Here is a 50,693-nt window from a genome sequence, read left to right as displayed (position 1 = left end):
CGCCTCGCCACCGCCAGCCGCATAGCCCCACGAGCAGGACCTCTACCCCGCGGCCAAACCCACAACGGACATGCCCTTCCGAACCACCCTCTGAGAATCCAGGTCGGACCGCAAGTCGATGCCCGCGTGCAGATCCGCGCGGCACACGGCGTGTTGACGCTGCACGGCGTTGCTGTCTCCGTCAGCCTGTGCGGGCAGACCTCTACGGCGCGAGGCGTCGATGGTTGAGCGCGGATACTACGGAGATCTCCTCGACGACTTGCCTCACCCCGAGGCTGCACAGGTGCGGGTTTGCGTGCGTACGCTGCTACGCCGCCCGATCTTGCACATCAACGGCCGTGGAGCCGAGTTGCTCCCGCTGGTTTTCCGGCATCGGGACCGACTGCGACGACTGTTTGCCAACTATCTGGGCTATCGACTGACCGTGGAAGGGCGACTCGCCCGCCTGTACAAGAGCGCGGACGCCTGTGCCGGTCGCGGCCTGCCGAACTTCACCCCACGCGCCTACGCGTACCTGGCGTTGACATTGGCCGCACTCGTCGATACGGGCCGGCAGATACTGCTGTCACAGCTGATTGCCGACATACGCGGTGCCGCGGCCGAGGCCGGGATCGCTTTACGAGACGACTTGGTGGAGTTGCGGGCTCTGACCTCGGCATTGCGCTACCTGGTGGCCCTCGGAGTCCTTGAGGAGACCGAGGGCAGTGTTTCGGCAGTGCAGCAGCGCGGCGCGGCGGAAGCGCTGATCACCATCAACACCGATTTGCTCGGCCTCATCGTGCCGCGGATGCGAGCCGGCAGAGCGTCTGAATTCGGGGAGCCCGGCACGACCCCGAGACAACCTGCGGGCATCGTTGCGCGCCGACGATTGGTCGAAGACCCGGTCGTCCTCTACGTCGATCTCCCCGATGCCGAGGCGCGATACCTACGCGACCATCAGCGGCAAGAGGCGTACTGGCTGGAACGCTACGTCGGCCTGCAGGTCGAAACCCGGGCGGAAGGCATGGTCGCCATCGACCCCGACGAGTTCCTCACCGATCTTGCGTTTCCGGCGAGCTCGACCGTGTCGCGCATTGCGCTGCTGATCCTGGAACCGCTTATGGCCGCCTCGCCACCACGCGCCGACGGCTGTCATCAGGTCACGCCAGATCAAGTCACGCGGCTATGCCAGGAACTGGCTGCGCGCTACCCGTCTGCCTGGGCCAAACGCGACGTGAGCAATATCAATACCTTGGCAGTCCGAGTCATCGATCATCTGCTGGACGCCGGCGCGGCGCGGCTTGTCCGCGACGACCTGCTGCTGGTCCCAGCGGCTCACCGATGGCAACCACATGTTGAGGAAAGGGCGGCGACCGCCGAGATGCCACCGGATCTACACGAACCGCAGGCCACGCTGTTCGATGGCGAGGAGGCTGAATTGTGAACCTCCCAATGGGCCTAGACGGCGTTCAGCCGCCCTCTCGGTGGCAGTTGCATCGTAGCGGCATTCTCAACGTCTGGGAGTACGGCGTCCGCGAGTTTGACCTGTCGGGCGGACGGGCGGTCCTGCAGGGCAGCAACGGATCGGGCAAGTCACGAACCCTGGAACTCGCGCTGCCGTTCTGCCTGGACGGCGACCTGCGAAATCTGGGCGCAAAAGGCTACGACTCCGTGAGCGTGCGGCGGCTGATGCTCGATCATTACAACGGCGGCCCCAACCGTATCGGCTACAGCTGGATGGAACTGCGCCGAGTTCGCGATGACGGTGCCGAAGAATTCCTCAGTTGCGGGATCGGGATCAAGGCATCGAAGGCGACCGACGACATTGCCAACTCGTGGCGGTTTATCACCGAAGCTCGGGTCGGCATCGACTTCCGGCTTGCTACCGCTGAGAACACGCCGCTGGACATCGGGGAACTGAAGGACGCTATCGGCGCCCAAGCGGTGGTCACCGACCCAGACGCGTTCCGGTCCCGGGTCGCTGCCGCCGTCTACGGCATCGACGACCTACAGCGCTACGACGACCTCCTCCACCTGCAACGTACGTTGCGCAACCCCGACGTCGGGGTCAAGGCGGTCGCCGGGCAACTCGAGGAGTACCTCGGTGAAGCGCTGCCGCCGCTGGAGCCGGACATCCTCAACAGACTCGCGAACCAGTTCCAGGATCTCGAGGCCATCCGGGAGAACATCGAACGTCTTGGACAAGCGGACGAATCCCTATCGCGCTTCCTGGTCGACTACCGTGACTATCTGCAGTCAGCGCTGCGCGAGCGAGACACAAACCTCACCCAGGCACAGGAAGCCCTTGATGCCCATCGGACAGCGGCGTCACAACGTCAAGACGAACTCGGCATCCAGCAACGCAAGGCCGGCAAGGCGCAACGCAACATCGATGAGTTGGAACGTGCCGAACGGGAGCTGAAGGCACAGATCGATGAGCTCAAGGGCAGCGACGAATACAAGGACCATCGTGACCTAGCGGACAAACGCGCCACGGTCGCCGCCTTAAAACGTAACGCCAGCACCAGCTTGTCCAATGCCGCGGGTCATCGCAGCTCAGAGGAGCGCGCCTGTTCGACCGTCCTCGACGTCCTCAACGCGGCTCAACGTGCAGGCACCCAGGCTGCCGAAGAAGCCCACGCCGCGGCTGACCTGTTTGCTGACGTAGGGCTTGATCGACCTGTCATTCCAACCGTGCCCTCGGTACCCGAGCCCAGCACAGTAACCAGCACGGAGTACGTCCAAATCGCCGCGGAGCCCGATGGCGTACCCCAGTCTGTGCAGCGCTTGGCACCTCCAGCGTTCGATCTCGATGCACTGCGCAACGCCGTCGTGGAAGCACTCGCCCAGGCCGAGCGTGCCCGCGTCGTCGCTGAGCGTCGGAGCGCCGTCGCCGCCTCGCTGCTGCAGACAGCGGAGCGGCTCGACGGAGAGCTAGGCGAAATCGATAAACTTAAGGCGACGGCCGAGGAGGCTGCGGAGGCAGCCAGAGAGGCATCCGAGCGTCACGAACAGTGCCTTCGCACGCTCACAGCTGAAGCCGCAGCCTGGCTGAGGGGGCTTACTGCCTGGGCGGACAGTTGCCCTTCGACCGCGGCGCCATTGGCCGGCCGGCCGGCTGCTCCCACCACAGCCGAGCTCATCGACGAGCCGACTACGGTAACCCGCGGTGCACGCCTGCTGCACCTCGCCTGGATCGCGCCGGCGGTCGTTCAAGCTCGTTACGACGCGAGCGATGCCCGGACGCACTACGCGAGCCTGGAGGCCGAACAGGGCCGCCTCGACACCGAACTACAGGCGCTGCGGGCCGGCGGTGACGTTCTGCCGCCGCACCCGGAGCACCCTCGTGCCAGCCGGGCACGCCGGCCGGGAGCGCCGTTCTACCAGCTCGTCGACTTCCGTGCAGCACTATCACAAGACGAGCGCGGCGGCCTAGAAGGTGCGCTCCAAGCTAGTGGGTTGCTCGACGCTTGGGTGAACCCCGACGGCGGCCTCAGCGACCCCGACCTCAATGATCTGGTCGCGGTGGCGCTGACCGGCCCCCACCCGGCCGGCCATCTGCCGAACACGCTCACATCGGCGCTTGTCGCGGCTCCGCCAGCCCAATGCCAGGTCCCCATCGACGTTGTCGACAGATTGCTGGCCGCGGTCCTGCTCGACGACGGTCAGACCACAACGGACCAAATGGATGTGGCGGTATCCACGAGCGGTCGCTGGCGAGCCGGGAACCTGACAGGCGCCTGGCACAAGCTGTGCGCTGAGTACGTCGGCCCCAGCACCCGTGAAGCCACCCGCCAGCGGATGATCGCCGAACTCTCCGCGCAATACGCGGAGGTCACTCGCGAACTCTCAGCCGAACAAGTTCGGTGCGACAACCTCGCCGCAGCGGTTGCGACATGGGAACGCCACAGCGAACACTTTCCTGAGCCGGTCACGCTCGTCACGGCGCACGCCGAGGCTCGCATGGCCGAGGAAATACGAGATACAGCAGAGGAGCAGACCAAGGCGAAGATCAAAGTTCATGCCGAGGCATTCGCCCGCTGGCAAGCCGAGCGGGCCGTGCTGAGCCGAAACGCGGCGGAGTCCAACCTGCCCGCCGACACAAGCGCACTCGGGGCCAGGTGCATCGCGATCGGCCGTGCCATCGAGGCGTGTAAGCGACTGCACGGCGCTCTCGGTCAGTTGCAACCGGCCATCGTTGACATCGCTCGAGCCACTGCCAAATTCGAGGAGGCGGCAGCGAGTCGGGCGGAAGCAGAGCAGCAGGCAGGCGCGGCTCATGGCACGTACGCCGAGGCCACCAAGGCGCTTCAGATACTCGCGGAGAACGTGGGCGTCGCGGGCGACCAGCTCGAACGGACCCTCACCGGACTTGCCACCAAGCTTCAGAAGGCCCAGGCTGCCCTGCCCCTTCAGCGAACCGACCGACAACGTGCGGATCGCCAGATTGTGACACTGGAGACACTCATCGGGTTGGACCAGACTGCCGAGCAGGAGAAGCAAGGGGCAGTCACGGCAGCTGAGAAAGACTTCGATCGGGTAGCCATAGCGCCCGGCGTCTGGCTGGCCGCAACCGGGGAGTCTGATCGGCCGCCTGCGTCGCGGGAAGATGCGTTGCGCGTCGTGCACGGGTACGCCACAACAGCCGTCAATGAAGGCAACCTCGTCAACTCGCTGCAGCGCCTACAGGCCGCCCTACCGAACGGCCACGAAGCCCATGTCGACGCCGAGGTCGCTCCGCTGATCGTGCACGTGAGCGACGGTGAGCAGCATCGCCCGGTTGCCGATGCCGCCCGCCACACACACGAGCGGTTGCACGAGGACCAGCAGAAGCTCGACGACCGCTATCAGAAGATCTTTGAACGATTCTTGTTGCGTGACCTCGCCGAGCACCTACGCCGTCACATCGACGCCGCCGACGACCTCTGTCGCCGGATGAACACCATCCTGGCCGGCGCCCAGTCGAGCCAGGGCGTTCACGTCCAGCTCAGCTGGGCTCCCTCGCCCGCCCTGGATGACGCCACACGTCAAGCATTGGAGCTGGTCGGCAAGTCACTCGCGGTCCGAAACGAGGACCAGGACAACACGCTCCGCAAGGCGCTTCAGGACCGCATCGAAGCCGAACGGGACAAGCGTGACGTGCACTACGCCCAGGTGCTCGCATATGCCTTGGACTACCGAAGCTGGTACACCTTCACGGTGCGCGTGCAAGACTTCGGACCGGACGGCCGGTCTCGCAACCGCAGGCTGCGGCAACTTTCCTCAGGCGAAACCCGGCTGGTGTCCTACATGACCCTATTTGCAGCAGCGGCAGCCTTCTATGACGCCCTGACCACACCAGGCACACGACCATTACGCCTGGTCCTCCTCGACGAGGCATTCGAAAGACTAGACGACCCCACGATCACCCGGCTGCTTGAACTCCTCGCCGGAGAACTCGATATGGACTGGATCATCACCTGGCCCGGCGGCTCTGCCTTCTCACCGAAGATCAGTCGCATGCACATCTACGACGTCTTCAGGCCCAAGGGCGCGCCCGGCATCGCCTTCGTCCACACCACCTGGGATGGCGCGACCGCCGCGCGTCAGCAGCCGTGACGCCCCCGCTGCCGGAAGCCGTTCGGCATGCACTCGATCGGCCCGAACTCGCACTCTTGTGGCAGAGGATACGCAAGCAGCTCGAGCGCACCGACGCACAGCCCCGCGGGACCGTGAGGATTCCGATACCCGATCACCGCACCGCCTCCGAACTAGGGGCGATCCTCGGCCGACGACTCACCGGTCACATCGGCAAGAACACCCAGGTCGACCTGGGAAAGCTGGACCAAATCCTGCGAGCTGGACCGGCCCAGCTCAGCCTACCTGACGTCATCGTTGCGCTCACCGGAGAACAGCTCCTGCAAAAGCAGGTCCAACGGGCCACTCGCACCGCTGACAACCAGCAGGTCTGGCAGGAACTGCTCGACCTCATGGACGGCGTTCCGCAAATGGCCAGCGAACGGGCGCTGCTGGCAAAAAGTCCGGTCGGTCCAGTGCAACATCCACCGGACGACACGGCGGCAAGCACGACGTCATGGCAAGTGTACGAGCCGGCAATACGCGCGGCCTGCATCTGGTGGAGAGCCCACAATAACGGACGACGCATGGCAGCCAGACAACTGGCCGGCCTGGCCTTCCGAGACACAAAGAAGTGGACCGATCAACGCCGCGTCGCATTCGCCAACCTCGCGCAGCGCCGCTTCGACCAGGCGGTGGACGAGGCCGACATCCCGATCAAACTGAGTGGACCTCTCGTCTGGAAGTTCCAGGACACGATCGCCCACGCGGCCACCGCACGACCATGGATCGGTCTCCCCGCTCAAGGAATCCGTACGCTCGGATACATCGAATGCGACGCCAAAGGAATTCTTGTTGTGGAGAACATGGAGGCGTTCGAAAAGGTATGTCTATTGGACGGGATCACCGAGCGGTGGCTTTGCGTGTGGAACCAGGGAAACCCTAGCCGACGACTGATGAGGTTCCTGGCCGACCTCAATCTCATGGTCGCCGCGTGGTGCGACCTGGACGCATACGGCATACGGATGATCGCCAACCTGGAGAAAGGGCTCGGTCGCTCAGTGACCCCGGTTGGTATGTCCCTTGCCCTGTGGCGCGCTGGAACGAAACTACTACAGACCGATCAGCAACTCGCGTGGGCGCGAGACGTAGCGGCGAACTTTTCAACAGCAGGCCCAGTTTCATTGCGTGAGCTGGCCGTAGCAATCGCTGAAACCGGCGACTGCTGCGAACAAGAGACGCTGTACGAACAGGTCCTACCCACACTTGACGCCACCCTTCGTGCGTTCGAACAGAGCGCGCATGGCCTCGGAGAATCGCCTGCTGTCGCTCATGTATAAGGCGGTAATAGGGTTGGGGAGAATCGAGTAACTGCGGTTTAACCAATGTCCTCCGATCGCTGTTGGAGCCCAGCTTGCAGCTGCTTGTAGCCATCACCCCCAGCGCAGCGGGGCGGGCTTCGGCCTTTCTTGCGGACTCGCATCGATGCGAGCACGCCACGTCCCGACTGGCCTTGGTCAACGGCCGACCGGTCCCGACTCCGAGGTGCCGAAGAGTCACCATCCATGGCTGGCGCGGCACGGACCTGCCGCCAGCAACCGGGCGGAGGCGCTCGCATCCGTGCCTCCGACGCGTGGATCATTGGTCTGCCTCGCTTGATACCAGATCTGTCGATGGACGTGAGGTCCGAGCGAGGCAGGAAATCCTTGCCTGGTCGTGGGCCTCTGGGGAACCAGGCTCGCTTAACGGCAGCGAGACCTTGCCGCCCAAGGTCTGGTGTCGATCTCACCTCCACCGACGACGGTGCGCGGGCTGGCTGCGGGGGCCTGCTCGGGGTGGTCGGTGTCGAGCGGGGCGTGGCCGAGCTGGTCGGTCAGCGGCGCGGTGGCGCCGTGGTCGCCGGTCACGGGTAGCACTCCTGGGAGCAGATGGAGCCGATGTACCCCGTCAGCTCGGGGTGGTTCTGGAACCATTCCTGATGAGTGGGCAGACGCAGGTGGTCGAAGCGCAGGTGGAGCTGGTCCTCCCGTCGCTTGCGGGCGTACTTGCTGTCTTCCGCGATGACGTGCAGCAACTCCAGGCCGTGGGGGTTGCCGCCATGGAAGGGGCGCATCCGCTCGTACGGGTCGGTAGCCTCGCCGATCTTTATGAAGGGGCCGCTGGCGATGAAGTACACGCCGGCGTAGTGGTGCGGCAGGCCGGGGTTGCCGACGTAGCCGAAGACGGTCGACTCGGCTTCGATCATGGCTTCGGTCGGGTCGCCGTAGGTGCCGTAGCTGCGGATCTTTCGTCGGTACTGGGCGGTCAGCCGTTTCAGACCCTGGTATTCGCCGTAGGTGGTCATGGGTCACCGTGTCGGCTGGTGGTGAGGCTGTCAACCTTCACGTCGACCCTGTAGAAAATCTGGGTTTGCTGTATCCGGGTCTGGCGGAGCGCACCGAGCACGCGAGTGTGGCCGCGGAGTTCGTCGCGGTACTCCGCGACGTCGCGGTCGCGGTCAGTGCCGGCGGCCAGGGCCCCGGCGACCGCTGCCGCCTGCCACACGATCGCCAACTCGACCTCCCTCGCCGTGATCCGCCGTTCTAGTTTTCAAGGCTGCTTATTGCTTGCGAATCTCCGGTGGCGCGGACCGTGGCCAGGGCGGTCTGCGCGGTGGCCAGCCCGACTGGGAATCATCGCCGCCCCCGTGCGATGCCTGCCGGACCGGCACGGCTTTGGTCTTGACCGTCGGTTTCGGCTCTGGCTTGCTGGCTTGTCGCCAATGTCCTTGGTGGGCTTGAGGACTCGTACGTCGAGCATCCGGACACCGGTCGGCCCTTGCTGTTGGTCGTAACGGCAATCTGAGCGAACACCGTGCGCAGGAGCCGGGCGTCAAGGTCGGCGATCCGGTAATGACCGAGGTGAGGGATGAGGATGTTGTCAACGTCGCGGGTGTAGTGGAAGCGGGTGGTGGGCCGGATCCTGGTGCGGTTGTCGAGCCAGTGCCGCAGCCACCGTTCCACGGTCCAGCCCTGCGCGGTGCGGTCCGCGTCAGTGGTGGTCAGCCATTCGTCACGGGCGCGGCAGGCGGCAGCCTGCGACGGGTAGCCGCCCCGGCGGGCCCTTCTGGCCGACCGAGCAGGTTAGGGGCGGAGCAGTGGAAGTACCAGGATCCGTGCCCGCCCTCGCCGAGCCGGGGGCATGACTGCTCGAGCCGTCGCCGGCTGGCGTCGCGGCACCCGCACCGCTTGAAGATCACACCATAGCTCGACCGCATGACCGCCGCCTTTCGTCGATCCGTCCTGCGGCTCAGCATGGCGGTGTTCGGAACAGCGGCTCATCACCCGAAAGAGCGACACTGACTCTGCCGCAGTGGCGGCAGAGTCGCGAGTACCAGGGCTTGGACCTGTTCGAAGCCCCGCAGGGCGCATTTCGATAGACGTCCGGTCGGCACCGGCGGCGGCGAAGTCCGGGTCGGTGGATGCCATCCACGGCCGGCGGCTCGGTAAGAATTTTGGGGTGAGTCGAGGAAGAGCCTACGGAGCGGACTACTCATCGGTGAACGCGAGCCGGGTGCGGAGGCGGTTGAAGTGGCTGTACGGGATGGTCTTGTCGTGCTGAAGGCGGCCGACGACGATGCCGGGATGGACACCGGCTTCCTTCGCTAGAGCGACGGCCTGCGCTTGGGAACGGACAGTGGCCAGGCGGCTGTCGAACGATCGAGGTAGCAGGACCCGGCCGGCGAAGTCGTCTGCTTCGAGTTCCATGGCGTTGTCGGTGCCGGGGCGGTCGATGCCGTCAACGATGGTGAACCTTCTGCGGTCATGCAGAAGGACGTGTGCTGCCTCGTGGAAGAACGTGAACCAGAAGATGTCCGCCCAGCGGTGCCGGACGCTGAGCTGGATGAGTGGTCGTTCGCTGGGAAGCCAGCGAACGGCGCCGTTGATGCGGGCGCCGACGATCTCGCGTTCGACGACGAGTGCGACGCCGGCGTCAGCGCACAGGGATTCGAGTTGCGCCAGCCAGATCTGGGGGTCCTCGATGTTGGTGAGGGCGCGTATGCGGGGGAGGTGGTCACGGAACCGGCTGCGGTCGAATGGTGGTAGGTCGGCTCGGTCGGCCCGGATCTCGCCGATGCGCAGCCACGCGGCGAGCGCGCCGTAGTCGACGTCGAAGGCGCGGGACTGCCGATAGGCGGTCGGTACCGCCCAGACCTGGTGCCACGCGTCCGGTGAGGCGACCTTGAAGAAGGCAAGGACCTCGCGCAGCCGTTCGACCGGCGACGTGTCGCTGCGGACGAAGCCTCTGCGGATGAGTTCCGCGACCGGGAGCTGGTTCAGCCAGTCGACGTGCGCCTGCAGCCGGGTGGTTTCCTCCAGCCGGGTCTGCGCCACCTGGTAGGCCGCCTCCAGCCCGGTCCACACCTGCGCGGCCACGCCGGTGACCAGTTCAAGCCTCACGGCCGTCTCGGCGCTCAGCGTCGCCGTGCCGAGCACGATCTGGTTGATGTGCTTGGTGGACAACCCGGTCCGCCGCGCCAGGTCGGCCTGGCTCATGCCGCGTTCGGTGAGGACCTCGACCAGCGTCTCGCCGGGCGGGACCGCGTAGTCGGGCCGGAACCGCCGGGTGTTACCGGTGTTTGTCATCGGCGAGTCCTTCCCGCTAGTTGATCGCTGACGGAGAGCACACGCACGGTGCCAGCGCCGTCGGACGTCCGGTCGTCGAGGGCGAACCGGATGACCGCCACGTTGCCAACGTTGATCATCCATGTTTCGTCCGTCGCGTCGCGGCGCAGGCCGCCCGGAAGTGCGCGCAGCGCCTCGACGGTCGGAGCGGCCTCGATCTGCAAGAGCCTGCGGCCGACCGCCATCCCGCCCGCCGCCCCCCAGCGCGCCGTCAGCTTGGCTGCCCGGCTGCACAACTCGGCGGTCTCGTTGTCGCCGAACCAGATGTCCATTACCCCGGACTCTAGCGTTTCATGCACGGGTCACCTCTACGCAACTGTTTCATAGACCTATCTGGTGCATGAAACGGTCTGGCCGTGAAGTATCGTGAGAGCAAGGTCGACAACAGGCTCGGCCCGAGACGGAGGCACGCAGGTGGCGGAGCGGGTACGGCCAGTGAGCGGCGATCGGTTCCAGATCCTGTCGCTGGACGGGGGCGGGCTGCGGGGGATGTTCTCGGCCGCGGTCCTGGCGGGTCTCGAGGAAGACCTCGACATCCGCATCGTCGACCACTTCGACCTGATCGCCGGAACGTCGACCGGCGGGATCATCGCGCTGGGCCTGGGGTTGGGGCTCACCCCGCGGGAGATCCTGCAGTTCTACACCGACCACGGCTCGCGGATCTTCCGCGACCGCAGCCGGCTGCGCGGCGTGCGGCACCTGCTGCGCGCCAAGTACGCCGCCGAGCCGCTGCGCACCGCGCTGACCGAGGTCCTCGGCGAGCGCACCTTCGGGCAGAGCACCAAGCGGCTGCTGATCACCTCGTACAACATCGGCGCGGACGACGTCTACCTGTTCCGCACCCCGCACCTGCCGACGCTGAAGCGGGACTGGCGTGAGCGTGCGGTCGACGTCGCGATGGCCACCGCCGCCGCGCCGACCTACCTGCCCGGCATGCCGCTGGGCGGTGCGCGGCTCGTCGACGGCGGTATCTGGGCGAACAACCCGGCGATGGTCGCGCTGACCGAAGCGGTCGGCCCGCTCGGCGTGCCGCTGGAGCAGATCCGGGTGTTCAGCCTCGGCACCACGACTGACCGGCGGCACCGCAGCCGCCGCCTCGACCGGGGCGGCCTGTTCCCCTGGGCGCGCGACGCGGTCGAAGTCCTCATGCGCGCCCAGAGCGAGAGCGCCGCCAAGCAGGTCCGCCACTTCCTGGGCAAGGACAACGTCCTGCGGCTCAACCCGACCGTGCCGACCGGCGCGCTCGCCCTGGACAAGGTCGACGCCGACGCCCTGATCGGCCTCGCTGGGCACCACAGCCGCGACGCATCACCGGCCTTCACCCGCTGCTTCGCCGACCACACCGCGCCGGCGTACGTCCCGCACTACCTGGGCCGGAAGGACTGACCCGTGCACACCGTGGAACAGATGGACACCATGGAGGAGATGCTGTCGATACTGCTCGACGGCGCCGTCGAAACCCTCGACATCTCCCCGCATCTGTACCAGCTCGCCGTCGACAAGTACGAGGAGGTCGGCACCTGGCTGGCCGAGCACGGCACCCCGGACTGGCGCATCTACCCGCAGGGCTCGTTCCGGCTCGGCACCGTCGTGCGGCCGAATACCCCGACCGGGGAGTACGACATCGACCTGGTGTGCTGGCTGCCGATCGCCAAGGAGTCCACCACCCAGGCCGAACTGAAAGAGCGCGTCGGGCGCATGCTGCACGCCTTCGTGCGGTTCAAGCACCGCCAAGGCCACGGTGACGGCCCCGCCAGCTGCGTGTCCACCCGCCGCTGCTGGACCCTGAGCTACCCCGACGACGGCTTCCACCTCGACGTCCTGCCCACCATCCCGGACGCCGACCTGCCGCCCACCGGCATCCTGCTCACCGACAAGCAACTGCGGCTGTGGCAGCACTCCAACCCGATCGGCTACGCCACCTGGTTCCAGCAGCAGTCGCAGCTCGATCGCCGTCTCGTCGAGGCGAAGCGGCACGCGAACGTCGCCGACGTGCCCGACTGGCAGGTGCGCAGCACCCTGCAGCGGGCCGTGCAGATCCTCAAGTGGCACGCCATGCTGTACTTCGCCAACGACACCGACCACCGGCCCCCGTCGATCCTCATCACCACCCTCGCCGCCCGGGCCTACCTCGGCGAGTCCGACCTCTTCACCGCCACCCGCGCCGTCATAGACCGGATGAACGCGTACGTCCAGAACCGCCACGGCCAGTTCTGGGTGTCCAACCCGGCGCACGAGGACGAGAACTTCGCCGACAAGTGGAACGAGTATCCGGAGCGGCGCAAAGCCTTCCTCCGCTGGCACAACGACCTCGCTGTGCTGCTCGACGAGCTCGTGCATCTGCAGCACAAGGGACTCCCGGCCCTCGCCGCCCGGATGTCGGAGAGCTTCACCGCCGACGCCGTGCAACGCTCCTTCCAGCGGCTTGCCGAGCGCCGAACCGCCGAGGTCAAGACCGGCAAGTTGCACATGGCCACCGGCGGCCTGCTCACCACGACCGCGTCCGGGCCGCGCGTCCCACGACACACATTCCATGGCCAGCATCCCCACCCGCGCGGTTAACCTCACCAGGCAGCTCGTCGCGATCACCACCGTGCTGCCTGACGCCGAAGGCGCCGTCCGCGGCGGCGAGCTCACCTGCACCGTCCGGCTTCAGCCGTCGCCGGCCAGCCGGACCTACACCGTGCGCCTGACCTACCGGCACGGACTCCGTCCCAAGGTCACCGTCATCTACCCTCCCGTGCTGGAGTTGCACCCAGAGGCGGAGGCGCTCCCGCACGTCTACCCCGGCGACGAGCTGTGCTTGTACTACCCGGGTGAGTGGAAACACCGCATGCTCCTGGCGACGACGATCCTGCCCTGGACCACCGAATGGCTCTTGCACTACGAGCTGTGGCTCATCATCGGGTATTGGGCGGGCGGCGGCGATACTCACGCGACCGAAGGGGCAGTGCACTACCGACCGAACCGTGGCGCCTGACCGTCGACGTGTGGACAGGCCCGCCGGGCTCGGGAGACGCAACCATAAGCCGCCTACGGATGGGTGATGTCCTTGCCGGACGCCTTGTCGGTGAAGGTTCGCTCGACGGCGATGCCGTCGAGTTGCCGGACGGTGTTCTGGTCCACTGTGCTGACCCTGACGTACCCGACCCGCATTGCCTGACCCCTTCCGCACCTCGAAATGTCAGGCTGGACTCTAAGGCCCCGCCGGACAAGCGTCATGAAATGCGGCGAGGAACCCTATCCTGACGCTGTTGACCGCTTCGGTCGGGTGTGGTGTTGGGGTGTACCTCAAGCTGACATCGGCTATGCGTTGTGGCCTCGGACGAGTTCGTCCGGGGCTCGGCCGTTCATGACGCACCTGCCACCGTGCCGACGTTGCTCAGCTAGCCCGTCACGGTAGCCCGAAGGCGTGGATGGAGCCGACTTCGACGATCATCCTGTCGAAGGGGTAGTGGGCGAAGGCTTGCGGCAAGACGTAGTGCGTCCAGAGGTGCCGTTGGTCGGCGAGGCCAATGAAGTTGAAGTCTCGCGCGAGCTGGCAGGCGCGATGGAGCCTCGCCGACGCGGAGGAAGGCGCAGGGGAGAACAGCGTGCCGATCTCCATCAGCTCGGGGGAGTTCAGCAGGATTTCGCGCGGTACGTACGCCCGCACTCCGCCGCGGCCTCGGCCGGCGTCGAAGTCGAGCTCGATCAGGTCTTTCACGGCGTACCCGAAGGTGAACGCCGCCATCTCGTCGAGGTCGAGCGGATGCGGATAGCCAGGATAATCGGTGCGCGACAGGAGACCGTTGACCTTGAAGGACAGCGCCCGGTTCAGGATCGTGCGGATCTCGGCGTCGGTGTAACGCGCGGCATGCGCGGCACGAGCCAGCCGGACCAGCTCAGGGCCAAGCCTTCCCGACCGTCCCTTTGCCATCCGGACCGGACGCAGGATCTGCTTCTTCACGTCGTCGTCCGAAATGTCGAAGGCCGAACGTCGGGCGAGTTCGGCGGTGAGCCAGTCGGTCAGCAACGGTACTTCGACGTGTACGGACTCGACGACCCCGGATAGTTCGAATGCGACGTCGTCGCCGAGCATGGGGTCCCAGTCAGCGACGAACATGTGCCCGGCGGCCTCGTCGGGCTTCGGGCGGGCGACGACGGCCGCCGTGTCGGCTGGTGGGGGCTCTGGGGCGGAGGTGTTATCGCTGGGTTCGTCTTGCGATGGCCCCGATGGCTGATCGCACGAGTGCATCAGCTGGGTGACCCGATTGGCGATCTTGTACCGATCCTCGCCACAGGCCAGCGCCAGCATTTGCGCGACCGAGAGGACGTCATCCAGGGCCGCCGGCCCACCTCGGGAGATGATCCGGTGGATCACGTCCTTCTTCGGTGAACCGTCGAGGCGGTCATCGCCGGCGATCCGCTTCTCCAGGTCCTCCAGCGCTGGCCTGCCCGCTTTTTCGCGCAGGTCGTAGAGCAGATCGCGGACATCCCGCTGCGGCCCGGCGTCGAGCTCAGGGCGGGCCAGCTCCCGCGGGCGGCGCACCGGAGCGCGCTTGGCGGCCGCCGCAGACGGGCGGTGCACTCGTCGGGACTTGTCGGCATCCATCGCCGACCGATGATGCCCCACCGCTACTGGCTATGGGACTGCGGGCTCCCCGTCGGCACTCAGGTCAACCCCTCCGGGATGGCACGAGTCTGAGAACGCAAGCCGGCGCCGGCTCCGCTCTCGTCTCTAACACCAGGGAGCATTCGATGACCCAATCCCCGCAAAATCCCGACGGCCCCCAGCCGCGCCGCACCCGGATCACCCTCGCCGTGATCACCGGCGTCCTCGCTGGCACCACCCGCGCCCTGGCCGACTGGCTCCTCGACCATCTCGCTACCGGCAACTAACCGGATGCCTGACGGGATCCCGCGCTGTACCGGCCGGATCCCGCCCCACTCACCGCGTGCAGAGGAGTACAGACATCCGTGCAGACGACTTCGGAAATCGACAACGAGGATGACCGCTCACCGCACCCAGAGCACCAACCCGAGACCGACACCCACAAGGCGCTCAAAGAGCGTAAGGCCCGCACGTGGGAGTCCGTCGGCGGCACCGTGGACGCAACCCACCACCGGTTCGGGAGTTGTCTAGCGTCGGACGAACTCGACCGTCTCGGTCTCTATCCGGACGCCGCGAGCCTTGAAGCCCGCAGCCGCGATGGCCTTCCCGAGCGAGTTGTGGGACGAGTACCAGTACGGCAGGTGCTTGCGGGCGGACGGCGCCAGCGTGTCGCCGAGGATGTCTTCGATATCGCCGAAGGTCATCGACACCGCATCGGTGTCCAGCGCCGCCAGGTACGCGGTGAGCGGCTGATACTTGCCGGTCGGTTCGGAGTCCGACTCCGAGCCGAGGGGCGCCGTCTGGCCGAGCATCTCCGCGACCTCAGACGGTATACGTATCGCATGTAACGGTCCGGGACCGTGGTACAGCGGCGTCAGCATCGGCGTCACCGACGGCGGCAGCAGCTTCGAAGACTGCAGGTCGGCAGTGATCCGTGCAGTGGGCCGGGTGATGCCGCGCAGCATCCGGTCGTCCTGGTAGCCGCACACGGCATAGATCTCGTCGCGTCCAATCGTGCCTCCCTCGGCCGCCGCGGTGGTGATCACGTCAGCGAGGTCACGTCGCCCCTCGGCGAGTAGACGCTGGAGCAGCATGTCGAGCGCTTCGGCCGTCCACAGACCGACTTCGTCGATGTCCGAACGCCTGATGTCCGCGTCCCTGGCGGACTCGGGGCTGACCTCGACGTCGAGGGCCGGGGAGCGATCGAGCAGATCGCTGGGACGCATCAGGTGCAGGCGCTGGCCGGTCCGGTCGAAAAACTCCTTCGTCATCTCCTGGCGCGGGCCGATGAGGTCCTGGCCGCGACGCCACCACCAGTCCTCCTTCTCGTCGTTGGTGACGATGATCAGGTCCATCTGGCGCGTCTTGGCCTCATGACTGGCTTGCGTGTACACAAGGAAGTCGCCAGCGGCGCCCTCCGGGTACTGATCGCCTTTCTCCGCATCCAGGTACCCAGGTGGCACGAGACCGTCCACGCGCTCCTTGCCCTCGTCGATCAACGCCTGCCAGGTCTCCTCGGCGGGACGCCGCAACACCCTGCCGGCCAGCAGGTCCGACAGCCTGCTCAGCACGGGATCTTCATCTGCGGACGTCGAGGGATGCACCCGGTCCGGTGTCGCACGATCGATTGCCTCCTGCAGGCGCTGGTACACCGCATTGACCTCGCTCTGCAGGCGCTGCACCTCGGCGTCGTCTATGGCCAGGTGCTTGGACCATGTCTCCAACGCGCGCACCGTGCCGGCGCGGCTCTTGTCGAAGGCGGCGCGGGCCTCGCCGGTCGCCTGATCGGGATTGCCGATCGCCTTGAGCCGGTTGCGGTGGAACTCGCGCATCGCTTGGTGGGGCACGACGAGGCGCTCACCAAGCTTCTCGAAGATCTTCAGAAGGTCCGCCGTCGTCCGGGCATTGTATCGGTAGAGGTTAAGCAGCACGTTGGCATCGACTGCGACCAACGCGCTCGTCAACGCCTCACGCGACTCGGCTTCGCTTACGACGCGGTAGCCCTCGAACCCGTCGAACAACCCCGTCATCGGGAGCCTCCTCATCATGGGGGCTCCATTATGGCGGAGGCGTCCGCAATAGAGCTCACGGCCCCGAGCATCTGCCTTCATCCCGGCACGTCCATCGGCGAGTCGCGCGTGCACGCCACACCTGTCGCATTAGTCGGGTGTACGCGGTGCGGTTCGGCTACCTGGCGAAGCGCGAGCTTCCGGACCAGAAACAACTCCAGCGCTGGTCAAAGAGACCTACCAGGCAAGCTCGATCTCTAACAGCACGCCGCTGCGCCCCTCGCCGGATCCGACTTCCCAGCATGGAGAAGGGCGGCCGTCGCACCCCGCCCGGGGTGATCGGGGTGCTCCGTGGGTGCTCGGGCGTCGGGGAACTGGCCCAGACGGACTGGACTGAGCCGGATTCTCGACTCTACTTCTGAGTTGAATGCATATTGATGAACGCCGCACTAATACCGCACCTGCAATAACGCATTCGGATCGGGGCGGACGGGGCTAGACTTGACTGGATAATTTGGTTTACACATTGGAGCATGTGACTACGGATCAGAAGGTTAGGGGTTCGAGTCCCTTCGGGCGCACAAGATCAAAAGGGGTCTGACCTGCCGAAATGGCGGTCGGGCCCCTTTGCTTTTCCGTCCCTTGTGGATGGTTGGGTGCTCGGTGGGTGCTCGTGCGACGAGCATCCTTCGCGTCCGGCCCTGTCCCTCCGGCGGCTGTCCTGTCCGAGTGAGTTCTGATTCGACCGCTAGCGAGTCGAGGGACCGAGAGCTCAGGACCACCAGGCCGTTGTGCAACGAACCCATACCGCCCAGCAGCGGATCAAGGGGGCGGCCAGCGGTGGAGGTGCTCGCCCTGCTCGCCGGCTTCGTCGACCAGCGAGCGGGACGGACGATCGCTGGGGCCGGCCGGGCCCCGCGCAGATTGCCACGGCCATCAACCTGTATCTGCCGACCGTCGCGGGGCTTCAACCGCGGCGCGGCTGACCTCGATGAGCACCCTGGCCCTCACGCGCCACCTCTCGGCGCCGCCGCCCGGTGAACGCGGTCTGCAAGCGTGCCCCGGCGATTCCCCGCACGGTCGGCGTTGACCGGGCCAACGCCGGAGCGCGCCGGTCCATCCCCCTCCATCCCGTCGTTCGGCTGGCGTCTCACCCCGAGGCCGGTTTGTTCATGGAGCATACAATCATTGGCGCTCCGTCCCTGCTGCCGTCGCGGCCCCCGACGGAGCGTCGGTGCCGAACAAGCCCGCTTGAACAGTGCAAACATTAGGTGAACGTGCTCTTGACCACTCGCTGGGAGTGCGCTAAAAATGTACGACTGTTGACCAAACCTCGGTGCATGGGAAGGCTTGACGATGAGAATTAGGACCGCAGCTGTGGCAGCCTTCGCCGCCGCCGCTGTACTTCTCGCCGGATGTCAGAGCAGCAACCCGGCCACGGAGGTCAGCGGGAGCGCGTACCCGGGTGATCTGACCAACGGCAAGCGGCTCACCATCTACGTGGCCGGGTTGGCCGACCCGAGCAGCGGCTTCTTCCGCGTCCTCAACAACGGTGCCCAGCAGGCCGGCAAGGACCTCGGCGTCGACGTCAAGTACGTGTACCCGGCGAGTGTCGACCTTGCCTCCTACACACAGAAGATCCAGGAGGCGCTCGCCACGAAGCCGGACGGCATCCTCTTCCTGGGCATTGGCGACCTCGACGCGGTCGCCAAGCAGGCAACGGCGCAGGGCGTCGCGGTGGCGTTCAACCCAGCCCCTCCGGTCAAGGATTAGCCCTTGCGGGCAGCGGACGACGTCTACGTCTCGCGGGTCGGCGCGGACGAGTACGCTGCGGGCTCCGCAGCCGCACAACGCTTTGTCGACAAGGGTGCCAAGTCCGTCATCTGCGTTCAGGAGACCGTCGGCGACGGCACCCAGACCCAGCGTTGTCAGGGCGTCTCCGACGTGGCCCGCCAGGCCGGTATCGCCTACGCCCATGTGGCCGGCGAGCCGGACCCGGGCAAGACCGCCACCATCACCGAGGCTTACCTACGCGCTCACCCGAACGTGGACGCGATGGTGGCCACCGGACAGCCGGCCACCGCAGGCATCGTGGCGGCGAAGACCGCCGTCGGCCGGCCGGTGCAGACCGCGGGCTTCGACGTCAGTCCCGACATCGTCAGCATGATCCAGAAGGGCGACCTCGACTTCACGATGGACCAGCAGGGCTGGTGGCGCGGCTACATGTCGGTGCTGGAGCTGGTGCACTACGTCCGGTATCGACTCGTGCAGTCGAACTACTTCCTCACCGGCCCGGCGATCGTGGACAAGACCAACGCCGACTCGGTGGCCGGTCTCGTCAGCGCCGGCGTCCGCTGAGGCAGGGAGCCGACCGTGGTAACCAAATCTGAGAGCCGGTCACCGCTCACCGCAGGTACCTCGACCGTCAGGCGAGACGCCCACCGGCGGGTGCCGCTGCTGAACCGCATCTTGCAGCGTCCCGAACTCGCCTCACTGGGCGGCCTCCTGGGGGCCTTCGTCTGCTTCGCGCTGATCGTGCCCGACCTGTTCCTGTCGCATTCCAACGGCGTGAACGTGACCAGCCTCGCGGCGCAGTACGGAATTGTCGCGATCGGGGTGACCATCCTCATGATCGGCGGTCACTTCGACCTCTCCGTCGGCACCATCGTGGGGCTCACCGGCTGGGCGATGTACTTCTTCGGCAACGAGTTGGGCCTCCCGCCAATCCTGACCATCGTCTGTGCGCTCGCCTTCGGGGCGGCGCTCGGCGCCCTGAACGGGGTCATCCAGGTGACCACCGGCCTACCCTCGTTCATTGTGACGCTCGCCACCGCGCTGGTGTTCCGGGGCGTACTCACCATGCAGACGAGTGGCTTCCCGGTGGTGGTCCGGTTTCCCGAGACGTACGCCAACGTGCTCGCCGGCCCGAATCTGTTCGGCTTCCGCATGTCGCTGCTGTGGTTCCTCGTGCTGGCGGTGCTGGCGACGGTGTTCCTTCTGCGCACCAGGGCGGGAAACTGGACGTTCGCGATCGGGCAGAACAGCACCAGTGCACGGAATCTGGGCGTGCCGGTCGCCCGAACCACGATCGGACTCTTCTCCATCTCCGGCTTCACCGCAGCGGTCGCCGGGGTCATCATGGCGGTGCAGTACTTCTCCATCGACGCTAACCGGGGCGTGGGCTGGGAGCTCATCACGATCGCCGTCGCCGTCATCGGAGGGACCCTGCTCACCGGCGGCTACGGCAGCGTTCTCGGGACCGTCCTCGGCGCGTTCATGTACGCCATGGTCAGTGCCGGGCTGCTCCTGGTCGGGCTCCAGGGCTACTGGGTGAACATCTTCGTCGGCATCGTGGTGCTGGCCGCCGTGCTGCTCAACCGGCTCTTCCTGAAGCGTTTCGTGATGACCCCGAACCGGCAGTCTGCCGGGAAGGAACCAGGGGAGGAGGGGGCCCGATGACAACTCCGCCGGTCATGGCACTAAGCAACGTCACCATGCAGTTCCAGACGGTTGTTGCGTTGCGCGACGTGAACCTCTCGGCGCACGCCGGGCAGGTACTGGCCCTGCTGGGCGACAACGGCGCGGGCAAGAGCACCCTCATCAAGGTGCTTTCCGGCGTGCACCGGCCCACCTCAGGCACCGTCGAGGTGGACGGGAATCCGGTGGTGCTGCGAAGCGCCCATGACGCCCGTGCCCGCGGCATCTCCACAGTGTTCCAGGATCTCGCCGTCTGCGATCTGATGTCGATCTCCCGCAACATGGTGCTCGGTAACGAACCGACCAAGGGGTTCGGGCCGTTCCGGGTCTTCGACAGCCGTCGCGCGGACCAGATCACCGCAGAGGCCCTGGCCACGCTCGGCGTCGACATCCGGCGCCGGCTCAGCGACCCGGCGGCTACCTTGTCGGGCGGCCAGAAGCAGGCCGTGGCCATCGCCCGCGCCATCGCGTACGGATCCCGTTGCCTGATCCTGGACGAGCCGACCGCAGCGCTGGCGGTCCGGCAGACCGAACAAGTGCTCGACCAGGTCCGGGCGGCTCGGGACGCCGGCCAAGCGGTCATTCTGATCATGCACAACCTGCAACAGGCCCTCTCCGTCGCGGACCGGGTTCTGGTGCTGGCCCGCGGTCGGGTGATGGGGGAGTTCGATAGGGGGACGGCCGACATTGACGAGATTACGTCCCTGGTAGCGAAGGGCTGACGGGTGACATGGTGAGCGAGCTCATTCATCTCGCGGCCGGCGAATGCACCGCTGTCCTCGACCCGGACCAGGGCGGCCGGCTCGCCTCGTTCAGCATCGCCGGGCACGAACTGCTGGTGCCACACGGTGCGGACATCTTCCACTGGGGAAGCTTCGTGCTTGCCCCGTGGGCCGGCCGGCTCCGCGACGGGCTACTGACCTTCGATGGCGAGCAGCACAAACTTCCCGCCAACGAAGCTCCGCACGCGTTGCACGGGCTGGTCACCGATCGCGCCTGGCGGGTCGAGGACGATGGGCGGCTGAGCCTTGACCTTGCCCCACCGTGGCCCTGGCAAGGTCGCGTCAGCCAGACCGCGACCTTGCACCCGGACCGGTTTGAGTTTGCCATCGAAGTTCACTCCGAGCAGCGGATGCCCGTTGACGTCGGTTGGCACCCGTGGTTCAACCGCTACCTGGTGGGGCCCGACGGGAGCCGGTCAGCGGAGGTGGAGTTGGATGTCGCGCCGGCGCTGATGTACGCCGACGCGGCGGACCGGGTGCCCGACGGCCGGTTGGTGCCCCCGGTACCCCGCCCGTGGGACTACTGCTTCGTGGACCTGGCCGCGCCGCCCGTACTGCGCTGGCCCGACCTGCTGGAGCTGGAAGTGCGATCAGAGTGTCCATACTGGGTGCTCTACGACATGGAGGAGGAGGGTGTGTGCGTCGAGCCGTGGACCGGTCCGCCCAACTCGCTGAACCTGCCGAACCCCACCACCGTCGGTCCCGGGCGGCCGCTGCGCGCGACGATGTCCTGGGCTTGGCGATGGCTGTCCTGATGACACTGGAGGAGGCGGGGGCCCGATGACACCGGCGGAGGCGGGGGCGAACCGGCCGGTGCCAACCCTGGTGTCACCCGCGATGGCGGTTGAGGCCAACCGTGCCCGCGTATTGCAGGCGCTCTACGACATCGGGCCGCTGTCCCGGGCCGATCTGGCCCGGCTCACCGGTGCCACCCGGGCCACCATTGGCACCATCGTGTTGCCGCTGCTTGAGCGGGGGCTACTGGTCGAGCGGGAGCCCGCCCCGGTCGCCGCCGGCGGCGGCAAGCCGGCCCGGCCGCTGTTCTTCTCCCCGACCAGTTGGCCGATCGGGGCGGTGCACCTACGTCCCGGACGTATCGACACGGCGCTGGTCAGTGCGGGCGGCAATGTCCTGGCCACGGCACAGGAGCAGTTCCCGGCCCGGACGCGGGACGCCGGTAGCGTGGTGGACGCTGTGGTCCGGGCGCTGGACGCGGTGCTGCCGCAGGAGCGCGGCGATCTGGTCGGCGTGGGTATTGCGGTCGGCGGCATGGTCGACAGCGACGCGGGAAGCATAGTCGCCATCAACCTCGCCCCCGGGTTGGCCGGGCTGCCGCTGGGCCCGCTGGTGTCGGACCGGATCGGGCTGCCGGTCTTCCTGGACCTGCATCCTCGGGCCCAGGCGCTGGGGGACCGCTGGTTTGGCCAGGGGCGTGGCGTCGCCTCGTTCGCGTCGATCTACACGGGCGAGGCGATCGGCGTCGGCATGGTGCTGGACGGTGCCATTCACCGTGGACCGAAGGGCTCCGGCGGCGAGATCGGGCACACCATCGTGCATGCCGGCGGGCAGCAGTGCCGGTGCGGCCGACGCGGGTGCTGGGAGACCATCGCCACCCACCGGTGGCTGCGCAGCGAGGCAGGGCAGCTCGGACTGCCAGCGGCCCGGACCATGACCACCGGCCCGCTGGCTCGTCTCGCTGCGAAGGGGCACCCCGGGGCAGACGAGCTGTTCGAAAGATACGCGTACAACCTCGCCATCGGCATCGCGAACCTGCAACAGATCCTCGCACCGGGCCTGTTCATACTGCACGGTGACGCGGTTTTCGGGGGCGAGGCGTTCCGAAGCGCCATCGAGCGCAACGTCCGCGCCGCACTGCCGCCGCATCCCGGCGGGGAGCCGCGCATCGCCTTTTCCGAACTTCAGGACCGCGCGACCCTGCTCGGCGGGGCCGGCCTGGTTCTTTCCCACTCGCTGCAACTGGCCGTCTGACTACACGAGGAGATACCCATGGGCGTCCTGGACACGTTCCGGCTCGACAACAAGGTGGCGCTGGTGACCGGGGGCAGCCGGGGCATCGGTGCTGCGCTCGCCGTCGCGCTCGCCGAGGCCGGGGCGGACGTCGCGATCACCGCCCGGGAGCCCGGCCGGGCCGAGCGGGCGCTGGCCCACCTGACTTCCCTCGGCGTACGGGCGATGGCGCTCGACACGGACGTCACCAAACCGGAGCAGGTGACCGCGGCGGTGGACCGGATCACCGACCAACTCGGCCCGATCGACGTGCTGGTCAACAACGCCGGAATCAGCTTCGGTGCGACCGCAGTCGAGATGACCGGCGAGCAGTGGCAGGCCGTACTCGATGTGAACCTGAACGGCGTGTGGCACGTTGCGCAGTCCGTCGGCCGGCAGATGGTCGCCCGTGGCTCCGGCACGATCGTCAACGTCGGTTCGATGTCCGCGATGATCGTCAACCGGCCTCGCTGGCAGGCCCCCTATCTCGCGTCCAAGGCGGCGGTGCACCAACTCACCAAGGCGCTTGCCGCCGAGTGGGCGCCGCACGGGGTGCGGGTGAACGCGCTCGCGCCCGGCTACATCCTTACGGAGGCGTCTCCGGTCGACCAACCAGAATACCAGCCCTGGTGCGTGGATCCGGCGGCGATGAAGCGGTACGGGCTGCCCGAGGAACTCGGCCCTGCGGTCGTCTTCCTGGCGAGCAACGCGTCCAGCTTCATGACCGGTTCAATCGTGGTCATCGACGGCGGCTACACCCTCTTCTGACGGCGGCCCAGCCTCGTTCTTGGCGGTTTGGAAGCACTCCCCGATCGCCCACCGGGTGCCGGCGACGTCGCCGCACCTGCGGCGCTTCCACGCCGGCGCCGGCGTGGGCGACCACCTCCCGGCCGAGCATGCCGGCCCAGAACCGCGCGAGGCGAGCCGTGTCGTGCGCATCGAAGGTGACCGCCAGCAGCCACTAGACCATCGCCCCACCGTAGACACGGCGCAGTGGGGCGACAAGGCGATCTGCCGGGCCCGGACGCGTCACGTGGGTGGCGCGGCGCGGCTGTGCCTGACCAGCGCGACAGGCAGGAGTGAGTGAAAGGCGGGTGCCCCAGGGAGGCACCCGCCTTCACATCAGCCCTGACCCTGCTGGATCAGGAGCGCTCCCCGGTCAGCAGGGGCCCTGCGGGTCCCAGGGGCCCCACTGCCCGCTGTTGGCCGGGTTGTCGCCCTGCGTCCACCACTTGGCCCGGTAGCGGTGTCCCTCGTGCGAGACCTGCTGGCCGCCGGTGTAGACGGTCGTCGGGTTCCACGCCGGGGCGGAGCAGGCGCCGGAGGTGGGGGACGTCGATACCGTGGGCGACGCGGATGCCGTGGGCGACGGAGTGACCGCGCCGCGGGCGTGGTCGGCCGTCAGGGCGTAGGTCTGGCCGCCGAAGCTGAGCGTGAAGTTCGACGGGCCGGCGATCGGCAGGCTGTAGTTGAGGGTGACCTCGGCGAACGAGCCTGGTGCGATGGCCGACGGCACGTTGAGCCGTACCCGGTGGAAGTCGCCCTTCAGTCCGCCGACGTTGCTGCCGGTGTGGCCGGTGGACACCACGGACAGCGCCCACCCGGACTGCTGCCCGAGCGTGCCGGGTGCGGAGGTGGGGTAGTCGAACTCGAGCTGGGCGCCGGCGGGGATGGTGGTACCCGAGTTGTTGGTCAGGCGCAGTTCGGGGTTGATCGGGTAGTTGTTGTCGCCGAGCGCGAAGCCGCCCATTGTCGCCGCGACGTTCAGCGTCTGGGTCGGCATGGCGATCTTCGCCTTCCGCTCCCCGTACGGGCTGGCGGTCTGGAACTTGTCGTAGACCAGGTTGGTCATGGTGTTGCCCATGTAGTACTCGCCGCGCTGGGCGTTCCACGCGTAGTCGCCGGCCAGCTCCCAGATCATGATGCCGCCGAGTCCCTTGGCCACGACGTAGTCCGCCTTCGAGGCGATCGACTGTTCGTCCTCCGTGGACAGGTAGACCTGCTTCTGGGAGTTCCACAGCCACGGCGCGACCAGGCTGGACGAGTAGTGGCGGGTGTAGCTGCCGGTCAGCACATCGGTCGGGTCGGTCTGCGGGGTCAGCCCGTACGCCTCCAGGTAGCTGCCGCTGCGGCCGTCCTGGAGGTTCTTCGCGTGCCACATCGGGTTGGCTCCGCCCGCCACCTCGGCGCCGTTCTCCAAGTCGTGCCAGACGTTGTCGATGCCGATCGCGCCGTTGCCGCACGGGGTGGTCGATCCGACCGACCCTCCTGTTCCGGCGGGACACTTGGTCTGGTCGGGCAGCGCGGCCCGGCCCCACAGTCCGTTGGTGCCGCCGGTCACGCCCCGCCAGCCGCGCGTGTAGTACGGCACGCCGATGTTGATCCGGCCGGACTGCATCGCGCCCCGGAAATAGTGGTACGCCCAGTCGGTGTTGAGGTATCCGATGTTCTGGTACGCCCCGTACACGCCGCCGGCGGCGAGTTCGGCGTCCTGCCCGTCGTCGTAGAGGGCGGCGTTCGGGCCGACGAAGTGGTTCCAGGCCCCGTGCAGGTCGTAGCTCATGATGTTGACGTAGTCCAGGTACTGCAACGTCTGGTACGACTCCATGCCGCGCAGCAGCCAGCCGGAGGCGGGCGCGGCGACGGTGACCATGTAGTACTTGCCGTCGGCCGCCGCGGCGGCGTCGAGCTTCTCCCGCAGGGTCCGCATGAGCACCTGGTAGGAGGCGTTCAGGCCAGCCCGCTTGGCGTCGGCCTGGGCGAAGTCCAGCGGGTGGCCGGCCTTGTTGTTCGACGTCGGGTACTCGTAGTCGATGTCCACGCCGTCGAGGCCGTACGTGCGCAGGAAGGTGACCACCGAGTCGGCGAACGTGTTGATGCCGGCGGTGTTGACGGTGTTGCTGCCGGTCGTGGTCATCCGGTAGAAGCCCCCGGAGTCGATCCGGGCGCCGTTGGCGTCGATGTAGCCGCCGGTCTCGGCCCAGCCGCCCACGCTGACCAGCGTCTTCACCTGCGGGTGCTGCTTCTTGAACTTGTTGAGCAGGTTGAAGTGGCCGGTGTAGGAGTACTCCGGATCCATCTCCGCGCCAGACACGCCGGGCCAGGTCATGTTGGTGGCCGGGTTGTTGGGCGCGGTGGGCGAGCCGATGGAGATCTTGTTCGCCGGGTCAACGTGGGCGAACGCGTAGTTGATGTGAGTGATCTTGTCCCACGGGATCTGGTTCGCCAGGTACGCCGGCGCGCCGTTCTTGCCAGTGCGCCAGCTCGTGAAGTAGCCGATGATCCGTCGCTTGTGGTCGGCGCCCATGACCTCGCGGCCATCGGTGTCGTAGACGTCGCAGTAGGGCGTGGTGACGCCGGGCGTCTGGTAGAGCCCGTCCGGTCGGCACTGCGCGTGGTCCACCGCGGCGGAACTCGCCTGACCTGCCAGTGCCACGACCGCCGGCACCATCAGCAGGCTGGCGGCGGCCGTGGCGATGAGATGCGGTAGTCGCCTCCGTCGCATGGGGATGCCCCTCCCATATTCAGTAAACAAAGTTAACAATAATGCAGACGAATATATGCCGACATCGATGCCGGCACAAGGGGTGGGTCTCTGTTGCGTCGGCCGAAAGCATGATCGATTTCAGATTGCCTGGCGTGGGCTGCGTGGCCGGTGTGGTCGTCGTCCCGTGCCCGGTCCTGCTCCCCGCCGACGTCGGCGTTCGTCGGGTTCCGGTTCCCGCCTGAGGTGATCGTGCTGGCGGTCCGTTGGTATCTGCGGTTCAACCTCTCGTACCGGGATGTGGAGGAGTCGCTGGTCGAGCGCGGTGTCGAGGTGGATCACGTCACGGTCTACCGGTGGGTGCAGCGGTTCACCCCACTGCTGGCCGATGCCGCCCGGTTCGCTCGTCACTCACGCCGCGGCTGCCGACCCGGCGCTGCTTCCCGGTCTCGGCCAGGCGATCCGCAGCCGGGTCTCGCCGGCGTTCTCCCGACGCAGCTCGCTGGCATGCCGCCGCTTGGCCCTGTCGTTCATCGGACGCCATCGTGGCAGACCATTGACGGGAGCCTCACTCTAATGAAAATATCGTGTCTCTATCCAAATAGCGGAGTCACGCAACCGCACGTTCCCCCGATGAGAAAGGCAACTCGATGAACCGTCCCGCCTGGTCTGTGTTGGGAACTCTCGTCCTCGCCGTCGGCACCCTCGGCACTGCCGGGCCCGCGTCCGCTGCGCCCGGCGAGGCCGGCTCCGTCGTGCGGCCCGCTCCGGCAGCCGATGCCGGGGCGGCGCGGCTGGCCAGCGCGCCGCTCGGCCCGTTCAAGGTGGTCAACTCGCACAGCAGCAAGTGCCTGACCATCGCCGGCGGCAGCACCATCGACAACGTGGTGGCCGTGCAGTACAACTGCGACTCGCACCTGTCCCGACAGTGGCTGCTGTCCGACGTCACCGGCACCGGCGTCTACCAGATCGTCAACGTCAACAGCGGCAAGTGCCTGACCATCGCTGGCGGCAGCACCGCCACCGACGCCTCGGCGGTGCAATACCCCTGCGACACCGACCCGTCCCGGCGCTGGACCTTCCGGGACGTGACCGGAATGGGCGATTACCACATCGTCAACGTGAACAGCGGCAAGTGTCTGACCGTCAACGGGGCGAGCACCGCCAACAACGTGACCATCCTGCAGTTCCCCTGCAACACCACCGCGCCGTACAACGAGCGGTGGTATCTCACCGCCGTCTGAGGCACCACCGCTTCCGGTCAGACCCGGGTGCCGGCGCGGGCGCCCGGGTCAGTCCTGCTGCCCGCTGATGTTGACCATCCAGCTGATCCCGTACCGGTCCACGCAGGCGCCGTGCTCGTCACCCCGGGACCGCTTCAGCCGTAGTCATGCTGGCCATCCTGATGGGCTACGCCAAGGGCGATCGCTGAACTGCGCGAGCACCTGGTGTCGGGTTCGGCTTGGAGTGCAGAGGTAGGTACGGCTGCAGATGCAGACCGTCCATGCCGATGAGCGAGAACCCGATCATGCCACCAGCGAAGTGCTTGCCCCTCACGTGGCGTCATGCCACATAGTCGGTGGCGTGGAGGAGCACCTGACCGTGGGGCGTGTTGCGGAGCTGACCGGCGTCAGCGTCCGCACGCTGCATCACTATGACGAGATCGGCCTCCTGGAGCCGTCCACGCGGACCGCGGCTGGGCACCGGGCCTACTCCGCCGGCGATGTGGAGCGGCTTCGGGAGGTGCTCGCCTACCGGCGGCTCGGCTTCGGATTGCGGGAGATCGCGGATCTGGTTGACGATCCGGCCACCGACGCAGTCGCGCACCTGTGCCGGCTGCGTGGCCTGCTGATGGACCAGCGCGACCGCGCTGCTGCCATGGTGACGGCCATAGACAGGGAGCTGGGGGCACGAGCAATGGGGGTCAGGACGACGCCCGAGGAGCAGCTGAGAGTGTTCGGCGCGCAGTTGTACGACGCAATCGGATCTGCTTACCCGGCGACGCGGCGCACCGAGCCGCGGATCGCCGCGCGCATCTGGGATGCGCTGGGGGACGCACGAACGGTGCTGAACGTCGGGGCTGGCACCGGTTCCTACGAGCCCCCCGACCGTGAGGTCACGGCGGTGGAACCGTCGGCGGTCATGCGGGCGCAGCGTCCCGTGGGCGCGGCGCCGTGCGTGGCCGCCGGTGCGGAGAGTCTGCCGTTCGAGGACCAGTCTTTTGACGCCGCGATGGCGGTCAGCACCGTCCATCACTGGCCGGACCCGGTCGCCGGGCTGCGTGAGATGCGGCGTGTGGCCCGCCGCGTGGTGGTGTTCACGTACGACGCCGAGGACACCGGCTGGCGTCAGCGGTTCTGGCTCACCCGCGACTACCTACCTGAATTCGCGGACCTTCTCGTCGGCTGGCCGTCCCTGGCCGACCTGACCCGCGCGATCGGAGGACGCGCGGAGCCGGTGCTCGTCCCCTGGGACTGCGCTGACGGCTTCTTCGAGGCGCACTGGCGCCGGCCTGAGGCATACCTGGACGAACGTGTACGCCGCGCGGTTTCGGTATGGACCAGAGTCGGACCGCAGGCCGAGCAACGGGCAGTCAGCACACTCCGCAAGGACCTTTCCTCAGGTCGGTGGACCGAGCGCAACCGTGACCTCGTCGCCCTCGACACCGCAGAGCTCGGCCTTCGCCTGCTCGTAGCCTGAACCACCGTGCGCGAGGACGCCATCAAGCAGCTGACCTACCGCGATCAGTATGTTGCCGGGGTGAACGCGGGCGATGCGGAGCACCAGGGCGCTCCGGGCGGGGTCAGGTTTCCGACTCATCGATGGCCGGCACGGACTGCCGGCCGACACGGGCCGGCGGTCGCCGTCGGTAGACACGGCTGATCCACCGCCGCCCATCGACCCCGAATCGACCAGGACCGCGCCTACCCTGCCGGAACGCGGCACACCCCGGCTCGGTCGACCGAGCGCCGATGATTTTCCCGGCCCGGGACCAATCGACGGGGCTGGTTCGACACTTCGGAAAATCAGGCGTACGTCAGTTCCTGGACAGCACGCGGGGCTTCCTGTGCGACGCCGTCACTCGCTAGGGTTCGGGGGCCGCGAGCGCCTACCTTTCGGTCGCGCCGTGCGGAATTCCCACGTCATCCCGCATCCCACAACCCGAATGGAGTGGTATGGGGTCGGCACTGCTTGTCCCGATTCACCTTGATGCACTGCATCTCACCGGAGATCTCGCGGTCACCGAGGGGGCGGCAGATTTCTCAAGACTGCCGTATTTCGACGGAACTCGCGACGTCAATCCCGAGGTCGCCTACCTGAGCGAATCGATTGTCGCGACGCCGTTCCATGACCAGAACCTCATTCTCAAGGCCGGTGTGCACCTGCACTGGGCGCTGCCGGACGCCTTGACGAAGGGGGGACACACGGCGGACGGCACTGCCTTCCCTGCCGTGCCAACCCGCTGGCTGGTGACTCGCAGCAGGCTTGCCGCCAGCGGAGACAGCGTGGTCGAGCGGCGATGGGTGGTGGAGAGCGACTACCTGCACCCAGCCGGTGAGGGAGCACTGTCGGGCGCCATAGCCTTCCCTGTGCCTGCCCATCTGGACGATTCCGAAATCCATCCGTTCCGGTTCCTGGGGCGGTCCATGCCGCTGGCCCAGTGGCTCGATCCGGACCGCGACGCCGGGCGGGCGCCAGAATATCTCGACAAGCTGACCGCAGCCGGATACGGGCACCCCGCCTTTGCCGCCATCTATCCGAACTGCCACAGCGTGTTCGGTTTTCACGACCCCGAACCGGGACCACTCGGCCCGGATCTGCAGTATGACGTGATCGGCTGGTACCGGGCTTCCGGTAACGACTGCGTCGGGCGACTGGTCCGCCAACTCGCCACCGAACTCGAACTGGCCTCGCCGGCTACGGTCGCGCCCGGCCCGCTGCTCGAGAGACTGGCCGAGGAATACGGCTGGACCCCCCGGGTCACCGTTACCAGGGACCAATTGCGTGCAATATCCACGGATCCCGATCCGCTCTGGCGGGAGCTGCTGGCCCGGGACTGGCTGGCACCGGTGGACGGCCGGACGGCGCTGGCCACGGTCGCCAGCTGGCGCGCGGGACGGTTGCTGAGCACGCCGTTCCAGGACGCGGCGGAGCGGGTCGGGCAACTGCTGGACGACGCCGCCGCCACCGCGCTCGGCAACACCCCGCCCGAGCGGGTCGCCTGTCACGCCCGGTTGCGGTTCGCCCCGGCCAACGCCACCGAGGCTCCCGGCCTGACCCTGGCGGTCGGCAACAGCGGCGCCGAGGCGCTCGCCGCGTACCTGGCGGACGCGGACACGGCCGGACCGGACCAGGCCGCCGCCGTCGAGCGGCAGCTCGCCGCGGTGCTGGAGCTGACCGGGGCGCAGCAGCGGATGCTGGACACCAACGCGAAGCTCGCCGAGGCGTACCACGAACGGACCTTCCGGCCGGTCGACGGCGAGTCCCGCTGGACGGTCAGCTCGCAGCTCGCGGCCGGCGCCGCCGACGCCACGGCCGAGCAGGATCTCGCCGACCTGCCGCCGGACATCTCCGCCGCACTCGCCGAGCTGAACCACCTCCAGGACGCGTACGACCGGACCCGGCAGCGGATCGACTCGACCCGCCGTCAGATCTTCTCCGACTGGTACAAGTACCTGCTGTGCAGCTACCCGCCGCACGACGAGGTGGACGACTACCCGGACGCCGACACGGTCCGGGTGCTGATCGAGTCGGACCTCGCGACGCTGGACGAGCAGGTGATCGCCGCCGCCCGGCTCGACCAGCAGCGGCACCGGGCCGCCGAACAGATCCGCCGGAGCCTGGCCGAGCGGGCCACCGGCACGGACCGGGCCGGCTACACGCTGCGCAAGGTGGCCGGCCCGCGCTACTACCAGCCCAACGAACCGGTGCTGCTGCTGGCCGGGGACGCGGTACGCCCCTCCACCCGCTACGGCCAGGACCACCGGTTGCGGCCGGACGACATGCTCGACGCCCGCCTGCTGCCCGAGGTGGACTTCGCCGAACCGGAGGCGCTCTGGCAGGCCGTCGACGCGGTGTGGCGGGAACTCGCCGGTGCGGTGTCCGCCGGGCGCGAGACGGTCGGCTTCGCGCTCTGGCGGCGGCAGCCCTGGCATCCGGTGCTGCTGGACTGGGAGGTGGAGTTCTTCCCCCGGGCCGAGCAGGTCAACCGCGACGGCGCGTACGACCCGGACTACGTCAACACCAACTACCGCCTGGACGGCGGCTCGGTCGAGCTGGCCCTGCGCGACGACCGCCAGCACCTCGCGGTCGGCGCCCGGTTCTACAGCGGCAGCAGCATCCTCACCTCGTTCGCCGCCGAGCAGATGCGCACGGTCATCGGCCGGTACCTGGTCGACCTGGTGCTGCACCGCGATCACGAGCAGTTCTTCGCCACGGTGCAGATCGCCGAGGAGGACCGGACCGCCGACTTCCTACTCCAGGACATCGACCAGGTGGTCACCTGGTACGCCCAGCGGTACCGCCCGGACGGGCCGGACGACCCGGTCGCCAACGTGGTGGCCGCGTACCGGCGGCTCGGCCCCGACTTCGCCGCGCTGTCGCAGGCGCTGAGCGGGTTCAACGAGGCGCTGCTGGCCCACCGGCAGACCATGCAGCTACCGGTCGCCGACCCGCTGGCCTTCGCCGACGACGCGGACTTCACCCGCCGGGTACGGGCGGCGGTGCAGCGCGGCAACCACAGCGCGCCGATGCCGATGGACGACTTCAACCCGATCCGGGCCGGCGCGCTACAGATCAGCCGACTGCGCCTGGTGGACAGCTTCGGGCAGGTACGCGACCTCACCTGGGACCGGCTGGTTCGGCCGGAGCCGCTGGCCGAGCCGGACAACACCACCTGGATCGGCCTGCCGCCCCGGCTGGTCCAGCCGGCCCGGCTGAACCTGCGCTGGCTGGCCGCCGACGCCGACCACGTCGAGGCCGGCGCGCACGCGGTCAGTACCCCGATCTGCGGCTGGATCCTGCCCAACCATCTCGACGACAGCCTGATGTTCTACGACCGGAGCGGCGCGGCCCTGGGGCAGGTGGACCAGTCCGCGAGCTGGGAGCCGGCGCCGGGCGCGACCGCCCCGGTGAGCTCCGCCCAGGTCCACGACCCGGCCTTCGCCGGAATGAACCCGCACCTGCGCCGGGTCGCCGCCCAGCTCACCCGGGCGCCGGGCGCGTCGGACACCGGGCAGACCGGCTTCCTGGCGAAGTTCCTGGACGTGATCGAGTCGGCGCTGGACACCGTCACGCCGGAGAACGCCGCCCAGCAACAGGGCCTCGGGCTGCTGTTCGGTCGCCCGGTCGCGGTGGTCCGGGCGAGGGTGAACCTGGAGCTGTGCGGGCTACCGGCGGTCAGCCAGAGCTGGCCCTCCTTCGACCAGGATCTGCGCCGGGGTACCCGGGACTCGCAGGGTTTCACCCGGGTCCGGTTCCCGGTCCGAATCGGAGCCCGGGACCAGTTCGACGACGGCCTGCTGGGCTTCTGGAAGGAGACCGGGGACGGGTACGCCGACAACACGTTCTACGCCGCGCTGGACGAGCCGTCCGACCACGCCCGGATCGTGCCGTACGACAGCCCGGCGGCCCTCGTCGGGCAGGCGATCGACGACCCGCCCGAGGACCTGACCCTGCTGGTCGATCCCCGGGGCAAGGTGCATGCGAGCAGCGGCGTACTGCCCACCAAGGTGATCGACATCCCGCCGGACCAGTTCACCGCCGCCCTGGCCGCGATCGAGGTCACCTTCCTGACCGCGCCGCTGATCACCCCGCGTGACCAGGTCCGGATCTCGCTCGGCGAGGAGCCGGGGTACCGCTGGTCCTGGCTGGCGCCGGAGCCGGCGCCGAACGGGCCGGTGTGGATCGAGACCGAGGCCGACGCCACCATCACCCGGACCGCCTTCCTGGCGCACTTCCCCACCGCGGCGGCGTTGTGGACCCAACTGCTCGACCCGCGGACCCGGTGGCTGGTGCCGGCCGGCGCGGGCGGTGCGACCGTGCTGGCGCCGGCGCAGCGCAAGAGCAGCACCCTGCCCGGTGACCTCGCCGGCCTGGAGCACTGGGCCGACGAGGTACTCGGCATCGACCCGGCGACCGGTGCGGCACCGGCCGCCCCGGTCACCCTGGCCCGGCTCAGCGCGGCGCTGCCGCCGGCGGCGGACGTCTGGGCCTACCTGGTCCGGCCGGAGACCGGTTGGCTGACGCCGCTGGACGGCGAACCGATCCGGGCCAGGATCGTGCCGGCCGACCAGCGACCGGGCGCGGTGGTGGACGCCCCGGACGGGGACCGGGCCACGCCGCCGGACCTGGACGGACCGTTCGCGGGGCTCGCCGCCCGGATCGGGCTGATCTTCGACCTGTACCAGTCGGGCATCGCCGCGATGCGCGCCGATGCCCTGTTCACCGGCCCCCAGGAGATCCGGGAAGGCTGGCTCACCCTCCGCCCAGCGCGGGCGCGCAGCGACGATGCGAGGACACGATGACCGCTCTGGACCGCGGGCTGGCCCTGCACCTGACCCTCACCCAGGACGACAAGCGCACGGTCGTCGACAGCTCCGGCAACGGCAACAACGGTACGGCCCGGGGCAAGTCGCAGCCGGTGGATGATCCGACCCTGGGCCGGTGCTACCTGTTCAACGGGACCACCGACTACGTGGAGATCCCGCCGTTGGGTCGTACCGACGCGGTGACCGTCCAGCTGTGGGTCCGCGCCGACGCGCTGGACCGGAACCGCACGGTGCTCGCCTGCGCCGACTGGCCGACCGGCAACCTGTTGATCGAGTTCGTCGGCACCAGGTTGAAGGTGAACCTGACCGGAGGCGAGCCGGGGGACCAGGTCTTCGGGTACGCGTTCACGACGAACCGCTGGTACCACCTGGCGGTCACCTACAGCCGCCGGGACCAGCGGATCTCCCTGTACGTCGACGGCAAGCTCACCGAGAGCCGGCAGTACGGGAAGACGGCCGAGGTGAACCTGACCGGCGCGTGGATCGGCGGCCGGAAGACCGACGCCTACTTCCAGGGCCGGATCGGTTCGCTGCGGATCTACCGGCGGGCGCTGACCGAGGACCAGATCCGCCAGCTCATGCAGATCGACCTGGCGAAACTCGTACTGCACCTGCCGCTGGACGAACTGCGCGACAACGCGGCGGTGGACGCCGCCGGCTCCACCCTCGCCGCCCGCGCGACCGGCACCCCCTCGACCGTGCTCGACGAGGTCTTCGGGCGTTCCCTGCGGTTCGACGGAACGAATGAGATGCTGACCATGCCCGACGCCGAGGCGCTGCGGCTCGGCACGTACACCGTCTCGATCTGGCTCAAGCCGGACGGCCCGCCCCCCAGGCTCTGGCAGGGGATCGTCGGCAAGCCCGGCCGCAACTTCAACATCTGGCTGAACAGCGCCGGTCACATCCACCACCGGTTCAATGCCGGCGGCAACTGGAACACCGGCGCCCCGGACACCCCGCCGGGCAGCATCGCCTGGAACGCGTGGAACCACGTCGCGATCACCAACGACGGTACGACCGCGAGCACGTACATCAACGGCGTGCTCGCCTCGACCGGACCGACCGGTGGCGCCCCGGTGGTCAACAACGCCCCGCTGCTGCTCGCCGGCGACCTCGACGGTGCGGCGTCCGGCCAGCGGTTCAAGGGCAGCCTGGCCCACCTGCGGATCTTCCGGGCGGCGCTGCCCGCCGAGGCGATCCAGCGCGGCATGGCCGTGGACCAGGCCGCCGTCACCTCCGTCCGGCGCAGCCACCCGCTCGTCTTCGACCTGCTCGACGGCGACGACGAGACGGTACTGCCGATCGACAGCGACCCGGCCGGCCACCAACTCTTCCTGGAGATCACCAACAGCGCCGACCAGCCGGTCCTGCTGGATCCGATCACCACCGCGCCGACCGCGACCAACCACCACCTCGCGCTGCGGTTCCGGGCCGGCACGCTGGCCGCGCCCTGCCTCGATCCGGCCAAGCCGCACCAACTGGTCCGGGTCGCCGCCGACGGGTGGCAGATCAGCAAGCCGGTCTCCGAGAGCCAGACCGTGGTCTTCTACCTGGCCAGCACCAAGGGCCGCACCCTGGAGCAGGGCCGGACCTGGCACCTCACCCTCGAACACGCGATCGCGGACGTGGCCGGGGGCACCCGCGCCACCCGGGTGGAGTTGCACTACCGACAGTTGCGGTACGCCGGCCAGACCACCGCGTTGGAGGGCCACCGCCGACGCATCCTGAAGGTCGTCAACCGGCTCGGCAAGCCGGAGATCCCGCTGCACGCCGGCTTCACCGGTGGCAACTCCGTGCTCAACGACAGCCGCTCCGAGTCGATGCTGGTGCTGCACGTGGCCAACCTCGCCGCCGACGGGCCGATCCCGCTCGCCCCGCGCGAGACCAGCCAGAGCCCGACCCGGTTGCGCATCGCCTTCGACCACGAGCCGACCACCCGGGCCACCCTGGACCGGCCGTGGGCGCTGGGCACCGGAAGCGACCTGAAGGACGTCGACATCCCGGCGAACGCCGCGGTACGCGCGGGCTGGCAGGTGGAACGGTCCTCGGTCGAGGGCGAGGCGACCGAGCTGGTCCTGACCCCGATCAGCAAGACCAGCCTGGACCTGCGGGAGATCGTGGAGATCCCGCTGGCCCGGATCCGCTCCTCCCTGCCCTCCGGGCCGGCCAACCTCTACCTGCGCTACGAGAACGTTCCCGGCTACCAGGACGGCCAGTTCATCTGCCCGGTGGTCAAGGGCCCGCTGGTGGCCAACGGGTCGTATGTCGGCGTGGGCGCCAGCAGCCCGGCCGCCCCGCTGCACGTGCAGGAGGCGACCGGCACCGGGCACGGCCCGAACAGCGGTTCGTTGCTGATCGACCACGACAACGGCGGAGGCGCCAGCAGCATCGTGTTCCGCAGCCGGGTCAACCGGGGCAGCGACTACGGCTTCATTCAGTACCAGGACGCCGCGGCGACCGGCGGCGTCGGCGAGAGCGCCCGGCTGATCGTCGGGACCAGCAACGACCCGGACGACCACGTGATCCTGCAACCGGCCGGCAACGTCGGGGTCGGCGCCCCGAACCCGAAGGCCAAGCTGCACGTCGACGGCGACTACTACGGGCGGGGCCACCTCTACCTGTACGCCTTCGAGGGCGACGGCCGCGACGGTACGACGTTCGTGCAGGCCCGGGACGACTCGGGCCGGACGTCTCTGGGCATGCGCCTGCGCACCCAGAACCAGGGCAGGATCGTCGACGCGATCCACATGAACCCGGACGGCAACATGGCGCTCGGGCACGCCGACCCGCGTTCCCGGCTGACCGTGCACGGCTCGACGAACATCAGCGCGGACGGCGCACCGGTCGGCCTGATGACGATGCTGTTCAACGGCCGGATGAACGACGGCGAGAGCCGCACCCACCAGCTCTACAACCTGACCAACCACTGCACGTCGTGGCTGGAGCTGACCGTGCTGATACACGACACCAACTCGAACACCCACCGGCTGCTGACCCGGGTCGAGTACGTCGCGTACCGGGAGTGGACCGAGGCTCCGAAGGTCGAGGTGCTGGCCCAGCCGTACCGCAAGACCGGCGCGCGGAGCATCTACAACGCCGGCGTCGCCGTCGTCGGCAACGACATCCAGGCCCAGGTCAGCCAGAGCGGCTTCGCCACCAACAGCGTCTACAAGGTGCTCGCCCGCTACCTGATCGGCAAGTCGTGAGCCGCGTGGGACACCGGAGGGGGTGGCACCGATGACCTGGAGCCTGGAGATCCACCACATCGATCTGGTCGGATCGGGCGACTCGACCCTGATCGTCGCCCGCAACGACGGTGCCGGCGGGCACGCCGCGCAGATCCGGACCATGCTGATCGACGGCGGCCGGCTCGGCCACGCCACGCGGATAGACGCCTACCTGACCGCCGCCGTGCCCGAGTTCGCGGCCGGCACCGATGATCTCGACGTGATGGTGGTGACCCACTACGACGCGGACCACATGGGCGGTGTCAGGGGGCTGCTGGCGCGGCGCAACACGCAGCTCTACGACAACGTGCTCATCTTCGACCAGGGCGAGCCGGCCAACGCCGACGAGGATCCCTACCTGTTGTATGTCAACGCGATCGCGAGGCAGGCGGGCCGTACCCGGGTGACCCGCAACGTGGCCAGCGACACGACACCGGTGCACAAGCAGCGTGCGGCGCAGTGGTTGTTCGCCGGGCCGGTGCCCGGCGTGCGGACCCCACCGGTCATGTTCGGCGGGGGCGTGCCGGTCCCGTTGGGGGGGAACGCGGCGATCGCGCCGCCACCAGCCCTGGTCGCGCCGGGCGGAGCCGTGATCGCTCCGTTCACCCTCGCGAACTGGTGGCACCCGTACTGGCTGGTCGGCCGGGAGATCCTCTGGACCGATGCGGCCGGCGAGCCGCTCAACTCGCCCACGCCGGCCGCGCCGCCACCGACCATCACCTGCCTCGCGGCGAACCGGTTCGTCCGCAACGGCGCGGCGACCGCCACCTACCGCAGCGGCGGCATGCTCACCCCGCCCGAGCAGGCCAAGAACGAGAAGAGCCTCGCCTTCGAGGTGCGGTTCGGCAACTTCCGGTACTACATCGGCGGGGACATCGAGTCGATGCAGGAGCAGAACGTCTCGGCGTACCTCAACCCGGCGGACTCGGTTGCCCAGCGGGTGCACATCGTCAAGGCCAGCCATCACGGGGCCAACACCGCGACCAGCCGCGCCTTCGTGGACCGGATGCGACCGGAGGTCGTGATGATCTCCTGCGGCACCAGGAACCAGTTCTCCCACCCGGCCGACCGGACCGTCGGCATCCTGGAGGGGTACGCCGGGGCCACCCCGGCGCCGCCGGCACCTGCGCCGCCCGGGCGGGCGGTGCCGAGCTACCTGACCGGCTACCAGGTCCCGGGCACGCTCCTGGTGCCGCCGCAGTCACGCGGCGGGCCGACCTCGCACACCGCAGGCAGACCGGTCCCGCCAGTCCGGGGCAACCTCCGGGTCGACGTCTCCCAGGCGCAGGCCGACCGGGATGCCCGAGGGCTGTGGGCCGTCACGTTGGCGGAAACGATCCTCGCCACGGCGAACGCGACCGGGCTCGCTGTGCCTGCGCCGCTGGTGCCCAACGCGATACACCGGCTGGTCGCCACCGGCCCGCGCGCAGCCCTGGTCACCACCGTCATCACCGGCGTGCTCGGTGGTCTCGGCGCCGCGGGGGCCGCCGCCCCGGCCGTGGCCGCCGGTACCGCCGTCGCCACGCTGGCCGGCGGCATGGCCGCGGTCCTTCCGGCGGTCTACGCCGCGGCCACCGGTGCCGGCGCCGCCGCGGCCTCCGCCGCGGTCGCCGCCGCGGCCGGCGGGCTCGTCTGTGACCTGGCGTTGGCCGCCGCGGCGATGGCACCGGCCCTGGCCCAGACCGCCACCCAGGCGGCGGCGACCCTGGCCGGCGTCGCGGGCGGGCCCGCCGCCGCCGCCGGTGCCGCCGCCAACGCGGCGGTGGTCGCGGCGGCGCCAGGCGGTGGCCGATTCACGGTCACCTTCTACGACCGCAATGCGATGGGCGGGCCCGGCCAACGAGTCATCACCCACCACTGAGGGGCTACAGATGGACATCACCAGCCTTTCGCTGGCCGAGCTGAAGACCCGGCTCGAATCCCAGGTCGACCAGGGCAAGCTGGCCCTCGCGCCGGACCTGTTGGGTGATCCGACACTGGCCGGCTTCCTGGCCGGCCTGCCCGGTGGGCGGGCCGTGCTCACCGGGCCACGGTTCGACCTGGCGGACACGGCCTGGCCGCAGCGCCTGACCGTCACCGGCCAGGTCGGAACCGCCTGGCCGGTGAGCGCCTTCGCCGCAGACGCCTTCCAGGTCGGCCCGTTCGTGCTGACCGTCACCCGGGCCGCCGCCGGCCGCCCGGCGCAGGTCGGCGTCACCGTCGACGCCACCCTGCGGGTCGGCGCGCTGGCGCTGCCGGTCACCGGCTCGCTCACCCCGGACGGCGCGCTCGCCAGTACGCTCCGAGCCGGCGACCACCCGCCGCAGGATCTCGCCGACCTGCTCACCCTGGTCAGCGGGTCGGCCGGCACCACCGGCCTGCCATCGGGCACCCCGTTCGCCACCGGCCTCACGATCAACGACCTCGCACTGCGCACCCGGCTCGGCGAGGCCCCGCTGACCTCGCTCGTGCTGACCCTGGACAGCGCGGTCGACTGGCCGGTGGTCGCCAACCGGTTCGTGTTGCGGTCCATCGGCGTGACCCTGGTCGCCACCCACACCGCCGTCCCGAACAGCTTCTCCCAGGTCGGGTTCGGCGCATCGCTGCACGCCACCCTGCTCATCGGCCGCGAGTTCACGGTCAGCCTGGGCTTCGGCTCCGGCGGCCCGTGGGAACTCGACATCGTCCCGGCCGACGGCGTCCTGCCGAGCCTGGCCGACCTCGCCGGGCTGATCGGCGGGCAGAGCCTGCAGGACTCGGTGCGCACCGGCCTGGCCGCCGTCGGTCTCGGCGAGATCGGCATCGACGGGGTTCAGATCGGCTTCGACCCGCACGCCGGGGCCCTGCGGCACATCGCGGTCGCCGGTCACCTCGTGCTGGCCGGGGTCCGGTTCGACCTGACCGCCCGGCTACCCGGATTCCAGTTCGGCGGGCACCTCGGCGACGGCGAGACGATCGGGCTCAAGCGGCTGTTCGAGCACTTCTTCGGCACCGCCGAAGGATTCCCGGACGTGGTGGTCACCGAACTCGGCCTCACCGCGTACCCGCAGGAGGGCTCGTACGAGCTGGAGCTGACCGTGGAGGACGACGAGTTCGTCCTCGGGCCGGTCGCCTTCCAGCAGCTCAGCGCCACCATCGCCAAGGACGCCAGCGGGTACACCGGGTCGATCAGGGCCGGCCTCACGCTCGGTGGCGCGCAACTGTTGATCGAGGCTAGCCGGCCGGACAGCGGGGGTGTCTGGGTCTTCACCGGCACCACCGGGCCGGGGCAGCAGCTTCGGGTGTCGGACCTGCACGCCGATCTGGGCACCACATTCGACGCCTTCACCCTGCCCGCCGCCGTGCGGGACCTGCTGATCGACGAGCTGCTGATCCGCTTCGACACCCGGGGCAACTTCACCTTCACCTGTCACACCCGGTTCCCGGTCAGCGACACCGGCAACCTCGACCTGACCCTGGTCATCGACGTGGCCGCCCGGGACGGCGGTCCGTCGGAGATCCGGTCCCGGGCCACGGCGGTGATCGGGGATCTGCACTTCGAGGTCGACTTCGCCCGCACTGAGGGTGCGCTGTCCCTGCTGGCCGCGTACACCGCGCAGCCGAAACGGACCGCCCAGAAGATCGCCACCCTGCTCGCGCCGGTCCTCGACGCCTGTCCGGCCCTCGCCCCGCTGATACCGGACAGCCTGGAGATCGAGCTGAAGGACGCGTTCGTCTTTCTGGACCAGGCCCGCCCGGCGACCGGGGGCAGCCCCGCGCGGCCGGGCAGGGTGCTGTTCGGCCTGGACCTCGGCGCGTCGCTCGACCTCGCGCAACTGCCGCTGGTCGGCCGCGAACTGCCCGACGGCCAACGGGCCGGAGTGGACGACCTTCAGATCATCGTCGCCGCCACGGCGTTCACCGCTGCCGACGTGGCCGCGGTCAACGCCCTGCTACCGGCAGGGATCACCCGGCTGCCCGGTACCGCCGGCGACGGGTCGGCCCTGCCCGCCGGGATCACCCTCGGCGCGAAGCTCACCCTCGGCGGCGACCCGTACCCACTCGCCCTGCCGGTGTCACCGGCGCCAGGCGGCAACCCGCCGGCCGCCCCGCCCGCGCCGGTCGGCGGCCAGCCCGTGGTGACCGCCGGCAACACGCAGTGGCTCACCCTCCAGCGCACCTTCGGGCCGCTGCACCTCAACCGGGTGGGTTTCCAGTACGAACGCCAGAAGCTCTGGTTCCTGCTCGACGCGAGCATCTCCCTGGGCGGCCTGACCTTCACCCTGGACGGATTGGCGGTCGGCTCGCCGCTGAACGACTTCGCGCCCGAGTTCGACCTGCACGGGCTCGGGCTGGACTACCGCAACGGCCCGCTCGCGGTCAGCGCCGGCCTGCTCCGCGTCCCGCTCACCGGTGCCGACGGCCAGCCGTACGACGAGTACGAGGGCTCGGCCCTGCTGACCATCCGAGAGCTGACCGTCTCCGCGCTCGGCGCGTACGCCTACGTCGGCGGCTATCCCTCGCTGTTCGTGTACGCCTTCCTGGACTACCCGATCGGCGGCCCGGCCTTCTTCCAGGTCACCGGAATCGCCGCCGGATTCGGCTACAACCGCCGGCTACGCGTCCCGGCGATCGACCAGATCGCCCAGTTCCCACTGGTCAGCAAGGTGATGTCGGACAGCTCCGGCCCGGCGCCGGCTACGGACCCGATCACCGAGTTGAGCACCCTGCGCCCGTACCTCACCCCGTCCGAGGGCGACCAGTTCCTCGCGGTCGGGATCAGGTTCACCTCGTTCAAGCAGATCGACTCGTTCGCGCTGCTCACCCTCATGTTCGGCCAGCGCTTCGAGATCGACATCCTCGGCCTGTCGACCATGAAGGTGCCGGCCGCGCCGGACGTGCCGCCGATCGCCGAGATCCAGATGGCGGTCAAGGCCAGCTTCGTCCCGGACGAGGGCTTTCTCGGCGTGGCCGCCCAGCTCACCTCGGCCTCCTACCTGTTCTCCCGCGACTGCCATCTCAGCGGCGGCTTCGCCTTCTACAGCTGGTTCAGCGGCACGCACGGCGGCGACTTCGTGGTGACCGTCGGCGGCTACCGCCCCGGCTTCGTCCCACCGGCCCACTATCCGGTGGTGCCCCGGCTGGGCTTCAACTGGCAGATCGACAGTGCGGTGTCGGTCAAGGGGGACGCCTACTTCGCGCTCACCCCGTCGGTGCTGATGGCCGGCGGGCACCTGGCGGCCACCTGGAACAGCGGCAACCTCAGCGCGTGGTTCACCGCCGGGGTCGACTTCCTGATCGGCTGGCAGCCGTACCACTACGAGGCGAGCCTGTACGTCGGCATCGGGGTGCGGTACACGTACCACTTCTTCGGCACCCACACCCTCTCCGTCGACGTCGGCGCCGACCTCTCCATCTGGGGGCCGGAATTCTCCGGCCGGGCCCGGGTGCACCTGTCCGTCATCAGCTTCGAGGTCTCGTTCGGCGCCGGCGCCAACCAACGCCCGGCACCGATCGACTGGCCGGCGTTCCAGGCCGCGTTCCTGCCCGCCGACTCCGCCGAGCAGCCGATCTGCACCCTCGCGGTGCGGGACGGGCTGGTCCGCGCCGGGGACGGAGACGTCGACTGGGTGCTCAGCCCGCGCAAGTTCACCCTGGTCACCGATTCCGTGGTGCCGGCCAAGACGTACGACGTCGGGGCCGGTCGGATCGACGGCGCGGTACCGGCCGCCACCTTCGGAATCGCGCCGATGGACGTACCCGCGACCCAGTTCGGCTCGACCCACGCCGTCACCATCACCCGGGACGGCAGCACCGACGTGACGAACCTGTTCGCCTTCGAGCCCGTGTCCAAGCGGGTTCCCCGCGCGCTGTGGGGGGAGTCGGTCACCACCCGGGCCGACCCCGACCCGCTGATCGCGGACAGCCTCGCCGGCTTCGCGATCACGCCGATCGCCCCGGTGCTACCCGCCGTGGACCCGCCGCAGAGCATCCCGGACAGCCAGGCCGGATACAGCATGGAACAGATCGACCAGGCCTTCGACCTGGTGGACGAGAAGGTCTTCCGTCCCGCCACGGAACAGGGCCGGGACGCCGTCGACCGCGCACTCGGCAGCACCAAACGCGACACCCTGCTGGCCGACCTCGGCGTCGACGAGCAGATCACGGTCGGCGGCCGTACCGCCGCTGCGTTCCTCGTCGTGCCGCTGGTCGGCAAACTGATCGGGCAGTGAAGGGAAACGGCATGACCAACGAGACCCGCTTCGTCTCCACCCACCGGCCCGCGCCGCAACTGCGCGACGGCACCTACACCGTGACGGTCCGGCAGGACCTGACCATCCGTGGCAAGGCCAGAGGGGTGCGGGCCGTCAGCAGACGGTTCGTCGTCGCGGGCGACCACCGGGCCCTGGCCCCGGAGGACGTGGTGTCGGTCTTCCCACCGGAGGGCAGCCTGGGCGACCACGCGAACGTGCTGCCGCACGTGCTGCTGGGCCGGGGCACGCTGCCCTGGGAACAGACCGGCGGCGACGACACCTCCGATCTGCCCTGGCTGGCGCTGCTGCTTTTCGACGAGGACGACCAGGTCGACACGAGGGTGCTCACCCTGGCCGAGATCGCCGCGCTGCCCGGGTTCGGCGACGAACCGTCAATGGTCGGGCAGCGCGACGACGACCGTGCGGTGGTGCTCGGCGTGCCGCGCGACCGGCTGGCGGAACTGATCCCGACCGCCGCCGAACTGTCCCTGCTCACCCATGTACGGCAGAAGGTGGTGGCCGGCCGTGCCGACGGTGCCGAGTTGGCGGCGGTGCTGAGCGCCCGGTTGCCGAGGGCGGGACGGACCAGCACCGCGCATCTCGTATCGGTGGCCGGCCGCTACCGCGACGGCGCGTTCGACCCCGGCACCGGTGACGTGGTCCACCTGATCTCCTTGAAGAGCTGGCGGTTCGCCTGCGTCCAGGACGGCCCCGGCTTCGCCGGCATCGCCGAGTCGCTGGACCGCACCCCGGCCACGGTGAGCCTGCCCGCCCGTGGGCGGCCCTCCGTCGATCCGTACCTCACCCGGGGATTCGTCCCGCTCCCGCACCGCCTGCGCCAGGCCGAGCGCACCGTCTCCTGGTACCACGGGCCGCTCAGCCCGCAGCGCTCCGCCGGCCCCGGCCCGACCGACCTGCTGCCGGTCCGGGCCGCCGACGCGCTGCTGCGGGTCGACCCGGACAACGGCATGATCGACGTTTCGTACGCCTCGGCGTGGCAGCTCGGACGGCTGCTCGCGCTGCGCAGCAAGCGGTTCTCGACCGCGTACGGGAACTGGCGGCAGGCCCGGCGGCGGGCGCACCACGCCGACGGGCAGGTCACCCCGGTACCCGTGCTGCGCGCCATCGGCGCCGCCGACCCGACCCCGCCCGAGGTCGTCGGCGCCTGGCTCGCCGACCTCAACCGCCTCACCGACGTACCGTTCAACTATCTGGTACCCGATGAGCGGATGCTGCCGGCGGAGTCGTTGCGCTTCTTCCACCTCGACCCTTGGTGGATCAGGTGCCTGCTCGACGGCGCGCTCAGCCTCGGCCGGGTCACCGAGGGGGATGTCGCCTACGACCGGGAACACCTCGCCGACCTGGGCGCTCAGCGCTATCCGATGGTCAGCGGCTTTCTGATCCGCTCCGCACTGGTCTCCGGCTTCTCCGGCATGCTGATCGACGGGTACGACGTGCCGGTGCCGGAGAACGGCGACCTGACCGGCCTGACCCCGATGACCGCGTTGCCTGCCCGGCGGTTGAGCGAGAACGTGCTGCTCTGCCTGTTCGTGGGGGACGCCAGCACGCTGCACCTGCACCTGCGACCGGAGACCCTGCACTTCGGCGTCGACCACGACCCGCACGCCCCGACCGGCTGGCGCAAGCTGCTGCGCGACGACGCGGGCAAGCTGAAGAAGGGACGTGACGTCCCGGTGCGGTGGCGTCGGATCACCCGCGCCGGGACCGCCCGGCCAGTCGAGCAGGTCGTGGACGTGGCCGCGCTGGCCGGTGACATCGGTAGCCCGGTGACCCCGGCCCGGTTCGCCAAGGAGATGATCGAGGGTGTCCCGAGCGTGCTGTTCCGCCGCTCCTGAATGGCCCGGCTCCACGGCGTGGCCTGCTGACGGCGGTGGCGGTAGACGGCGGGGCGCCGGCCCCGGCGGTCGTCGGTTCTTCCGCCCGCCGGGCGGCGCTCAGGGCCGGGCCAGCAGCTCGCCGTGCAGGATCGAGAGCCAGCCGTCCGGCTCGGCGGCCCAGGCCCGCCAGCCGGCCGCGATCCGCGCCAGCGCTTCCGGGGCGACTCCCGCGGCGAGGGCCTGGTGCGCCAGCGCCGAGTCGACCACCCGCTCCGCCCACAGGTCCCCCCACCAGGCCCGGTCCTGCGGGGTCGCGAAACACCACGTGCTCGACGTCGCCGTGACATCGGTCAGCCCGGCGGCGTGCGCCCAGGAGAGCAGCCGCCGTCCGGCGTCCGGCTCGCCACCGTTGGCCCGGGCCAGCCGTTGGTAGAGCGCCAGCCACTCGTCGAGTTCGGGCCGGCGCGGATGCCAGGTGAACGCCCCGTAGTCGCTGTCGCGTACCGCGATGTGCCCGCCCGGCCGGCAGACCCGGCGCAGCTCGCCCAGCGCCCGGACCGGATCACCGACGTGCTGCAGCACCTGGTGGGCGTGCACGATGTCGAAGGAGTCGTTCGGGAAGGGGAGCGCGTGCACGTCGCCGACCGCGAAGTCGACGTTTCCCTGCCGCCGGGCCCCGATCTCGGCCCGGGCCAGCTCCAGCGCCCCGGTAGTGATCTCGACGGCGGTGACCCGCCCGGTCCCGTCCGGGGCGGCCACCAGGGCCGCCAGGTCGGCGGTGATGGTGCCCGGCCCGCAGCCGACATCCAGCACGGTCAGCCCGGGCCGCAGGACCGGCAGGAGATGGCCGGCCGAGTTGGCGGCGGTGCGCCAGCGGTGTGAGCGCAGCACCGACTCGTGGTGTCCGTGGGTGTAGACGGCGGAGGCCATGTCCCACACTTTAGTAGCAATTTCCTGACAGGTGGAAGACGCCCTCGGCTCGGGTTGCTGCTGTCGGACCGGCCGCGGACGAGCCACGCTCCGCGGTACATATCCCCGGCAACATGCGGCTCGCCCGAAACAGCCGCCCTTGCCCGGCTGGGCCGGCCCCACCCCTGACCGGACGGCATGCGCTCCGGCTGCGGCGAGTTACGCGGTCAGGTCGCGGCCGGCGACGGTCCGGCGGGACTGCCGAGGAGCTGCATGATGCCGGTCATGTCGAGGACCCGGCGGACCTGTCCGGCGGCGTTGACCAGGATGAGGTCCACGCCCCTGTCGGCCGCGTGGTGGTGCGCGCCGACCAGAGTGCTGAGCACGATGGAGTCGATGAAGGTCACCCGCTCCAGGTCCACCTCGACCGCCCTGGCCTGGGAGATCGTCTCGTGCAGCAGACCGTCGAGTCGATCGGCTCCCGACATGTCGATCTCACCGAACAGCGTCAGGACCCGGCGGCGGGTGCTGGCGTCGACGCGCCAGTGCCAGGTCTGCTCCGGGGGCGTCGTCACCGTTCCTCACCCACGGTCGATCCGGTGGGGAGCCGCGCCGTCACCGAGGCGCTGGTTCCCTGGCCGGCGGTGACGATCGTCAGTTTCCCGGTGAGCTGCTGGGCCAGCCACAGGCCCCGGTGGCCTACCTCCCCCGGCGCAGGTAGGGCGATGGCCACCTCATCCAGGCCGGGCCCGTGATCGCTGACTTCGCAGGTGAGCATGTCGTGGTGCCGCGACAGCCGCACCTCACCGCTGCCCCCGCCGTGGCGCACCGCGTTGGTGACCAACTCGTGTACCGCCAAGACGAAGTCCTCCAACCCGTGGCCCACCAGACCTGCCGAGTGAGCCGCCGCGGCCACCGCGTGTCGCAACCCGGTCACCCTTGCAGCGGTCACCGATTCCGACAACAACGTCACTTCGCCTTCGATACGAGAGGCGTCCCTTCCCGTACCGGCGTCGTCCGTCCCGCCGCTGCCCATGGTCGGACGCTACACGCGCCGCCGACCAGCCGCTTTCGGGCACGGCCGGCCGCTCGAACGGCGGTGGCTGGCCACCGGCCCTGTCTTGCGGCACCCGCGGCCCGCCGACGACTTCACGCGAGAGCGAGGCGGTCAGTCGTGTTGCCTCGTCCCACGGTGCTTTCGCGTCTCGTTCTGCCGCAGGGCTTCCTCGAGTTGGTCTTCGAGGATGATGATCCGACAGGCGGCCTCCAGGGCGGTGCCCTGATCGACCATCTCGCGGGCCCGGGCGGCCAGGCGTAGCTGGTACCGGGAGTATCGGCGGTGCCCGCCTGCGGAGCGGTGCGGGGCGATCAGTTTCGCCTCGTCCAATCGGCGCAGGAAGTCCTGTGAGGCGCCGAGCATTTCCGCGGCCCGACCAATGGTGTAGGCGGGGTAGTCCTCGTCGCCGAACATGTCATCGGGGTCTTGCCCCATGCCACCTCCACGTCGAGGGCCCCGGCGCTCACGCGCCGGGGCCCAGGGTTACGGGTCAGAACACCATCTGCCGACATGACCGTCGGCTCGTCGTATCCGCACCAGCCGCAAGTGAGGGCTTTGGGTGCGAGGATCGCATAAGCGTGACCGGAGACCACCTCTCTTCGATGGAAACTGCGGTGTCCGCCCGGCCTGGGTTGACGGCCGGCGGCGGGCGATCCAACGGTGTACGGCCCTCCCTTTCCTCTGTTCCTCTTCCCTTGCTGACGTGCGGTCCGCCGGTGTCGGAGCCCACGCGACTTCTGGCCCCGTACACGTGCGGCGAACATCAGCTGGAGCCCTGAGACTGCCTGGCCCCACCTGCGGTGCCCCGTCGCAATCACGTCAGGGCTGGCCTGCTTCTATCGCCGTTCGTGAGGAACGATGAAACCGCTCCGTTCCTCGCTGCCCGTCGTGACCCCACGGCCGGGCGGTCCGTCTGCGTCTTTGGTGACTCTCTGCTCTCGACGGGAGTAAGAGTAACCCGCGCCATCAAGAATATCTAGTTGGTTCGGCATAGGTTTTCTGCCCGGCCGTCGGCAGGCTCGGCGGGCCAGGCAGGGGCGTCGGGGAAGGCGGGCGGTCGGCGCGGTCGACGGACGGCGGGTCAGCATCTCGTGACGGAGAGTGCGCAGAATGGGGGTACCCCCACCCGCACGCTCCGCCGGGTCGCCCCGCGAGCCCGGTCCGTCGACGCGGCCAGTGCCATCGGCGATCGACCGGAACTCAACGACTCCTCTGGTCGGCCAAGGCAATTCTCGATCTGCACGGCACGGCCCGTACGAGATGCTCGCCGAGTCGAAGTACGAGGACATGTGGCAGTAGGCCCCCGGTGAGCTATGGCCTCATCACGACTCCGCGACTCGTAGGCCCCGGGAATCTGCCGGCGTTCGGCCGCCGTACCGGCTTCGCCTGGCGTCGGTGCAGCAGCAGCGGCCGGCGGACTTCGCGGATTCCGATGTGCGGATCATCCACTTCGGGTATCGCCGGCTGGGTGGTTGAGCGGCGGAGAGGGCCGGGTCAGGGACTGGGAGCGTGGCAACCGGGGCGCGGCGTCCCCGCGTGTCCGGGTGAGGCGCCCGATAGCGGTGGCGGCTGAGGTCGGGGGCCCCGGGCGCGGGGAGGGGCGGAGCCGACGGTGCCGGGCCGCCGGCCCAGGTCAGTTCCCAGAGGAACCGAGCTGTCGTGCCTCGGCGATGGCCGCCTCGACGGACTGGCGGGTGACGCCGGTGCGTTGGACGACCAGTGTCAGGACCTGCCTGATGCTCTCCAGGGCCGACAGAATCGGACCGGGTTGCCCGCCCTGGAGCACCATGGTGGCGAGTTGCCGGGTCTCGCCGAGCTGGCCGATGGTCCTGGTCGTGGTGTCGCGGACACCGTCGACGGCGTTCCGCACGGGGGTGAGCCCGGTGATCGTCTCCTCAGGGGTGGCCCGGTGGGGGACCGCCGCCGTGGTCTTCGTCGCCTCGCCCAGGGACGTGGCCAGCCCGTTCAGGACACCCTGGGTTTCCGAGACCGCGGCCTGCACCCGGCTCATGCCGGCCGCGACGGCGGCGAAGCCGGCGGCGGCGGCACGCAGGGCCACCTCCTGCGCCTGCTTGTGGGCGGCGGCGGCCAGCCCCTGTGCACGCTCGACGCCGGTGGTCAGTGCCCGCAGCTCACCGGTGATCTTTTCGACGTGCGACACGGCGGACTTCTCTCGATCGAGGCGGCGAAGAGGTCGGTGCATCGACCGTACCGATCAGCCGCCGCCCCCGCTATCCGCCGGAGGCCCCCCGGGGTGTCCGCTGCCGCATCTGTGACCATCCGTGGCGGCTGCGCGGCCCGGAGGCGGGGACACCCCAGAGCAACCAGGATGCGGCGGACCAGGTGGAGGCGGACTCGCCGACACGGCGGCCATCCTGGCCTCCACGGCGCATGGGAGCAGTTCGGCCGGACGGCGGGCGGGGGCCGGGACCCGGGCGCTGACCTGCGGCGCGGCGCATCCCGGTACCGCCGGTGCTTCCGCCGATCGCCGCTCACGCTGGCATACTCGCCAGCCATGGTGCTGTCACGTGGCTGGGCCCTCTTCCTTGTCGGGGTCGGCGTCTGGACCTGGGTGATCTGGCCCCGGTTCGCCGTTGCCATCTGGAACGACCCGCGGTCCTGGGCGGGCGGAACGCTGGGCGAGGGGGCACCGACCGGCTTCCTGTGGGTGCACGCACTGCTGATCGCGGCGTCACTGGCGATCGGCACCACTGTGGGCGTCTTGGGCGTACGGGCCTGGCGAGCGACCCGCCGCCCGTCCAACCGTCCCTGAACTGCCCGTATTCTTGATCGCAAATGGTGTGACGCGGGCCGCTGCGCGGCGATTTGACGATCAAACTCCGGACGCGTAACTTTCTCTCTGCCAGCGCGGAACGGACGAAACAGGGCGAAAGACCTGGAGGCCGGAGCGCAGGAGAGGACAAGCCGGCGCTGAGGGATCATGGTCCCCGGAGCCGGACCGGACGGGGCCAGCGATTCGCCGCGAGGCGGATTTGGAACGGCGGAACCGACCGGGTAAGGTCGAAGATCGGCAGGGAACTGGGCGGACGTGAGAGATCACGATGGCCAGCCTGCCAAATCCGATGATCACGAACAGCGGTTCGCTGCTGCGCGGGAACATCCGGTGCGATACCCGTACGAAGCACGACAGACCGGGATACACGGTTTGACACGGCAGAGACGGTGAGGTAACGTAGTAAAAGTGCCCGGCGCGAGAGCGGCGGGTGTGGGTACGGAAAAGCCCCGGACGGGGCCCTCCTGGTGGGGGTGTCGGATGGTGTGTGGTTGTTCTTTGAGAACTCAACAGGGTGCTTGATAAGCCAGTGCCAATATGATTTATACCCGGGC

Annotated in this window: 36 protein-coding genes and 3 pseudogenes; 22 read left to right on the top strand and 17 right to left on the bottom strand. The window is 68.9% G+C overall.

Annotated elements, in window-relative coordinates:
* The first annotated feature begins 295 nt into the window (after nt 1-295).
* The 3 genes from ACFYZF_RS28830 (at nt 296) to ACFYZF_RS28820 (ending at nt 6,875) form a co-directional block, all read left to right on the top strand.
* Nucleotides 296-1,423: a TIGR02678 family protein gene (locus ACFYZF_RS28830; RefSeq protein ID WP_387026033.1), complete on the top strand. Its 1,128-nt coding sequence runs from the start codon at nt 296-298 to the stop codon at nt 1,421-1,423.
* Nucleotides 1,420-5,577: a TIGR02680 family protein gene (locus ACFYZF_RS28825; protein ID WP_387026031.1), complete on the top strand. Its 4,158-nt coding sequence runs from the start codon at nt 1,420-1,422 to the stop codon at nt 5,575-5,577. Before ACFYZF_RS28830 ends, ACFYZF_RS28825 begins: the two co-directional genes overlap by 4 nt.
* A 113-nt stretch (nt 5,578-5,690) precedes the next feature.
* Complete coding sequence (locus ACFYZF_RS28820; RefSeq protein WP_387026029.1) at nt 5,691-6,875, top strand: Wadjet anti-phage system protein JetD domain-containing protein; 1,185 nt, start codon at nt 5,691-5,693, stop codon at nt 6,873-6,875.
* Between the two features lie 402 nt (nt 6,876-7,277).
* Here the strand turns inward: ACFYZF_RS28820 and ACFYZF_RS28815 are convergent, their stop codons facing one another.
* The 6 genes from ACFYZF_RS28815 to ACFYZF_RS28790 all read right to left on the bottom strand — a co-directional run bounded on the left by ACFYZF_RS28815 (nt 7,278) and on the right by ACFYZF_RS28790 (nt 10,471).
* Entirely contained in the window at nt 7,278-7,442 is a 165-nt protein-coding gene (locus ACFYZF_RS28815) for a hypothetical protein (protein WP_387026028.1), read from the bottom strand.
* The gene (locus ACFYZF_RS28810) at nt 7,439-7,879 is read right to left on the bottom strand and encodes a GIY-YIG nuclease family protein (protein WP_387026026.1); all 441 of its coding nucleotides are present in this window, start codon (nt 7,877-7,879) and stop codon (nt 7,439-7,441) included. The genes ACFYZF_RS28815 and ACFYZF_RS28810 overlap by 4 nt, the downstream gene beginning before the upstream one ends.
* Nucleotides 7,876-8,088 (bottom strand): hypothetical protein, encoded by a 213-nt coding sequence (locus tag ACFYZF_RS28805; RefSeq protein WP_387026024.1) that lies wholly within the window; start codon nt 8,086-8,088, stop codon nt 7,876-7,878. The genes ACFYZF_RS28810 and ACFYZF_RS28805 overlap by 4 nt, the downstream gene beginning before the upstream one ends.
* 119 nt (nt 8,089-8,207) lie before the next feature.
* The gene (locus ACFYZF_RS28800; RefSeq protein ID WP_387026022.1) at nt 8,208-8,537 is read right to left on the bottom strand and encodes a hypothetical protein; all 330 of its coding nucleotides are present in this window, start codon (nt 8,535-8,537) and stop codon (nt 8,208-8,210) included.
* A 525-nt stretch (nt 8,538-9,062) separates the two neighbouring features.
* A complete protein-coding gene (locus ACFYZF_RS28795) occupies nt 9,063-10,160 on the bottom strand; it encodes a HigA family addiction module antitoxin (protein WP_387026020.1) in 1,098 nt (365 codons plus the stop codon).
* Nucleotides 10,157-10,471, bottom strand: a complete 315-nt coding sequence (locus tag ACFYZF_RS28790; RefSeq protein ID WP_387026018.1) for a hypothetical protein — start codon at nt 10,469-10,471, stop codon at nt 10,157-10,159. The genes ACFYZF_RS28795 and ACFYZF_RS28790 overlap by 4 nt, the downstream gene beginning before the upstream one ends.
* 163 nt (nt 10,472-10,634) lie before the next feature.
* Between ACFYZF_RS28790 and ACFYZF_RS28785 the strand changes: the two genes are divergently transcribed.
* Genes ACFYZF_RS28785 through ACFYZF_RS28775 form a run of 3 tightly spaced genes read left to right on the top strand, consistent with a single transcriptional unit; the run spans nt 10,635 to nt 13,179 of the window.
* Nucleotides 10,635-11,585, top strand: coding sequence for a CBASS cGAMP-activated phospholipase (locus ACFYZF_RS28785; RefSeq protein WP_387026016.1), 951 nt, complete (start codon nt 10,635-10,637; stop codon nt 11,583-11,585).
* 3 nt (nt 11,586-11,588) lie between these two features.
* Entirely contained in the window at nt 11,589-12,761 is a 1,173-nt protein-coding gene (locus tag ACFYZF_RS28780) for a cyclic GMP-AMP synthase DncV-like nucleotidyltransferase (protein ID WP_387026014.1), read from the top strand.
* A complete protein-coding gene (locus ACFYZF_RS28775; RefSeq protein WP_387026012.1) occupies nt 12,733-13,179 on the top strand; it encodes a hypothetical protein in 447 nt (148 codons plus the stop codon). The genes ACFYZF_RS28780 and ACFYZF_RS28775 overlap by 29 nt, the downstream gene beginning before the upstream one ends.
* Before the next feature lie 56 nt (nt 13,180-13,235).
* On the opposite strand, the pseudogene ACFYZF_RS28770 reads toward ACFYZF_RS28775, so the two are convergent.
* Together ACFYZF_RS28770 and ACFYZF_RS28765 are read right to left on the bottom strand one after the other, a co-directional pair.
* Nucleotides 13,236-13,355, bottom strand: a pseudogene (locus ACFYZF_RS28770) (recombinase family protein); the annotation flags it as partial.
* A gap of 238 nt (nt 13,356-13,593) precedes the next feature.
* Nucleotides 13,594-14,793: a hypothetical protein gene (locus ACFYZF_RS28765; protein ID WP_387026010.1), complete on the bottom strand. Its 1,200-nt coding sequence runs from the start codon at nt 14,791-14,793 to the stop codon at nt 13,594-13,596.
* A 146-nt stretch (nt 14,794-14,939) separates the two neighbouring features.
* Between ACFYZF_RS28765 and ACFYZF_RS28760 the strand changes: the two genes are divergently transcribed.
* Complete coding sequence (locus ACFYZF_RS28760) at nt 14,940-15,080, top strand: hypothetical protein (protein ID WP_387026008.1); 141 nt, start codon at nt 14,940-14,942, stop codon at nt 15,078-15,080.
* Nucleotides 15,081-15,320: 240 nt separating this feature from the next.
* On the opposite strand, the gene ACFYZF_RS28755 is transcribed toward ACFYZF_RS28760, so the two are convergent.
* A complete protein-coding gene (locus tag ACFYZF_RS28755; RefSeq protein ID WP_387026006.1) occupies nt 15,321-16,823 on the bottom strand; it encodes a PIN-like domain-containing protein in 1,503 nt (500 codons plus the stop codon).
* Between the two features lie 1,335 nt (nt 16,824-18,158).
* On the opposite strand from ACFYZF_RS28755, the pseudogene ACFYZF_RS28750 reads away from it, so the two are divergent.
* The 6 genes and pseudogenes from ACFYZF_RS28750 to ACFYZF_RS28725 all read left to right on the top strand — a co-directional run bounded on the left by ACFYZF_RS28750 (nt 18,159) and on the right by ACFYZF_RS28725 (nt 23,836).
* Nucleotides 18,159-19,160 (top strand): annotated as a pseudogene (locus ACFYZF_RS28750) (substrate-binding domain-containing protein).
* A gap of 15 nt (nt 19,161-19,175) precedes the next feature.
* The gene (locus ACFYZF_RS28745; RefSeq protein WP_387026004.1) at nt 19,176-20,261 is read left to right on the top strand and encodes an ABC transporter permease; all 1,086 of its coding nucleotides are present in this window, start codon (nt 19,176-19,178) and stop codon (nt 20,259-20,261) included.
* A gap of 35 nt (nt 20,262-20,296) precedes the next feature.
* Nucleotides 20,297-21,001 carry an ATP-binding cassette domain-containing protein gene (locus tag ACFYZF_RS28740; protein ID WP_387026002.1) on the top strand — a complete coding sequence of 235 codons (705 nt, stop codon included), beginning with the start codon at nt 20,297-20,299 and terminating at the stop codon, nt 20,999-21,001.
* Between the two features lie 11 nt (nt 21,002-21,012).
* Nucleotides 21,013-21,816 (top strand): aldose 1-epimerase, encoded by an 804-nt coding sequence (locus ACFYZF_RS28735; protein WP_387026000.1) that lies wholly within the window; start codon nt 21,013-21,015, stop codon nt 21,814-21,816.
* Between the two features lie 25 nt (nt 21,817-21,841).
* Nucleotides 21,842-23,050, top strand: coding sequence for an ROK family protein (locus ACFYZF_RS28730; RefSeq protein WP_387025998.1), 1,209 nt, complete (start codon nt 21,842-21,844; stop codon nt 23,048-23,050).
* An 18-nt stretch (nt 23,051-23,068) separates the two neighbouring features.
* Nucleotides 23,069-23,836, top strand: coding sequence for an SDR family NAD(P)-dependent oxidoreductase (locus tag ACFYZF_RS28725; RefSeq protein WP_387025996.1), 768 nt, complete (start codon nt 23,069-23,071; stop codon nt 23,834-23,836).
* Here ACFYZF_RS28725 and ACFYZF_RS28720 read toward each other — a convergent pair.
* Nucleotides 23,808-24,023: a VOC family protein gene (locus ACFYZF_RS28720; protein WP_387026035.1), complete on the bottom strand. Its 216-nt coding sequence runs from the start codon at nt 24,021-24,023 to the stop codon at nt 23,808-23,810. The genes ACFYZF_RS28725 and ACFYZF_RS28720 overlap by 29 nt on opposite strands.
* A 204-nt stretch (nt 24,024-24,227) precedes the next feature.
* Nucleotides 24,228-26,573, bottom strand: coding sequence for a chitinase C-terminal domain-containing protein (locus tag ACFYZF_RS28715; protein WP_387025994.1), 2,346 nt, complete (start codon nt 26,571-26,573; stop codon nt 24,228-24,230).
* 150 nt (nt 26,574-26,723) lie between these two features.
* Here ACFYZF_RS28715 and ACFYZF_RS28710 point away from each other — a divergent pair.
* Nucleotides 26,724-26,963: pseudogene (locus tag ACFYZF_RS28710) on the top strand (hypothetical protein); the annotation flags it as partial.
* Here the strand turns inward: ACFYZF_RS28710 and ACFYZF_RS28705 are convergent.
* Nucleotides 26,964-27,086, bottom strand: coding sequence for a hypothetical protein (locus ACFYZF_RS28705; RefSeq protein WP_387026037.1), 123 nt, complete (start codon nt 27,084-27,086; stop codon nt 26,964-26,966).
* Between the two features lie 116 nt (nt 27,087-27,202).
* Here ACFYZF_RS28705 and ACFYZF_RS28700 point away from each other — a divergent pair, with 116 nt between their 5' ends.
* From ACFYZF_RS28700 to ACFYZF_RS28670, 7 genes are all read left to right on the top strand, one after another.
* Nucleotides 27,203-27,796 carry an RICIN domain-containing protein gene (locus ACFYZF_RS28700; protein ID WP_387025993.1) on the top strand — a complete coding sequence of 198 codons (594 nt, stop codon included), beginning with the start codon at nt 27,203-27,205 and terminating at the stop codon, nt 27,794-27,796.
* A gap of 340 nt (nt 27,797-28,136) precedes the next feature.
* Complete coding sequence (locus ACFYZF_RS28695; protein ID WP_387025991.1) at nt 28,137-29,252, top strand: MerR family DNA-binding transcriptional regulator; 1,116 nt, start codon at nt 28,137-28,139, stop codon at nt 29,250-29,252.
* A 947-nt stretch (nt 29,253-30,199) separates the two neighbouring features.
* Nucleotides 30,200-34,078 (top strand): hypothetical protein, encoded by a 3,879-nt coding sequence (locus tag ACFYZF_RS28690; RefSeq protein ID WP_387025989.1) that lies wholly within the window; start codon nt 30,200-30,202, stop codon nt 34,076-34,078.
* Complete coding sequence (locus ACFYZF_RS28685) at nt 34,075-37,308, top strand: LamG domain-containing protein (protein ID WP_387025987.1); 3,234 nt, start codon at nt 34,075-34,077, stop codon at nt 37,306-37,308. The genes ACFYZF_RS28690 and ACFYZF_RS28685 overlap by 4 nt, the downstream gene beginning before the upstream one ends.
* Nucleotides 37,309-37,339: 31 nt before the next feature.
* Nucleotides 37,340-39,190: a ComEC/Rec2 family competence protein gene (locus ACFYZF_RS28680; RefSeq protein ID WP_387025985.1), complete on the top strand. Its 1,851-nt coding sequence runs from the start codon at nt 37,340-37,342 to the stop codon at nt 39,188-39,190.
* A gap of 10 nt (nt 39,191-39,200) precedes the next feature.
* Nucleotides 39,201-43,520 (top strand): DUF6603 domain-containing protein, encoded by a 4,320-nt coding sequence (locus ACFYZF_RS28675; protein WP_387025983.1) that lies wholly within the window; start codon nt 39,201-39,203, stop codon nt 43,518-43,520.
* An 11-nt stretch (nt 43,521-43,531) separates the two neighbouring features.
* Complete coding sequence (locus ACFYZF_RS28670; RefSeq protein WP_387025981.1) at nt 43,532-45,397, top strand: hypothetical protein; 1,866 nt, start codon at nt 43,532-43,534, stop codon at nt 45,395-45,397.
* Nucleotides 45,398-45,496: 99 nt separating this feature from the next.
* On the opposite strand, the gene ACFYZF_RS28665 is transcribed toward ACFYZF_RS28670, so the two are convergent.
* From ACFYZF_RS28665 to ACFYZF_RS28645, 5 genes are all read right to left on the bottom strand, one after another.
* Nucleotides 45,497-46,309 (bottom strand): methyltransferase domain-containing protein, encoded by an 813-nt coding sequence (locus tag ACFYZF_RS28665; RefSeq protein WP_387025979.1) that lies wholly within the window; start codon nt 46,307-46,309, stop codon nt 45,497-45,499.
* Between the two features lie 206 nt (nt 46,310-46,515).
* Entirely contained in the window at nt 46,516-46,863 is a 348-nt protein-coding gene (locus ACFYZF_RS28660) for an STAS domain-containing protein (RefSeq protein ID WP_387025977.1), read from the bottom strand.
* Entirely contained in the window at nt 46,860-47,324 is a 465-nt protein-coding gene (locus ACFYZF_RS28655; protein WP_387025975.1) for an ATP-binding protein, read from the bottom strand. Before ACFYZF_RS28655 ends, ACFYZF_RS28660 begins: the two co-directional genes overlap by 4 nt.
* Nucleotides 47,325-47,456: 132 nt before the next feature.
* Nucleotides 47,457-47,780, bottom strand: coding sequence for a MerR family transcriptional regulator (locus tag ACFYZF_RS28650; RefSeq protein WP_387025973.1), 324 nt, complete (start codon nt 47,778-47,780; stop codon nt 47,457-47,459).
* A 1,198-nt stretch (nt 47,781-48,978) separates the two neighbouring features.
* Nucleotides 48,979-49,506, bottom strand: coding sequence for a DUF6244 family protein (locus ACFYZF_RS28645; RefSeq protein WP_387025971.1), 528 nt, complete (start codon nt 49,504-49,506; stop codon nt 48,979-48,981).
* 354 nt (nt 49,507-49,860) lie between these two features.
* On the opposite strand from ACFYZF_RS28645, the gene ACFYZF_RS28640 reads away from it, so the two are divergent.
* On the top strand, nt 49,861-50,118 hold the full coding sequence (locus tag ACFYZF_RS28640; RefSeq protein ID WP_387025969.1) for an SCO4848 family membrane protein: 258 nt from the start codon (nt 49,861-49,863) through the stop codon (nt 50,116-50,118).
* Nucleotides 50,119-50,693 lie beyond the last annotated feature (575 nt).

Source organism: Micromonospora sp. NPDC001898 (genome assembly GCF_042891255.1).
Classification (GTDB): domain Bacteria; phylum Actinomycetota; class Actinomycetes; order Mycobacteriales; family Micromonosporaceae; genus Micromonospora.
This window is presented reverse-complemented; position numbering and strand designations above follow the sequence as displayed.

Coding starts and splice junctions, on each gene's coding strand:
- ACFYZF_RS28755 (WP_387026006.1), bottom strand. CDS start 16,823: ATGACGGGGTTGTTCGACGGGTTCGAGGGCTACCGCGTCGTAAGCGAA.
- ACFYZF_RS28760 (WP_387026008.1), top strand. CDS start 14,940: ATGACCCAATCCCCGCAAAATCCCGACGGCCCCCAGCCGCGCCGCACC.
- ACFYZF_RS28810 (WP_387026026.1), bottom strand. CDS start 7,879: ATGACCACCTACGGCGAATACCAGGGTCTGAAACGGCTGACCGCCCAG.
- ACFYZF_RS28725 (WP_387025996.1), top strand. CDS start 23,069: ATGGGCGTCCTGGACACGTTCCGGCTCGACAACAAGGTGGCGCTGGTG.
- ACFYZF_RS28655 (WP_387025975.1), bottom strand. CDS start 47,324: ATGGGCAGCGGCGGGACGGACGACGCCGGTACGGGAAGGGACGCCTCT.
- ACFYZF_RS28775 (WP_387026012.1), top strand. CDS start 12,733: ATGGCCAGCATCCCCACCCGCGCGGTTAACCTCACCAGGCAGCTCGTC.
- ACFYZF_RS28685 (WP_387025987.1), top strand. CDS start 34,075: ATGACCGCTCTGGACCGCGGGCTGGCCCTGCACCTGACCCTCACCCAG.
- ACFYZF_RS28705 (WP_387026037.1), bottom strand. CDS start 27,086: ATGAACGACAGGGCCAAGCGGCGGCATGCCAGCGAGCTGCGTCGGGAG.
- ACFYZF_RS28670 (WP_387025981.1), top strand. CDS start 43,532: ATGACCAACGAGACCCGCTTCGTCTCCACCCACCGGCCCGCGCCGCAA.
- ACFYZF_RS28730 (WP_387025998.1), top strand. CDS start 21,842: ATGACACCGGCGGAGGCGGGGGCGAACCGGCCGGTGCCAACCCTGGTG.
- ACFYZF_RS28690 (WP_387025989.1), top strand. CDS start 30,200: ATGCCGCTGGCCCAGTGGCTCGATCCGGACCGCGACGCCGGGCGGGCG.
- ACFYZF_RS28715 (WP_387025994.1), bottom strand. CDS start 26,573: ATGCGACGGAGGCGACTACCGCATCTCATCGCCACGGCCGCCGCCAGC.
- ACFYZF_RS28665 (WP_387025979.1), bottom strand. CDS start 46,309: ATGGCCTCCGCCGTCTACACCCACGGACACCACGAGTCGGTGCTGCGC.
- ACFYZF_RS28680 (WP_387025985.1), top strand. CDS start 37,340: ATGACCTGGAGCCTGGAGATCCACCACATCGATCTGGTCGGATCGGGC.
- ACFYZF_RS28740 (WP_387026002.1), top strand. CDS start 20,297: ATGCAGTTCCAGACGGTTGTTGCGTTGCGCGACGTGAACCTCTCGGCG.
- ACFYZF_RS28640 (WP_387025969.1), top strand. CDS start 49,861: ATGGTGCTGTCACGTGGCTGGGCCCTCTTCCTTGTCGGGGTCGGCGTC.
- ACFYZF_RS28765 (WP_387026010.1), bottom strand. CDS start 14,793: ATGGATGCCGACAAGTCCCGACGAGTGCACCGCCCGTCTGCGGCGGCC.
- ACFYZF_RS28675 (WP_387025983.1), top strand. CDS start 39,201: ATGGACATCACCAGCCTTTCGCTGGCCGAGCTGAAGACCCGGCTCGAA.
- ACFYZF_RS28790 (WP_387026018.1), bottom strand. CDS start 10,471: ATGGACATCTGGTTCGGCGACAACGAGACCGCCGAGTTGTGCAGCCGG.
- ACFYZF_RS28650 (WP_387025973.1), bottom strand. CDS start 47,780: ATGGGGCAAGACCCCGATGACATGTTCGGCGACGAGGACTACCCCGCC.
- ACFYZF_RS28795 (WP_387026020.1), bottom strand. CDS start 10,160: ATGACAAACACCGGTAACACCCGGCGGTTCCGGCCCGACTACGCGGTC.
- ACFYZF_RS28700 (WP_387025993.1), top strand. CDS start 27,203: ATGAACCGTCCCGCCTGGTCTGTGTTGGGAACTCTCGTCCTCGCCGTC.